General features: G+C 54.5%; 38 protein-coding genes (1 of these 38 cut by a window edge). 21 read left to right on the top strand and 17 right to left on the bottom strand.

Annotated features, from left to right (window positions below):
- Window positions 1–93: 93 nt before the first annotated feature.
- The 3 genes from PREMU_RS15090 (at window position 94) to PREMU_RS11115 (ending at window position 3,135) form a co-directional block, all read left to right on the top strand.
- Complete coding sequence (locus PREMU_RS15090; RefSeq protein WP_156804001.1) at window positions 94–255, top strand: hypothetical protein; 162 nt, start codon at window positions 94–96, stop codon at window positions 253–255.
- Complete coding sequence (locus PREMU_RS11120; protein ID WP_007575394.1) at window positions 183–1,718, top strand: ATP-binding protein; 1,536 nt, start codon at window positions 183–185, stop codon at window positions 1,716–1,718. Before PREMU_RS15090 ends, PREMU_RS11120 begins: the two co-directional genes overlap by 73 nt.
- A gap of 145 nt (window positions 1,719–1,863) precedes the next feature.
- A complete protein-coding gene (locus PREMU_RS11115) occupies window positions 1,864–3,135 on the top strand; it encodes a DegT/DnrJ/EryC1/StrS family aminotransferase (protein WP_007575393.1) in 1,272 nt (423 codons plus the stop codon).
- 379 nt (window positions 3,136–3,514) lie between these two features.
- Here the strand turns inward: PREMU_RS11115 and PREMU_RS11110 are convergent, their stop codons facing one another.
- On the bottom strand, window positions 3,515–4,096 hold the full coding sequence (locus PREMU_RS11110) for an RNA polymerase sigma factor (protein ID WP_007575392.1): 582 nt from the start codon (window positions 4,094–4,096) through the stop codon (window positions 3,515–3,517).
- Window positions 4,097–4,247: 151 nt separating this feature from the next.
- On the opposite strand from PREMU_RS11110, the gene PREMU_RS14225 reads away from it, so the two are divergent.
- From PREMU_RS14225 to PREMU_RS11075, 7 genes are all read left to right on the top strand, one after another.
- A complete protein-coding gene (locus PREMU_RS14225; RefSeq protein ID WP_007575391.1) occupies window positions 4,248–5,477 on the top strand; it encodes a FecR family protein in 1,230 nt (409 codons plus the stop codon).
- A gap of 25 nt (window positions 5,478–5,502) precedes the next feature.
- The gene (locus PREMU_RS11100) at window positions 5,503–9,072 is read left to right on the top strand and encodes a SusC/RagA family TonB-linked outer membrane protein (protein WP_007575390.1); all 3,570 of its coding nucleotides are present in this window, start codon (window positions 5,503–5,505) and stop codon (window positions 9,070–9,072) included.
- 13 nt (window positions 9,073–9,085) lie between these two features.
- The gene (locus tag PREMU_RS11095; RefSeq protein WP_007575388.1) at window positions 9,086–10,711 is read left to right on the top strand and encodes a RagB/SusD family nutrient uptake outer membrane protein; all 1,626 of its coding nucleotides are present in this window, start codon (window positions 9,086–9,088) and stop codon (window positions 10,709–10,711) included.
- Between the two features lie 39 nt (window positions 10,712–10,750).
- Window positions 10,751–11,635, top strand: coding sequence for a hypothetical protein (locus tag PREMU_RS11090; protein ID WP_007575386.1), 885 nt, complete (start codon window positions 10,751–10,753; stop codon window positions 11,633–11,635).
- Between the two features lie 13 nt (window positions 11,636–11,648).
- The gene (locus PREMU_RS11085) at window positions 11,649–12,341 is read left to right on the top strand and encodes an FISUMP domain-containing protein (protein ID WP_007575384.1); all 693 of its coding nucleotides are present in this window, start codon (window positions 11,649–11,651) and stop codon (window positions 12,339–12,341) included.
- Between the two features lie 272 nt (window positions 12,342–12,613).
- A complete protein-coding gene (locus tag PREMU_RS14220) occupies window positions 12,614–13,792 on the top strand; it encodes a TlpA disulfide reductase family protein (RefSeq protein ID WP_007575380.1) in 1,179 nt (392 codons plus the stop codon).
- A 5-nt stretch (window positions 13,793–13,797) separates the two neighbouring features.
- Entirely contained in the window at window positions 13,798–14,988 is a 1,191-nt protein-coding gene (locus PREMU_RS11075; protein WP_007575378.1) for a TlpA disulfide reductase family protein, read from the top strand.
- Between the two features lie 134 nt (window positions 14,989–15,122).
- Here the strand turns inward: PREMU_RS11075 and PREMU_RS11070 are convergent, their stop codons facing one another.
- From PREMU_RS11070 to PREMU_RS11055, 4 genes are all read right to left on the bottom strand, one after another.
- A complete protein-coding gene (locus PREMU_RS11070) occupies window positions 15,123–16,403 on the bottom strand; it encodes a D-alanyl-D-alanine carboxypeptidase (RefSeq protein WP_007575377.1) in 1,281 nt (426 codons plus the stop codon).
- A gap of 77 nt (window positions 16,404–16,480) precedes the next feature.
- Window positions 16,481–18,082, bottom strand: coding sequence for an ATP-binding protein (locus tag PREMU_RS11065; RefSeq protein ID WP_007575376.1), 1,602 nt, complete (start codon window positions 18,080–18,082; stop codon window positions 16,481–16,483).
- Between the two features lie 372 nt (window positions 18,083–18,454).
- A complete protein-coding gene (locus PREMU_RS11060; protein WP_007575373.1) occupies window positions 18,455–20,218 on the bottom strand; it encodes a RagB/SusD family nutrient uptake outer membrane protein in 1,764 nt (587 codons plus the stop codon).
- A 26-nt stretch (window positions 20,219–20,244) separates the two neighbouring features.
- On the bottom strand, window positions 20,245–23,475 hold the full coding sequence (locus PREMU_RS11055) for a SusC/RagA family TonB-linked outer membrane protein (RefSeq protein ID WP_007575371.1): 3,231 nt from the start codon (window positions 23,473–23,475) through the stop codon (window positions 20,245–20,247).
- A 221-nt stretch (window positions 23,476–23,696) separates the two neighbouring features.
- Here PREMU_RS11055 and PREMU_RS11050 point away from each other — a divergent pair, with 221 nt between their 5' ends.
- Window positions 23,697–24,608 carry a helix-turn-helix domain-containing protein gene (locus PREMU_RS11050; protein WP_007575369.1) on the top strand — a complete coding sequence of 304 codons (912 nt, stop codon included), beginning with the start codon at window positions 23,697–23,699 and terminating at the stop codon, window positions 24,606–24,608.
- A gap of 201 nt (window positions 24,609–24,809) precedes the next feature.
- On the opposite strand, the gene PREMU_RS11045 is transcribed toward PREMU_RS11050, so the two are convergent.
- From PREMU_RS11045 to PREMU_RS11030, 4 genes are all read right to left on the bottom strand, one after another.
- Window positions 24,810–26,843 carry a kojibiose hydrolase gene (locus PREMU_RS11045; protein ID WP_007575367.1) on the bottom strand — a complete coding sequence of 678 codons (2,034 nt, stop codon included), beginning with the start codon at window positions 26,841–26,843 and terminating at the stop codon, window positions 24,810–24,812.
- 206 nt (window positions 26,844–27,049) lie between these two features.
- Window positions 27,050–28,588: a RagB/SusD family nutrient uptake outer membrane protein gene (locus tag PREMU_RS11040; protein WP_007575366.1), complete on the bottom strand. Its 1,539-nt coding sequence runs from the start codon at window positions 28,586–28,588 to the stop codon at window positions 27,050–27,052.
- Between the two features lie 13 nt (window positions 28,589–28,601).
- Window positions 28,602–31,589 (bottom strand): SusC/RagA family TonB-linked outer membrane protein, encoded by a 2,988-nt coding sequence (locus tag PREMU_RS11035; protein ID WP_007575363.1) that lies wholly within the window; start codon window positions 31,587–31,589, stop codon window positions 28,602–28,604.
- 73 nt (window positions 31,590–31,662) lie between these two features.
- Entirely contained in the window at window positions 31,663–33,285 is a 1,623-nt protein-coding gene (locus tag PREMU_RS11030; protein WP_007575361.1) for a trehalase family glycosidase, read from the bottom strand.
- 254 nt (window positions 33,286–33,539) lie between these two features.
- Between PREMU_RS11030 and PREMU_RS11025 the strand changes: the two genes are divergently transcribed.
- Window positions 33,540–35,168, top strand: a complete 1,629-nt coding sequence (locus PREMU_RS11025) for a DUF6377 domain-containing protein (protein ID WP_007575359.1) — start codon at window positions 33,540–33,542, stop codon at window positions 35,166–35,168.
- Between the two features lie 70 nt (window positions 35,169–35,238).
- Here the strand turns inward: PREMU_RS11025 and PREMU_RS11020 are convergent, their stop codons facing one another.
- Complete coding sequence (locus tag PREMU_RS11020) at window positions 35,239–35,946, bottom strand: RDD family protein (protein WP_007575357.1); 708 nt, start codon at window positions 35,944–35,946, stop codon at window positions 35,239–35,241.
- Window positions 35,947–36,022: 76 nt separating this feature from the next.
- Here PREMU_RS11020 and PREMU_RS11015 point away from each other — a divergent pair, with 76 nt between their 5' ends.
- The 7 genes from PREMU_RS11015 to PREMU_RS10985 are packed head-to-tail and all read left to right on the top strand — an operon-like array spanning window position 36,023 to window position 43,404.
- A complete protein-coding gene (locus tag PREMU_RS11015; protein ID WP_007575355.1) occupies window positions 36,023–37,006 on the top strand; it encodes a stage II sporulation protein M in 984 nt (327 codons plus the stop codon).
- A complete protein-coding gene (locus tag PREMU_RS11010; protein WP_007575353.1) occupies window positions 36,999–37,898 on the top strand; it encodes a hypothetical protein in 900 nt (299 codons plus the stop codon). The genes PREMU_RS11015 and PREMU_RS11010 overlap by 8 nt, the downstream gene beginning before the upstream one ends.
- Window positions 37,899–37,913: 15 nt before the next feature.
- The gene (locus PREMU_RS11005) at window positions 37,914–38,531 is read left to right on the top strand and encodes a DUF4129 domain-containing protein (protein WP_007575351.1); all 618 of its coding nucleotides are present in this window, start codon (window positions 37,914–37,916) and stop codon (window positions 38,529–38,531) included.
- Window positions 38,528–39,790, top strand: a complete 1,263-nt coding sequence (locus tag PREMU_RS11000; protein WP_007575350.1) for a DUF4350 domain-containing protein — start codon at window positions 38,528–38,530, stop codon at window positions 39,788–39,790. Before PREMU_RS11005 ends, PREMU_RS11000 begins: the two co-directional genes overlap by 4 nt.
- Window positions 39,791–39,835: 45 nt before the next feature.
- Complete coding sequence (locus tag PREMU_RS10995) at window positions 39,836–41,068, top strand: anaerobic sulfatase-maturation protein (protein WP_007575349.1); 1,233 nt, start codon at window positions 39,836–39,838, stop codon at window positions 41,066–41,068.
- A 57-nt stretch (window positions 41,069–41,125) separates the two neighbouring features.
- Window positions 41,126–42,103 carry an AAA family ATPase gene (locus PREMU_RS10990; protein ID WP_040558336.1) on the top strand — a complete coding sequence of 326 codons (978 nt, stop codon included), beginning with the start codon at window positions 41,126–41,128 and terminating at the stop codon, window positions 42,101–42,103.
- A 5-nt stretch (window positions 42,104–42,108) separates the two neighbouring features.
- A complete protein-coding gene (locus tag PREMU_RS10985) occupies window positions 42,109–43,404 on the top strand; it encodes a DUF58 domain-containing protein (RefSeq protein ID WP_007575347.1) in 1,296 nt (431 codons plus the stop codon).
- 135 nt (window positions 43,405–43,539) lie between these two features.
- On the opposite strand, the gene PREMU_RS10980 is transcribed toward PREMU_RS10985, so the two are convergent.
- The 6 genes from PREMU_RS10980 to PREMU_RS10955 all read right to left on the bottom strand — a co-directional run bounded on the left by PREMU_RS10980 (window position 43,540) and on the right by PREMU_RS10955 (window position 50,130).
- Window positions 43,540–44,469 (bottom strand): Rpn family recombination-promoting nuclease/putative transposase, encoded by a 930-nt coding sequence (locus PREMU_RS10980; protein WP_007575346.1) that lies wholly within the window; start codon window positions 44,467–44,469, stop codon window positions 43,540–43,542.
- A gap of 104 nt (window positions 44,470–44,573) precedes the next feature.
- Window positions 44,574–44,711, bottom strand: a complete 138-nt coding sequence (locus PREMU_RS16015; RefSeq protein ID WP_419185127.1) for a RagB/SusD family nutrient uptake outer membrane protein — start codon at window positions 44,709–44,711, stop codon at window positions 44,574–44,576.
- 553 nt (window positions 44,712–45,264) lie between these two features.
- Complete coding sequence (gene nadC, locus PREMU_RS10970; protein WP_007575345.1) at window positions 45,265–46,173, bottom strand: carboxylating nicotinate-nucleotide diphosphorylase; 909 nt, start codon at window positions 46,171–46,173, stop codon at window positions 45,265–45,267.
- Window positions 46,174–46,372: 199 nt separating this feature from the next.
- Window positions 46,373–47,452 (bottom strand): quinolinate synthase NadA, encoded by a 1,080-nt coding sequence (gene nadA / locus PREMU_RS10965; protein WP_050796423.1) that lies wholly within the window; start codon window positions 47,450–47,452, stop codon window positions 46,373–46,375.
- A gap of 158 nt (window positions 47,453–47,610) precedes the next feature.
- A complete protein-coding gene (gene nadB / locus PREMU_RS10960; protein WP_007575343.1) occupies window positions 47,611–49,203 on the bottom strand; it encodes an L-aspartate oxidase in 1,593 nt (530 codons plus the stop codon).
- 42 nt (window positions 49,204–49,245) lie between these two features.
- Complete coding sequence (locus PREMU_RS10955; RefSeq protein ID WP_306420864.1) at window positions 49,246–50,130, bottom strand: DMT family transporter; 885 nt, start codon at window positions 50,128–50,130, stop codon at window positions 49,246–49,248.
- A gap of 181 nt (window positions 50,131–50,311) precedes the next feature.
- On the opposite strand from PREMU_RS10955, the gene rlmH reads away from it, so the two are divergent.
- Together rlmH and gpmA are read left to right on the top strand one after the other, a co-directional pair.
- Window positions 50,312–50,782 (top strand): 23S rRNA (pseudouridine(1915)-N(3))-methyltransferase RlmH, encoded by a 471-nt coding sequence (gene rlmH / locus PREMU_RS10950; protein WP_007575341.1) that lies wholly within the window; start codon window positions 50,312–50,314, stop codon window positions 50,780–50,782.
- A gap of 307 nt (window positions 50,783–51,089) precedes the next feature.
- Window positions 51,090–51,833: a 2,3-diphosphoglycerate-dependent phosphoglycerate mutase gene (gpmA, locus tag PREMU_RS10945; protein ID WP_007575339.1), complete on the top strand. Its 744-nt coding sequence runs from the start codon at window positions 51,090–51,092 to the stop codon at window positions 51,831–51,833.
- A 247-nt stretch (window positions 51,834–52,080) separates the two neighbouring features.
- On the opposite strand, the gene PREMU_RS10940 is transcribed toward gpmA, so the two are convergent.
- Window positions 52,081–52,935: the 3' end of a carboxypeptidase regulatory-like domain-containing protein gene (locus PREMU_RS10940; protein ID WP_040558332.1), read on the bottom strand. The gene runs 1,941 nt beyond the window's last position; the window shows 855 of its 2,796 coding nt (coding positions 1,942–2,796); its start codon lies beyond the right edge, outside the window; its stop codon occupies window positions 52,081–52,083.

The raw sequence follows: 52,935 nt of genomic DNA, 5'->3' as shown, positions 1-52,935 counted from the left end.
ATCGGTCGAACATTATTATAGGTGGCCCACGGGGGGCCACCCTGCACTGGGACTTATCTACTCACAGTAGTGATTTTATCAATATAAAATTATATGCAAAAATCTGATCATCGTATCATTCTTTGCCTGGCGCACATGTCAGGCAATGAGATGAAGTATATCCAGGAGGCCTTCGACCAGAACTGGGTAAAGGAATACAGAGCTTTGAAGATATCCGTCAAGGCGGATATGTTTATATTGATAAGACGGGTTTGATATATAAACTTGCTGATGAGGGGAAATATTATTTTCTTTCCCGTCCGCGTCGTTTCGGTAAGTCGCTACTCATCAGTACGATGGAGGCTTACTTCTCCGGACGGAGGGACCTGTTCCATGGGCTGTCGATAGAGCAGTTGGAACAGGAGTGGAACACCTATCTCGTGCTTCATCTTGATCTCAATACAGGCCAATACCAGACGGTGGAGTCACTGCTGGACAAGATCAATGCCTTCCTTGTTCCCCTTGAGGAGGAATACGGACATGGCCCAGGACTTCGTGAAGCTGGGCAGCGCTTTGAATATGTCATCAAGGCGGCCGCAGAGAAAAGCGGTAAGCGTATCGTGCTGCTTGTGGATGAGTACGACAAGCCCATGCTGTCCACCATCGGCAATGAGAGACTGCAGGAAGAGTACCGTATCATCCTGAAATCGTTCTATGGCGTAGTGAAGTCGTGCGATCGCTACTTCAAGTTCGCATTCTTCACCGGTGTGACGAAATTCGGCAAGGTGAGTGTGTTCTCGGATCTGAACAACCTCACGGATATATCGATGGACTGGCGTTACGGTACCATCTGTGGCATTACGGAGAAGGAGATGATGACTTACTTCACCGAGAGTATCCGTGAATTAGCTGCCAGCAACCACCTCTCGTTTGCGAAGACATGTGAGAAGTTACGCAAACGCTATGATGGATACCATTTTTTAGAGGAGGGTGATGGCGTCTATAACCCTTTCTCTCTACTCTCTACATTGGCCAAGAATCGTTTTGGCAGCTATTGGTTTGAGACGGGCACTCCGTCCTTCTTGGTCGATTTGCTCAAGCGTGATGACTTCTATCTTCCTGACTTGACGGAGCAGCAGGTGTCAGCCGACTTTCTCAACTCCATCGACTCCCTGAGTGTGAGTCCCATTCCTATCATCTACCAGAGCGGTTACCTCACGGTGAAGGACTATGACAAGCGCTTCGGCCTGTATATCCTCGGCTATCCCAACGAGGAGGTTGAGGAGGGGTGGGCCAACTACTTGCTTCCCTTCTATACACATGTGGAGAGCGGTGGTGGACCGATGTTCATTGGTCATTTCGTAAACGAATTGGAGAAGGGCAATCCGGATGCTTTCATGCGTCGCATGTCGACGCTGTTCAGTGGCGTGAGTTATGAGATAGTGGGCGATGCGGAGAAGTATTTCCAGAATGCTTTCTACCTCATCACGTTGCTGTTGGGGTTCTATGTTGAGGTGGAGCGCACCCTCTCCGATGGCCGTGTCGACATGATCGCCAAGACGAAAGATTATATCTACATCTTCGAGTTCAAGTACGACAAGTCTGCCGACGAGGCGTTGCGGCAGATCGAAGAAAAGGGTTATGCCCAGCCTTTCGCCATGGACCGGCGCAGGCTGTTCAAGGTCGGCGTGAACTTCAACAGAGAGCGGCGCTGCATTGATGGCTGGAAGGTGGTGTAGTGCAGGGTAGGGCCCCGTGCCCTACCACAGACACCGTCCCAACCGCTGATTCATCGGTCGAACATTATTATAGGTGGCCCACGGGGGGCCACCCTGCACTGGGACTTATCTACTCACAGTAGTGATTTTATCAATATAAAATTATATGCAAAAATCTGATCATCGTATCATTCTTTGCCTGGCGCACATGTCAGGCAATGAGATGAAGTATATCCAGGAGGCCTTCGACCAGAACTGGGTAGTGCCTCTCGGACCTAATGTCAACGGGTTTGAGGAAGACCTTGAGCATTTCGTGAACACTCCCACGCCGCAGGACGGCCATGAACGCCGTGTCGTAGCGCTTGCCTCTGGCACTTCGGCCGTGCACCTGGCGCTGGTGACACTTGGCGTGCAGGCCGGTGACGAGGTCATCTGCCAGAGCTTCACCTTCTGTGCCTCGTCGCACCCCGTGACCTATCAGGGTGCCACCCCCGTCTTTGTCGATTCCGAGAGCGAGACGTGGAATATGGACCCGCAACTCCTTGATGAGGCTATCGCTGACCGTATCAGTAAGACCGGACGCAAGCCCAAAGCCGTCATCGTGGTCTATCTCTATGGCATGCCGGCGAAGATTGCGGAGATACAAGCCGTCTGCCGGAAATACGGCATTCCTCTTATCGAGGACGCCGCCGAGGGACTGGGCTCACGTTACCATGGCCGTGTGTGCGGCACCTTTGGCGATTACGGCGTGCTGTCCTTTAATGGCAACAAGATGATTACCACCTCGGGTGGTGGCGCGCTCATCTGTCCAGATGCAGCGGCGCGCGACCGCATTATGTTCTACGCCACGCAGGCACGCGAGGGCTATCCCTATTACCAGCACGAGCACATCGGTTACAACTACCGTCTGTCGAATATCTGTGCGGGTATCGGCCGTGGACAGATGACAGTCCTTGATGAGCATATCGCCCACCACCGTCATCTTGCCCGCCGCTATGCCGAGGCCTTCAGCCACATGGACGGCTTTACTTTCCATGCCGAGCAGAGCCCCGACAGCTGCAGTAACTACTGGCTCAACACTGTGCTCATCGATCCCCATGTGCATATCAAGGGGCAGGAGCGGGCTTACCAGACCACCGTGAAAGGCGCGGTGGGTGGTGCCGCCGGTGTCATCCATCAGGCCATGAAGGCCACGACAGACTGTCAGCCCAATGATAATGTGGAGGGCCTGCGCCTGTGGCTCGATGCCTGCAATGTGGAGTCACGCCCGTTGTGGAAACCCATGCACCGCCAGCCTGTCTATCGTGATGCGCCAGCCTATGTCAATGGTGTGAGTGAAGGAATGTTCAAGAGAGGCCTCTGCCTGCCTTCAGGACCGCTGGTCACCGACAACGACCTCGACTTCATCATTGACAGCATCCGCGAGGCCGTGGAGTAATGCTCTCATTTCTCATTTCAAGAATTATTTTAGCTCAAGAATTAGAGAATAAGCAATTATGTTATGCGTGTACATAATAAAATTCTCTAATTCTTGAGTTAATATTAAATATCTGCAATTATCTAAATCAGTAAATTCGATGTTTGAACCCCGCTCTATAGGTGCATGCGCAAACCCAGACAGGCTGAATATACTAATGGCCAAGTGGACAGGAATGCTGGCATGATATGATTGCAGAGTTATCAATGTAATGTTAGAAGGAACAAGTAACAGGATAAAGTATAGAGAGGAAAGGGTATGGTTATAGGAATAATAAATACCTCAGTCTGCTGTTATTGAGGTTAAAAGACGAGACCGTCGAGTAGGATGATCACCTACCTTATCCACCCGGAAAGTGGAAGAACCAGATAAAAAATGCGAAGAGAGGTGCTTCCGGTGAGAGCGACTTCCTGAGGAGGTCAAGCAGCCGCCGCTTCTTTTTCTTCACCCCACTCTCCGTCATGTTGAGCTGTCTGGCAATCTCAGATGTCTTCAGTCCTTTACGGAAAATCATCATACAGAGCTGCCGCATGTCGTCGGGCAACCGGTCCACGGCACCCATGAGTTCGTCGATGGTCTCCTGTCGAATCATCTCCACAGAGAAGTCATCCTCGAAATTGTCGTTGTCCTGACTGACGAAATGCTGCCGGCTGTTGTCCTTACGGATATAAGAGACGACAGCATGGTGGATGCAGATATAAAGGAACGATTTGGCATGCTCAGGTGTGGACATCTCGCCACGCTGATGGTAGAGCTTGAAGATGGAGTCCTGCACACAGTCCTCGGCAAGATAAACGAGCGTATCAGGGAGTAGCCGACGCGTGAAGACAAGGAGAGTAGGGTAGACCTCTTTATAAAAAAGATCTATCTCGCCTTGCAGAAACTGCTCGTATGCTTCTTGGTATCTACTTCCCTTGTTCATGCTAAAAGCGTTGCTCTTTATGCACAAATCCTCATCTATTCATGCAAAATTAGCATTTTCTTTTCAGATTGAAACTTTTTTTGAATAAAATTCGCCATTTCAGTGTACCTTTATCGATACATTGCGTTAAAGAGAATATTAAAGAAAGATTATGACCAGGGAAACAAGAATATCACAGCTCATCGTTTGCTATCTCTGTGGCGAGCTGAGTGACAAAGAGCGTGAGGAGCTTCATGGCTGGATAGAGGCACAGGGAAGCCATCGCCGCCTTTTCCGGGAACTATGTTCTTTGGAGGCAGTGAAGGAAGATGTCCGTGCACGTGAGGCAGTTAATACCAGAGCAGCGCTTGGGGAGATGCGTCGCCGCATCCATGAAAGTGAGGCGTTGGAAGGAAATCCTCATTCTGCTACCGGCTCTAAGCTTCGGCCGCTGCGTCTATGGGCTGCGGCTGCCGTGCTTGTCTTTGTTGTCTCGTTGGCAAGCTGGATCGGTTGGGAATATTATTCCCATGTGTCCGAGTGGAAAGCTGTGGCGTCGGCTAAGACAGAGCAGGCGCGTCAGCTGCAGATTAAAGCCGGCACCACGAATGCCATGCTCATGCTCAGTGATGGCCGGAAGATACGCCTGGGCAGTAATAGAAAGATGAATAGGGCTGCTATCCGTCGTGCCTTGGGCAGTGGCTATAAAGGCGACATAGTGCTTGAGACGCCACGTGGCGGTGAGTACCGGCTCACGATGACTGACGGCACGGAGGTGTGTCTCAATGCTTGCTCGCGCATCGAGTACCCTGCTGTGTTCGACAGCAGGGAGCGGCGTGTCAAGACCATGGGGGAGGCTTACTTTAAGGTGACACACGATGCCGGCCACCCATTTATCGTAGAGACGGAAGGACAGGAGGTCAAGGTTCTCGGCACCGAGTTTAATGTCAATGCTTATTCTGCTGACAAAGTCGTGACGACGCTCATTCGTGGCAGCATCGCCTTGAAGCCGATGGATAGCAAAGGCGGCGAGCTGATACTCAAGCCTGGTGACCAAGCTGAATATGACAAGCACAACGGCACGGCAACGCTCCAGCCTGCCAATATCGAGGTGGTGAGCAGCTGGACACGTGGGCGCTTTGTCTTCGAGAACCAGACTCTCGGGCAGATCATGGCGTCGCTGGGCCGCTGGTACGACTTCCGCTACCATTTCAGCAACCCGCAGGTCGCCTCCACGGTGTTTATGGGCAGTGTGCCGCGCTATGGCAACTTTCAGGATGTGCTCCACATCCTCGAGATGAGTGGTGGCATCAGGTTCAGCGTCAAAGGCAGACAGGTGGAGATATATCAGATGAGGAGTGAGGAGAAAAGGAGCCGGGCACCAAAGAGGAACGACCATTAAAGAGTTGATTATAAGTGTTGATTACATGAGAGAGAGAAGACGACTGAGACATTTTCTTCTGCTTGCCGTTGTGTTTCTCGCCCTGCCGCTGGCAGCGGCGGCGCAGCGCTACAGCGTGAGCTACCATGCGGAGCCCGTGGAGCAGGTCATCAAGGACTTGCAGCAACGCACGGGGTACGACTTCGTGTACCAGAGACAGGTGCTCGACGGCGTGCCCGACGTGACGTGCCAGTGCACGGACATGTCGCCGGGAGCACTGTTCGACTGTGTGCTTCACGACCATTGTGGCCTTGCCTATGAGATCAGCGGCAAGACCGTCGTGCTCAAGTATAGCAATAGCACACGCAGGGTGACACCGCAGCGACGCGCCGTCAGCGGCACCGTCGTCGATGCGAATGGCGAGCCGTTGCAGTGGGCGACCATTAAGATTAAAGGTACAGGAACAGGAACTACGACTGATGCCAATGGTAACTTCCAGATATTTACCGAAGACGAGCGTCTCACGGTAGATGTGAGCTATCTCGGCTTCAATGGTGTGACAAGAACGATACTTGCCGGCCATCCCGTGAAGATTATCCTGCACGATGACAATAAGAATCTCGACGAGGTCGTCGTCACGGGTTATCAGGTGCTCAACAAGCGCTCCCTGACCTCGGCTGTATCCACGGCGAAGATGAAGGATCTTGAGCGTGCCGACATGAGTTCCCTCGACCAGATGCTGGAGGGAAAGGTCCCTGATCTTATGGTCAACAACAACTCTTTCGAGGTGGGCGTGGCGCCGAAGATACGTATCCGCGGCACCTCCACGCTGATCGGCAACCGTGAGCCGTTGTGGGTCGTCGACGGTATTGTCGTGAAAGACCCTGTAGAGATTTCTCCTGAGGAACTCAACGACCCCGACTATATCAACCGTATCGGTAACGCCATCGCCGGCATCAATCCGCAGGACATCGAGCGTATCGACGTGCTGAAGGATGCCGCCGCCACAGCTATCTATGGCACGAAGGCCGCCAACGGCGTCATTGTCGTCACGACGAAGCGTGGCTATGAAGGCAAGCCCGTCGTGAGTTATAACTTCTCGATGAACTACAAGCGGCGCCCACGCTACACCGACCATTCCGTCGATGTCATGAACTCGAAGGAGCGCGTGGAGTTCTCGCGCGAGCTCATGCAGGACCACTACCAGTTCCCTTACCGCATGACGACGGTAGGCTATGAGAAAGATGTGCAGGACCTCTACAACGGGGCCATCACATACGATGAGTTCCAGCAGCGTGTGGCCAGTGACGAGACCCGCAACACCGACTGGTTCAGGCTGCTCTGCCACGATGCCCTCAGCACGCAGCATACTGCCAGCGTCAGCGGCGGCTCGAAGAAGTCGCGCTACTACGCCTCCATGGGCTACGACAATGAGGAAGACGTCATCAAGGCCAACGCCAACGAGCGCTACACATGGTCATTGAACCTCGACAACACTTTCTCTAAACTCCTCACCACCTCGTTCACCCTCAACGGCTACCATCAGCGCCGTAGCTATTATCAGGCCGAGATAGCGCCGCTCAACTATGCTTACACCACGACACGCACGCTCCCTGCCTACACAGACAATGGCGAGTATTACTATTACAAACGTATGCAGAGCGACGGCAGCCGGTACAACTATAATATTCTTAACGAGTTAGCCAACAGTTACAACCACCAGAAGATGAACTCAATGACGTTCACCACGAACCTGCGCTTCACCTTCACCGACTGGCTCTCGGCCAACGCCATCCTCTCGGTGACCAACTCCAACACCGAGCTCGAGAACTGGTGGGGCGAGCGCACGTGGCATATCGCTGCCCTCCGGGATGCTGATTACGGTGCTGCCATCGACTATCCTTCAGAGTCGACCTGTCCAGTGGGTGGCGAACTGAACCACACATCTGTCACCAACCGCAGTTATACGGCCCGCTTCCAGCTCGATGCCAACAGGTTCTTCGGCAGTGAAGACCAGCACAACATCGACGCTACCTTCGGCGTGGAGGCTAACAGCAGTAAGTACCGCAGTTACGCCACGACCCAGCGCGGCTATTTCCGCGACCGCGGTGAGACCTTCGTGAGCGACATCGATCCGACGATCTATACCTCTTATGCCGCGTGGGCGATGGGTAATGTACCCGTCATCGCCGACGACCTGAACAACACGCTCTCAACCTATCTCTCCGTCACCTACGCCTACAGACAGCTGTGGCGCGTGAACCTCAACGGCCGCATCGATGGCAGCAACAAGTTCGGCGACCGCTCCAACGAGCGCTTCCTCCCTATCTGGTCGTTCTCCGGCAGCTACGATGTGGGCCAATGGATTCATGCCAAGTGGGTCAACTACATCACCGCCAAGGCCAGCTATGGCTTCCAGGGGAACATGCTCGATACGGAAAGCCCAGTGATGACCATCAGAAAGGGGACGCTCAACCCTTATTATAATGAGAACACATCGACAGTGAACTCTCATCCTAATCCCGACCTTAAATGGGAGAAGACCAACTCCATCAATCTCGGCCTTGACATGAGTTTCTTCGATCATCGTCTGGAGATGGAGCTGAGTGCTTATTATAAGAAGACCACCGACGCGTTTATGAACAAGCGCGTGAGCACCGTCAATGGTGTGGGCAACTATGTCATCAATGGGGGTGATGTGACGAACAAAGGTTATAGCTTCGACATCACCGCTACGCCGTTGCGCACCCGTGACTTCCGCTGGAGCGTCAGTACCTCATTCTCGAAAGTTATCAACTCGCTCGACTCGCGGCCTGCTTCACAGACCTACGAGCTCTCCGACTTCCTCAACGGTACAGCCCTTGTCAAGGGACAGGCTGTCAACACGTTCTACAGCTACCGCTTCCTCGGATTAAGCCCTGTCGACGGCGGCCCGCTTATCGACGACTATTACAACAACGAGGAGGCGCTACGCGGACTGAGCAAGTATGACACTTACACCACGGTCCTCTCTGCTTCCGGCAAGCGTGACGCCGATATCCAGGGCAGTTTGACTAACACGTTCCGTTACCGTCAGTGGCACGCCTCTGTCGTCTTCGGCTACAGTCTCGGTGCCAAGACCCGTCTCTTCGCCATGTACGGCTCGAAGGCCACGGGCGGCTACGGCTCGAATATCTATTCGGAGAAGAACTACAGTCGCGACTACATGAACCGCTGGCGCAAGCCCGGTGACGAGAAGACGACGAGCCTTCCGGCAATCATCAGTGAAAGTTCATCAGCTTATTATAAATACAGTCGTGTATGGACAAACAGCAGTTCCGCCTCGGAGATAAACACCATCGGTGACAACTACTGGGAGATGTACGACTATTCCGACATCCGTGTGGTGAATGCCAACTACCTGAAGTTGCAGAGTCTCTCGCTGACCTATGAGTTGCCCGACAAGCTCCTTGACCGTATCAGTCTGCAGCGTCTTGCCTTCACGCTCTCGGCTTACAATCTCTTCACTGTCTGTGATCCGGCGCTGAAAGGCCAGACTCCGACGCAGGGTGGCTTCACGACCATCCAGCTCTCCGACCGTCCGAGCTTCTCATTCGGTATGAACATTCAATTCTAACAATAGCGAAGTCATGCACATTAAACATATATATATCTTTTTTGTCACTGCACTGCTGCTCACGGCAAGCTCCTGCTCCTCCGACTTCCTCAAGGAGTACTCGCAGGACCTGAGCCGCGTGAAGACAGCTACCGACCTCAATGAACTGCTCATGGGCGACTGTCTCATGCCCTTGGGTGAGGCCGGAGTGAAAAACAGTACCTATTATATCAGCAATCCCAACTATGCTGTACTCCACTTCATGGGCGATGAGCTGCAGGAGAATATCTCTACCTCCGGCAAGCCCGATATCCTGAATGAGGCAGAGACTTACTTCCCGTTCTTCTGCTGGCAACGTGACACGTGGGTTGACTTCAAGGGCGCAAGCTCACTATCAAGCAATGAGTCTAATTATTGGGATCTCGCTTACAAAAAGATCGACCGTTGTAACATGGTCATCGATGCTCAGAACGATGTGGCCTGTGACAATGACGAAGACCGGGCGCTGCTCCGCCACGTCATGGGCGAGTGCCACTATCTCCGCGCTACTTATTATTTCACACTCGTCAACCTCTACGGCAAGCCTTACGCACCGTCGACGGCCGACAACACTCCGGGCGTGCCTATCAAGATTTCCTCAAAAGTGGAAGACAAGGGATATGTCCGTGCCAGTATAGCTGAGGTGTACAAACAGATCCTCGCCGACCTTGATGAAGCCGAGACAGACCTCAAGGACGTGGTGGCCCCGAAGAACATCTACCACGTGGGCATCGAAGCCGTGTACATCTTCCGCAGCCGCGTGGAGATGTTCATGCAAAACTGGCAGAAAGCTGCCGGCTATGCCAAGCTGGCGCTTCAGCAGAACAGCTGCCTGCAGAACCTCGTGGGCTGGACCGGCGGCTATCCCATCAGTTCCGACAACAAGGAGGTGGTCTATTCCAATGGTGCCTCCTGCTTTGGCAACATCGTTTTCCTGGAGCCGGGTAAGAAGAGCAGCTTCGGCAGAGTTTACAGTCCTGCCTTTGAGGTCAGTGACCACCTCGTCTCACTCTTTGCCAAGGACGACGGCCGCCGCTCGGCTTACATCACCAACCAGGATGACGTGAACTATCACCGTTGGTCGTACCACAAAATCAACAACTCCGTAAAGCATTATAATATCCACAATACGGCAAGCGATGTCTTCTGTATCCGTACGGCAGAGGCTTATCTGAACCTCGCCGAGGCCGATGCCGAGCTGGGCAAGGATGCTGAGGCCTGTCAGTACCTGACGAAACTGCGTGAGGCCCGTGTGGCTTCCAATGCAGCCGTGAGTCTTTCGGGGGAGGCACTGGTCAGGTTCATCCGTGAGGAGCGTGAGCGTGAACTCTGCTTTGAGGGCCACCGCTGGTTTGACATCCGCCGTTACATGGCCGACACTAAATACCCGCAGACTACAACCATCGTACATACCATGAGTGCTTATCATACGGTGGACTATAACGATGTGCGGCAGTACACCAACTATTATCGCCTCGATCCGAACGATGATGCTTACACGCTCAACATTCCGAAAGATGTGTGCGACTTTCAGCCTTCCATCGGCAGCAACAGTCGTCCAGACCGTACTTACTTCAAGCAGGAAGTAGCCTCAGATGGCAACAGCGGCGATGATGAGTAAGTGTAGTGGATAAAAACACACAATAGACAATAGAAGAATATGTCAATAAGAATCTATAAATATATATTTCCGGTTGCTGTCGCCCTGTTGGCACTCACTGCCTGTGGCGGTGAGGACGCCCTCACACCGAGCAATGCCGATGTCAACGGCTTCGTTCCCTTGGCTGACGACAACAGTGCTACGGCACAGCTCCGCCATGCGTTTTATAAAGAGACAGGCTCCTATCTGCTCTTCAACGATACACTTAACACGAAGGATACGAAGGGTAATCCCGAACTCTTCGATGCTACGTATGCCATGATTGGCACGGGTAGTGTTAGTAGTTACGATTATAAATACAGCTACATCACGGACGTAGCTGCGCAGCAGAAGTTTGCCGAGGCTGTTAAGACCTACCTGCTCAACAAACTCGGCAAGGCGAAGCCCTATTCCTTCTTCCTTGTCAACGACATCAGTTATGTCAACAGCTATGGCCAGACAAAGCATGTGAACTATCTGCTCGCAACACGTGGCTATGTGCTCAGTACGGACAAAGGAGTGATGTACAACGATCCGGCTACTTATTTCTCCGGCATGCTTGCCAACATCATCATCGACAAGTTCGGGCGGCAGCCGGGCACCGTCACCGACCTGTTCTATGCTTACAGCAAGACGCTCTATGGTGAGTATCTCTCCGACCATAACATCGATGCTACGACGGTGAACGTCGAGTGGCAGTACGGCTTTCTGGAGAAGTTTGAGGATATATGGGGTGGCACCGATTATTATTTCCCCTACCAGAAGCGAGACTTGCAGGACTGGGTCAACGCCGTGCTCACGATGACGCGCGATGAGTTCGTCGCCAGATACGGCAGCCAGCAGGTGATGGTCAACAAGTTTGATACTATCAGGGACATCATCAAACAGATGGGATTCAACATATAAATATTGCAGAAAGATGAAATCAGTCAGGATATTCTCTGCCGTTGCTGTTGCGTTGGCCTTTGCCTTTGCCGCGTGCAGCAATGACGACGGGTTTGTGGCAACGCCTTCAGCCACGGGCACATTCACCGACGCTGACGGCACCGTTTACCATTGGGTACGCATCGGCGGGCTCGACTGGATGACAGAGAACTACCGGGGCGGTGAGGCGTGGTACACGCAGAGCTATGTAGCCAACGGCATTGAGGACAAGTTTGAGGTCGGTGATAAAGCTGTCGAGGACTCATTGATCGCCAAGCATGGTAACTACCTCACTTGGCAGCAAGCCAAGGACTGTGCGCCCGAAGGATGGCGGTTGCCGGCCGATGCCGATTATCAAAGTCTTGAGACGGCACTGGGCATGTCGGCCGGAGATGCTGGGAAGGAGGGTTGGCGCAAGGGTGCCGGCACGCTGATGACACAGCAGGGCCCGGACGTGCAGCTCGCTTTCCCCCTCGCCGGTGAGCTCGGCGCATACTCCACAGCCTATCCCAGTAAGTACCATGTCGGCGACTATGGCTGCTACTGGACGGCGACACAGGATACGACAAAGTCCAACGAATGTGTTTTCATCCGGGTGCTTGTTGCCGGACAGGACATGGTGCAGCGTGTACCGTGCCCGACCAGCCTCAGGTGGATGAGTGTGAAATATGTCAGAGACGCTAAATAGGTGTTAGCTGATGGGTGTTAATGGTATGCCCACCGGTAGTGCCTCCGAGAGGCTGAATGTGCCTTGGGGTGTCAGTGCAGGGGAGGGCTTTATGCCCTCCCACAAATAATGACCTAACCTATATAAATAGGTCGAACATTTTCTAAGGAACGGCATAAAGCCGTTCCCTGCACTATCACCATTGGCCTATAGTATGGCTGTCATTCATTGTCTCTGGATAATTAAGACAACCAATTTCAACTGTATACTTCGAATATAATTAATAATCACTTATGATAAAACAAGCATTCTCTCTTTTAGCTTTGCTGCTGCCTCTCTCTATGCAGGCGCAGCATAAGCTCTCGGCACAGATCGCCGGCTTGGGCACGGACGTGACCGTCTTCCTCTCCAATGTCGATAACCCGGACAAGGTGGAAAGCTTAGACAGTGCCAAGGTCGCTGCCGACGGCTCGTTCTCGCTTCGTGTGCCACTGAAGAAGCCGCGGATGTGCAACATCACGTTCTGGCAGAACGACAAGGCAAAAGGCCGTAGCTATAAATTATCAACGGTCTCTCTGCTTCTGGACGGCACGGCTGATGTCACAATGAAAGGCGACACGACACAGCTCTTTGGCCCTGAGCGTGAGAAGACTTTGACCATCAGTGGTGGTGGCGAGACTCTTGCCGGATGGCTCTTGTACGAACATTATATCACTGACCAACAGAAGCGTGCTGATGATGCTTCCTATGCTGAGGCTTCGACTTATTTTGAGCATCTCGGTGACAGGAGCAAGTACCGCGACCTTATTATTGCGAAGGACCGGGAGGCTGCGCGTCTCGACTCCATGCAGACGGTCTGGATGGAAGGTCATGCCTCATCGGCCGCAGCCGCCTATATTTTAGGTAAGCGTTATTACCAGTCGTTCACCTACCCGAAGGATATCATGGCGAAATGGATTGATGAGGTGACAGCCGACAATGCCGACACGGCGCGCGCGAGCTTCCTGAAGCGTAACCGCGATATCGTGATGACGCTCTCGCTCGGCATACCGTTCCCCGACTTTTCTGCGACGACAAAAGCAGGGAAAGCCGTGAAGTTCTCTACGCTTGTTCCGAAGGGTAAATATACGCTCGTCGACTTCTGGGCATCGTGGTGCGGTCCTTGCCGTGCAGCCATCCCAAAGGTGAAGAAGATATATGCAACCCAGAAAGGCCGCCTCAATGTCGTCAGTGTCTCCGTGGATCAGCGTGAAGCTGACTGGCGCAGAGCGGAGAAGCAGGAGGCGATGCCGTGGACGCAGCTGTGGCTCAACAAGGCACAACTCAACAGGGCTGCCTTGGCTTACGACATCCAGTCCATCCCACGCCTGGTGCTTATCAATCCAGAGGGCAAGATCCAGCTCGTTTCCTTCGACCCTGACAAGATGGAAGCAGCACTGCACTCAATACCACAACCGATTAATTTCGAATGATCTAAATGAATAGACACTTTCTTCTTTCTGTCTTTCTCTCTCTCCCACTTGCTGCCTTCGCCGGCAACACTTTCACGATCCATTCCGCCATCCCCGGTATGACCGAGGGAGCGCAAGTACGGCTGCAGGCTGTGGACAGCCACGACAGCATCGCCTATGGCAAGGTGACGAACGGACAGTTTGCCCTCACAGGCAAGGTCTCTGCTCCCGTGCTCTGTACCTTGGAGATTGACGACCGTTTACAGCCTCTGCCCGAGGGGGAGTACATGCATGGCCGTGTGGTGAAGCTCTACCTCGACAACGACGACTATACAGTCTCCGCTCCAGCTTACGACAGTATTCCACGAAGCTACGAGATGGGCGAGTCGTCAGTCTTGGGCGAGTGCCGTTACATGGTTAAAGGCGGGTTGGCACAGCAGCAGTATCAGGCCTGGCATGATGCTATGTGGCCGTCGTTGAAAACTGCTGAGGAGGCAGGCGTCAAAGCCTGGAGATACACTTATGGCAAGGCGGAATATGGCATGCCGGAGCATCCCGATAAAGCTGTGGCAGAGCGACTGTCGCTTACGGCCGACTCGCTGAAAGCCATCTGTCAACAGCGGAGTGACAGTTACGCCTGGGCACACCCTGCGGAGCCGTATAGTCTTTATCTGCAAGGGAAGAGTCTCAACCGCCATTTCTATTATACGTCCGTACAGCTCGACGAGATGACAACCCGTTTCCGCGATAACAGTGATGCTGCAGGCTATGCTGCTTTCGTGAAGAAGGTTGCTGAGGCAAAGAAGACGGCGAGAGGCATAGCTTATCCCAATGTCACTCTTCGCACGGTCGACGGCAAGGCGGTGAAACTGTCCTCACTCGTGAAGCCGGGCCAGTACACACTGCTTGACTTCTGGGCATCGTGGTGCGGTCCTTGTCGTGCATCTATCCCGCTCATCAAGGAGATGCATGCCAAGCACCCGGAACTTAACATTGTCAGCATCTCCTGCGACAGGAGTCTGAAAGACTGGACTGAGGCCCTGAGGGAAGAGAACATGTCGTGGAAGCAGGCTGCCCTTCCGCAGGACAAGCAGCTCAATCGTGCTGCCGCCTCCGCCTATCAGATCCAATACATCCCTTACCTCATCGTCATCAGTCCCGACGGAAAAGTCGTCAAGGCAAGCAATGACGCCAAGGAGATCGTGAGGATGTGGTAAACTTCCCACGACGGTCGGCTATTAATTTATCAGCACCGTATTCAGTGTGGCAGGAATCAGAAAGAGATTATCTGTTCCGAACTGAATTTGGGCTTGTCTACAATAGAATTCTCTAATTCTCAAATCCTTGAGTATTACTTTTTCTTGAGATTAGCCCCTACGAGCGTGAGACAGAGTTTGCGCTGGAGCACATGAGCGTCGAGGACTGACATTTCGGAGTTGAGGCAGGCGAAGCAGAGGTCGTGCCCGTCGGCGCCCTTGCAGTATCCGGCGAGCGAGGAGATGCCGTAGGGGTGGGAGAGTGTGCCTGTCTTGCCGTGGATGAGGCCTTTGAGACGCGGGTCAGAGAGTAATCCGCGCAGCGTGCCGTCAACACCCGCGATGGCGAGGTTGCGCATGAGTTGCCGGTAGATGGGCTTGTGATGATAGGCGAAGGTGAGCACAGCCACGAGGGCGTGAGGCGAGAGGTGGTTGTAGGTGCAGAGTCCGCAGCCGTCGTGCACCACGAGACCCTTGTCGTGCAACTGGAGCGTGTCACGCAGGAAGGTGCGCACATAGTCTGCACCAGCCTTGGCCAGGACATCGGCCGAGCCGTTGTTGCGGGGCCTGACGGCATTACCGAGGGTGTAGAGCAGGCTGGTGGCCTTGGTGTTGCTGGAGTTCTTCCACATGAAGTAGGTCACGCCCGAGACAGGATGGAGATAGCGGAAACGTCCTTTCCACTCGTTGGAATGGGGTCGCACCATAGGCGCGCCGACACGGCAGTCGCCTTTCATGTGGATGCCGTCGGCAGCGAGAGCCGCCTTCATGGCCTTGGTGATGGCGTCGGGTCCTTTGAAGAGGATGCCGTACTTAGAGAAGGAGAGGTCCCAGGGATACCAGTGTGCCTCGGCCTTCACCTTCTCCTTGAGCTTGAGGTTGAGCCAGCAGCCGCCGTCGATATAGCGGATGCCCATGCTGCGCAGATGGCGGGTGAATCTCGTGAGGTCTTCCGCCCTGAGCAGCGGGTCAAGGCCCGCCATGAGCATGATGTCACCGCGCAGCGTGTCTTTTTCCACGTGTCCGCGGGTATAGAGCGTGGTGCGGTAGGTGTAGCCGGCACCGAGTTTGTGGAGCGCCGCCACACCTGAGAGCAGCTTTGTGCACGAGGCCACAGGCTGTGCGTGGTCGATGTCAACAGCCGTCACGGGCTTGTCGGCGGTGAGGTCGTAGACATAGAGTCCGAAGCGGCCTTTCACGCGCGGCTGTGCGCTAAAGGCCTTTAGCCGTGACTGCAATGACGTGTCGACAGACAGTGGCGACGTCTGTCCTTTCTTCCCAACGCTGTTGTTTTTCTTTTCTTTTCCTCCGCAGGCTGCCACCAGTACGGCGAGTACCAGTGGCAGTGTTATCCTCAACCAGTTTTTCTGTTTCATCTTTTTACCTTTCATGTTACATCCAACGCATGGAATCGTGGTTTCATTGCCATCCTTTCTTTTTTATTTCGGATGTGTTATGATTTATCTTTGCAGACATTCTCTGTCTTCCAGTCCTCAATGGTCCTCGTTTCCTTGTTGACGTTGACGCCAACCTTGACAATCTTGCGTCCGTCGGTGCGGTATGGTGCGGCATAGCCCTTCTCGTCTATCTGTCTCAGGGCCTCCTCAACCGAGCCTCCGGCCTTGAGTTCAATGACGTAGATGGTGTCGGGCATGAAGACGACCATGTCCGTTCGTCCGGCAGCGACCTTTACCTGGGTGCGCACATAGACGTTCAGCATGGAGAAGATCAGGTAGAACGTGTATTCCCAGAATCCCTCGGCCGTGGCAGCTTCGGCGAGCTTCTTCTTGAATCCCTCGACGTAGGGCACGCCGGCGAGATAAGCCTGCATGTGCCGCATGGCGAGGTCGATGTCGTCGTTGCGCAATGCCATCCAGAACTTTGCCGCGAATCCCATCTGCACGTAGGCGTCGTCGAGGCCCGTATAGGTTGGCAGTAGTCCTTTTACATATCCGATGCGCACCTCCTGGTTGGGTATGGACAGCACATAGGCCTGCACGTACTTGTCGTAGTCCTTTATGGTCAGGTATCCGGCCTGATAGAGCAGTGGCAGTGCGTCGTGCATGTTCTCTGTGGGTTGGTCGAAGGCCGTCTCGGGCACTTCCAGCCTGTCGAGCGACGTGATGTCGGTACGGAAATGCTGCAGTTGCCGGATGAGGAAGGTTGGCGTTCCCGACGCGAACCAATAGCTTTTCAGCGCGTCGTCGGCAAAGGCATTGAGCAGGCTGAAGGGATTGAACACTGCCGGTGCGCCGGCCGAGAAGTGATAACCGTCGTACATCAGTTTGATCTTGTCGTACATCTCTTCTGTGGAGACCTCATAGACTCCCGCCATTCGCTTGATGTCTTCGGCAAAGACCGTGCGCGTCTCCTCCTCGGTGAATCCGCATATGGCGGCGAAGCGCGGGTTGAGCGTGACGTTCTTGATGTTGTTGATGGTGGAAAAGATGCTCAGCTGTGAGAACTTCGTGATGCCGGTGATGAAGCAGAACTTGATGATTCCCTCGTTCGCCTTCAGTGGCTGGTAAAACTCCTGCATCACCTGCCGCATGCCGTCGAGCGTCTCCTGCCTGTGAAGCACGTCGAGCAGCGGCGCGTCGTACTCGTCGATGACCACCACCACCTGCTTGCCGTATTGCTGGTGCAGTTTGTGGATCATGCCGTCAAAGATTTCGCCGGGAGTCCTTGCGTGGCTATTCTGCTCAAAGCAGTCCAGCCGTGAGAGCATCCAGATGAGGGCGTGCCTCAACTCCTCAGAGTTCTCCCTGCCTTTGACAATGCTCAGGTCAAGGTGAATGACCGGATATTCCGTCCACTCCTTTTCCAGCGACATGATCTTGAGGCCTTGGAAGAGCGCTTTGTCTCCTTTCCAGTACGACTCAAGGGTTGACGTGAGCAGCGACTTGCCGAAGCGGCGCGGACGGCTCATGAAGATGAACTTGGCAAAGTGGGCGAGCTGCCAGATAATGTCGGTCTTATCGACATATAGATAACTCTCCCTGATGACCTCACTGAAAGTCTGTATCCCGATGGGGTATCTTTTCATCTGTTGCATATCTCATCTGTTGTTTTTGCAAAGATAGCACAAATCGTTGATACCGCAAAGAAAAGGGAACAACCTTTTTCTCTGTTTGTCGGCCATCCGTACAGCGTGTGGTATGGAGCCCCATACACCCCCTATTTGCGATAACAGCGTTGAGGCAATGCGATAACGGCGTAGAGGCGATGCGATAACGGCGTAGAGGCGATGCGATTAAAGTGTAGAGGCGAGTTGTTATGTGGTACAGAAGGGGAACGCCATAGTCCTAATGTTAACCGAATCAACTTTGTACATGGATAAGATATTAAGGTAGTCGACCTAAAACAGAAGCCTATAGGTCAGCCGGCATGTGAGGTCGGCTGACCTTTCAAAACAGTTCTTAGGGACTTACCAGTTCGGGTTCTGAACCAGTTTGCGATTGAGTGTCAGCTCTTGCGTTGGGATAGGATACAGCCACCGGCGGTCATCTTGTGTCCATTTGCGTCCGGCATCATCAAGGGCCTTGGAGGCTGCATACTGATAAAGATAGGTCTTTCCATCATACTTTATAGAAGGCCGCGGCGCGCTTCCTGTAAACGTATTGGCAGGGAACTGGCTGATCACGGTAGGCGTAATGCGGATGCCGAACATGGTTTTAGGGTTTTCTAAAAGCTTCATGGCGTTCCAACGCTTCAGGTCATCCATACGGAATCCTTCCGCGATCAACTCAATACGTCGCTCACGGCGTATCTCATACAGCAGCGGACTGACGGCATAACCGTAGTCAACAGGACGGGCGTCAGCCACGGGATTAACGGTCAGATGCGTCATCTCCACACGGTCGCGTAGCTTGTTGATGGTCTTGTCGAGCACGGTCTGTGTACAAGTTCCCGACTCTGCATTGGCCTCAGCATTGATCAGAAGCACCTCGGCATATCGGTACACAAACCAGTCGTATGAACTGTTCCGTGCTTCCTGCTGCTTGGTGTCGGCTGCATGAAACTTCACACACTCATACCCCGTAACACCCTTGCTGGAGCCCACGGTATTCGACAGTTCGTTATGTACGCGTTCGCCGTTGCGCACATAATACGGGCGATGGTTATTGTCTATGATTTGATACATACGTGGATCACGGCCATCCAACTCATCGTCAAGATCCTCATCACCCTTATATCCTGAGCCTGCATTGTAGATCGGCATGCCGTTTTTCATCAGGAACGACTCGGCAAAGTCCTTGCTCAGTCCCGCGCCATGTTCCTGAACTTGCCGCCCGAGTTCGTGGGTCAGCACGTCGGTCTTGTAGAAACGTGCCAGTATGCACTCTTTGTTGTTGCTGAGGTCCTCTTGTGTGAACTGGTCAGAATAGTATAGAGGATAGCCCTCGTAGGCCTGCTGGCTGCATCCGGCATCGGTTCCCTTGACGATATCGTAGCGGCCGGAATCCATGATGGTGTCTGTCTGTGCCTTGGCCAGATGAAGGAGCGCCTCTGAGGTCCATGTTCCGGAGGATGTCTCATGATGGTACTTCTTATAGGTACCATAGTAAAGGGCGATGCGGGCCAGCTCCGTACGTGCGGCATCCTTATTGATACGGCCGCTCTCCGACTGCGTTTTCTCAGGCAGCCACCGCACGGCAAACTGCAGGTCGTCTATGACATGCCCCAACACGACGTCGCGGCTGTCGCGGGCCTTATACAACTCCGTGGTGTCTGACGTCTGTAAATCCTTGTCATACCATGGCACGTCACCAAACTTCTTGATTTTCTCGAAGTAGAGCAATGCACGGAAGAAGCGCACCTCACCGACATATTTGTTAATTTCGGACGCATTGCCCTGCACTTTTGAGTATCTGGTGAGGAAATAGTTACAGCTGCGGATGTCATCCCAATACCATCCATTGTTCGACGAACCTTCTTCAGGCACGGTGGACTCATTGAAAAGATACGGACTGTAATTCGTCGAGACAAAGTTGTCACTCTCTGTATCTAAATCAGGATTCGGGATGCTGAGCAGGCCATACAGGCCGTTGGCATAGAGTTTCAGATCGTTTGGTGATGTCCAATAAGACGCATCTGTGATGGAGTCTATTGGCTTCAGGTCCGTATAGTCATCACAGGCCGCATACAGGCCGGCCATGGCTAATATGAATATATAATTTCTCAGTTTCATAAAAGTAATCGGTTTAGAGGGGTTCATTAGAATGTTAGATTAAGTCCCACCGTGAACTTCCTGTTAATGGGGTATGTCATGGTCCCCAGTGTCTCAGGATCGAAGTCGTCTATGAGTGGTGTAAAGGTAAGCAGGTTCTCACCCTCCACATAAACTCTCATCCGCCCGATGCCCCACTTGCCTGTAATCGCCTTGGGAACGGTGTAGCCTAATGTGAGGTTCTTCAACCGACAGTAGCGTGCATTCTGCAGGTAGCGTGTACAGGTCTGACGGTTACCGCTGTTGGCCCATCCCAAACGCGGGAAGTAGCCGCCGGGGTTGTCCTTGCTCCAATAGTCCAGGTTGTGCTTGAGCGGAGTCTCCCATTCGTCGGAGAAGCCCCAGAAAGCTGCCCCACCGAGCATATAGTCGCGCTTGCCGATGCCCTGCCAGAACATCGAGAAGTCAAACCCCTTATATTCAAATCCGGCCGTAATGCCAAAGGCATAGCGTGGTGTCGTGTTACCTATGATCTTGCGGTCACCAGGATTGGACAGTGTGTTGTTGCCGATGTTGATCTTGTTGTTGTGGTCCAAGTCCTCGTACTTGACATCACCGGCCGACCACTTGCCGCCCCAGAGATAGGACTGGTCGGCAGACTGAGCTTCCGCATCCGTCTGGAACAGACCATTGGAGACATACCCCCAGATATCGCCGAGCTTACAGCCCTTGTAGTAATGTGAGATCAGACCTGTGGGATTGCTGTACTTTGTGATTGTTGACTGATAATCGGAAAGTACACCCTTGATATGGTATGTAAGGCCACATGCCAGCCGGTCATTCCACTCCAACGACAGCTCCCATCCCACAGTCTTCAGGTTGGCTGCGTTCTCCACCGGAACGGCAGCTCCCAGCACGGCAGGAAGCACTTCACCTGAGGTCAGCATGTCTTTGGTGTCACGGCGATACCAGTCGAAGGCGGCGATGAGCCTGTTGTTCAGGAATGTCGCGTCAATGCCCACGTCGAACTGGTTTACTTTCTCCCAGGTGAATGAGGAACTGACGAGTCCTGGCACGGTCACGGCAACGGGCAACGTGCCGTTGAGCAGGGCATTGTAACGGGTATTGATGCCATAAGCTACAAGATAGGGAAAGTTGCTTGATACGGCCTGATTGCCCAGTGATCCATAGGAGACACGGATCTTCAAGTCGTCCCACCAGCTCTTCAATGGCTCAAAGAACTTCTCTTCCGATATGCGCCATGCCGCTGATGCCGACGGGAAGAAGTCGTAGCGGTCACCTTTTCTGAACTTGGAGGACCCGTCGCGGCGCCCGTCTACTTCAAGGAGATATTTGTTATCATAGTTGTAGTTGATGCGCCCGAAGAAACCGTTGACGGCCCACTGGCTTTCCGTTCCGTTGGTCAATATGTCACCCGTTGCTAAGTTGATTGACGGGTTGGTGGCATCAATTAGATTCTTGCGGCCCACATAGTGATATTGCGTATGTTCCTTCTCCTGATTGTATCCGGCCATTATCTTGAAGTTATGCTTCTTCTGACCCAGTGAGAAAGAGTATTCGGCATAGGCATTGAAGGCCTGATAGTAATTGTCCTGATTGGTCAGTGTGACACTGCTCGGATTGGTCCAGGGATAATAATTCTCCGTTCCGGGCACGGCCGTGTAGTCATAGAAATTCTCCACGTGCTGCTTCGAGTGGGCCTCAAAGTGGTTCCAGGTATAGTCGGCATTGATGACAAGGCCCTTGACAGGAGTAAGCTTAACGGCCCCGGTCATCCACAGGTCGTTCTGCTTATAGCGTGCGTTGCCGCCCTGAGCCTGCAGGGCCACAGGATTGGTATAGTTGCCCTGACCTGCATAATGACCATCGGGATGCCTCACAGGCATTAGAGGACTGAGGTCGGCCTTCATCATGCCGCTATAGGCGGAAATGCCGGAATAGGCCGTAGAGTTCATGGCCGTGGTGCCACCTGTAGGATGGAGCTCAGAGGTGTAGGTGTTCGTAATCTTGGCCGAGACGTTCAGCCAGTCGGCAAGATCCGTGCTCACATTGATATTGGCATTGTACTTGTTGTACTTGTCGTTGCCGGCTTTCAGAATACCGCCCTGATCGTTGGCAGCCAATGAGGTATAGTATCTCGTGCGTTCGCTGCCGCCGCTGATGCTGGCATTATAGATCTGCGAGAAGGAAGTTTTGTAGAGTTCGTCCCACCAGTCGGTATTACCGCAGTATCCATACTTGTAGGTGCTGTAGCTGTTGTCGAAGAATACAGGCAAGTCATACGTGCCCTTGAAGTATTTCTCCGCATAGTCGTAGACAAGCTGGTTCTCATAGTGCCCGCTGCCGCCACTGTTCTGATAGGCGATGTCTTTCATCGTCAGATAGTCCATTGAGTTGACGTTATGGGCCTCCACGGCAGGAGCCTGCCAGTAGCCTGTAGCATTGAAGTTAATCACCGGCTTGTTGTTCTTCTTGCCCTTCTTTGTCGTGATGAGAATGACGCCGTAGGCCGCACGCGCCCCGTAGATGGCGGCAGAGGCGGCATCCTTCAGGACTGAGATGGACTCGATGTCGTCAGGGTTCACCAAGTTGGCGTCCATCTGTACATTGTCGACAAGAATCAGGGGGCTGCCGCCATTGAGCGACGTCGTGCCGCGTACGTTGAAAGAGGATCCTGCGCCTGGAGCACCACCGGAGGTCATCGTCACGTTCAGGTTGGGAACAACGCCCTGAAGTCCCTGCCCGATATCGCTGATGGGACGATTTTTCAGAACGTCACCGTTGACCTGCGCCACGGCGCCTGTCAGGTTGGCCTTCTTTTGTGTGCCGTAGCCTACCACGACCACGTCGCCCAGGTTGGTGACATTTGGTTTCAGGGCTATCCGCATCTGGGCTGCTGCGACGGCCTCATAATCAGTGTAACCCACATAAGATACCGTTATTCTGCTACCTGCAGGCACGTCCAATGCAAAGTTACCGTCGATGTCGGTGATCGTTCCGTGCGTGGTTCCCTTGACCTTGACCGTTGCACCTACAACGGGACTTCCGGTCTCGTCAACAACCGTACCCGTCATCTTGATCCTGGTCTGATCAATACTCTTTGACAATGTAATCCCAGAAGCGGTAAGCACTTGCACTTCAGGCATTGCACCGGCCGATGCAATGCCATCTGACGAGGATGCCACAGGGGCACCGGTCAGCGTGGTGGATCCCGCCAAAATGAGTAATGTCAATGATAGACTTTTCTTGTTCTTCATAAATAGGTTTATTAATGAATGATTTTGATAATAATAGAAACGGCTCCGATATATCTCTGATAACAGGGGTATAAGGCTGGCCATCAGTATGCGGCGTTGTTGTCATGTGAAAGAACATATAGGTTTAATGACGTTGCAAAGATATAACGGAATGTGTTAATGGAGATGGAATATATTGCTGATAAATGGTATTATATTGATATTTTGATTATTTTTGCATAATGAACTTGAATATCGAAGACCTACATTTGATTACGCTGAATATCGGTTATTCAGAGCAAGATGGGGACTGGAACTGGCCAAAGGTAAGAAGCCCGTTCGGCAGGCTCTACTGTGTCACTGAAGGGAGTGCAAAAATAGCATTCAAGGAAAAGGAAGTTGTCCTCCGCCCGGGATATCTTTATTTCATTCCTCCGTTCACCCTCCATGACGAGATTTCTGACGGGAGGTTCAATCACTACTATCTTCACATTTACGAGCAGCCGGGCTCCAACTTCCGTTTTCTGGAAGAGTTGGAATATCCTGTTGAGGTAGAGGCTAAACAATACGACATCGAGCTCTTCAGGCGACTCGTCGTGATCAATCCCAAACTCAGGTTGTCGATCACCAATCCGGATATGTATGACAATCAGTCCACCCTGCTTCAGAACATTGGAACGAGTATGCAAGGCCACTTTTCTGACAAGACCGAGTCGCGCGGCATTATACTCATCCTGATCTCAAGGTTTCTGGAGAAAGCCCACTTTAAGCATGATGCCATTGACAGACGGATACAGCATGTGATTACCTATATACATCAGGGACATGAGGAATCCTTTAAGTTAGGGAAACTCGCTGACATAGCCTGTATGTCCGAGGCTCATTTCATTCGCGTATTCAAGCAGCAGATGGGCATTACGCCCAATGCCTACATTATCAGTTATAAAATAGAACTGGCCCAGATTCTGCTCGTTACCACCGATCTTCCCGTGAAGGAGATTGCCGACAAGCTTGGTTACTACGACAGCTCTTATTTTAACAGGCTGTTCAGGAAAATGGTAGGCAAGTCGCCCTTAGAATACAGGAGAAACAGTTCTCCAGAAAGAAACAGAAGCTGTAGACGTCATAGGGGCACTACTTCCAATACGGGGTGAACAGGCAAAAAACTCATATTTTTTGAATTTGTTTCGTGTATGCATCATCGTTGGGCAGGATTGCTGTGGCAATGCGATAACGGCGTAGAGGCAATGCGATAACGGCGTAGAGGCGATGCGATAACGGCGTAGAGGCAATGCGACTAAAGTGTAGACGCGTTGCGACAGAAGTGCAGTCGCAACGCGTCAAAGAGAAAGGTCTTATTTTCTTGATGTATTCTCCACGGTGAACGTTTTTCCTTCCGGTCCGACGTTGGTGATGGTCAGCTTCCGCCAGTGGCGTGGCAGCACGGACGGTACCTGTGTGAGGCTGCCGGCGTCGTAGGAGATGTCGATGCCGCCAAATCCCATCAGCATGGCTTGAAGCACGCCGCCGGCTCCCGTGATGAAATAAGGATTGGTGCCTCCCTTGCATTCAGCGATGACGCCGAAGGGCGGCAATTGATTGGGCCGGTAGCTGTCTTTGAAGTAGTGCCAGGCGAGGTCGGCATTGCCTAACCGCGCATAGAGCAGGGCAAACATAGCCTGCGTCATGGCCGGCGTGTCTTTCTCGGGCACACGACGGGCATAGTAGGCCAGGTCGGTCTCCGTCTGTTGGCGGTCGGTGATGAGTTTCAGGGGGAAGGCGAGCAGGTTGACGTCGGCCTGCTTGATGTCTTCACCGTGATAGGCGGCATGCTCCATGGTCACGCCGTCCTTGACGATGAACACCAGGCTGTCGGCCACATGCTGCCATTCGGGGCGGCTGTCAAGTCTGAGAATCCGTGCGGCCTTGATGGCTGAGAGCAGATTCTGCCGTGCGGCGCCGTTGGTGAAGGCGTTGTCGTCGACGTTCTCGGCCCACTCATCGGCCGCTACCACGTTGTTGATGTGGTAGCCGTCGGCTGCCTTCTCCACACGGCTGACCCAGAAGTCGGCCGTCTGACAGAGTATCGGCCAAGCTTCCTGCCGCAGGTAGTCAGCATCGTGCATGACGCAGTAGTACTGCCAAGCTGCCAAGGCCACGCAGGCTGAGATATGGTGCTCGTAGGGTCCGGTGAGGGCGGTGACGGGAGTGTCCTCGAAGCCTGTGTCGGCACTCTCCCACGGGAACATCGCGCCGCGGTAGCCGTGGATGAACGCGTAGCGGCGGGCGGTGGCGAGGCGGTCATAGCGGTAGTCAACCATCGACCGGGCATGGTCGGGCTGCAACAGAAGCAGCGGGGGAAACATCCAGGTGTCGGCATCCCAGAAGACATGGCCGTTGTAGCCGTTGCCTGAGAGACCCATGGGCGAGACGCTCATGCGCGAGTGGGGGCGCAGAAAGGCATAGAGATGGTACATCATGGCGTGGATGTCCTGCTGTGACTGCGGGTCGCCGTCAATCTGTATGTCGCTCTTCCACAGTCCGCCCCAGAGGGCAAGGTGCCGCGCGACGATTCTGTCCACACCGTCGAGCTGGCAGGTGATGGCCATGCGCTTGACCTCATTGATAGGGTCAGAGTGATGGGCTGTGGACATGGTGGAGCCGGCTACGACGAAACGCCAGGCCTGTCCTTTCTTCAGACTGTGGCTGAACTGCTGGGCGATGCCGCCGGTGATGTTTTCTGCCGTGATGTTCGGACGCGCGTTGTCTGCGGGGAAGAGAAACTCAGAGCAGGCGGCGATGGTCAGCTTGCCCGTGGGACTCTGTGCTTCGGTGGACATCAGGCGGAACTCCTTGCCGTTGACGTCGAAGGGCTGGAAGTGCGGCTTGGGCGACTGGTAGGCTTCGGGGAGCAGCTGCTTGTTTACCGCGCGGATGGTGATGTCGGAGAGCGGCTTAATGTCCACGGTCATCATGCCGCAGAAGGGCAGCTGCTGCAGGGCGTAGACGGTGTAGGTCACCTGAGCCTTTCCCTTGAGTGTGAAGATGCCGCGGAAGGCAGAGTGCCGCATGTCGAGCGTCTGTCGGTAGTCGGTGATGGTGGCGTTGTCGATGAATGTGCCGTCGATGTAGAGATCGGTGTCGAGAAAGTTGAACCCTGCAAGGAAGTTGCTCACTTCGCCGCGCCCGAATTTGTCGTAACTTCCGGCCAGCACCACGTTGCTGGTCTTCAGCGGCTTAGGGCTGGACACGATGCCCAACATGCCGTTGGCCACCGTCTCGCCGTAATAGTTGGATGGGTCGATGTGGCGGGCTTCTATGTTCCAGGGGTCCTGTGCCAGGGCGGTGAGCCATGGGAGGCAGGAGAGGAGGATGAGTAGATGTTTCATGGTTGCTGTTTTATAGTGTGCGATATTCAATGGTGTTTTCTTTTCCTTTGAGCGTGATGACGCTGTCTGGTGTCGTGGTCAGCGTGCCGTTGACCTTGGCTTGCCGGATGTCTTTAGGGAGATGGAACGTCTGTGCATCATGGAAATGAAGGGGGAGGACGTGCCAAATGGTTGTCTTTGACGCGTCCCTCCGGTGTTGGTATGGGTTAATAACCAGGGTTTTGCTGCAGCTCGTCGTTGGCTTCCCGTGCCGTGTTGGGGATGGGCAACAGAATGCGGGTCTCATTGCAAGCCTCCACATTCTGCCGTGCCTCGCAGTAGTGACCGAAGCGCACTGCGTCGTCGCGGCTCCACGCACCGTCCCAGTAGAACTCGAAACTGCGCTCGGCGAAGAACTTGTCAAGGGTGAGCTCGGCAGCCGTGTACTCTTTCACGCCTCGAATCTTGCGGATAGTGTTGATGTCCTGCAGAGCGCCTGCAGTGTCGCCTTTGCGCAGCTTGGCCTCGCCGCGCAACAGGTAGAAGTCGCTGTAGCGGAAGAACATCACGTCGTTGTCGCTGCCTGAGCCGTAGGTGTAGTCGGGGTTGGGCGCGTATCTGACCAGTCGCACGCCCTGTGCCTCGTTGGAGTTCTCCACGCTGAAGTCACGTGTGAAGATCAGCGGATTGCCCTGACGATCCTTGAGCGGATGGCCCTGGCGGTCGTACTGCTGTCCTTCGATGATGCCGAGGTTGAAGCCTGTCTGCGCCTTGAGGCGGTCGTCCTTGTAGCGGGGATCCGCAGGGTCCCAACGCTTGAGGAAGTCGGATGTGGTGCATGCGCCGTTCCAGAAGGAGGTGAAGTTGTTGAAAGTCATGTTGTAATGTAGGGTGACGTTGAGCCAGGAGTTGCCGGAGATGCCGGCCTTCTGGTCATAGATGATGGGCAGCACGGCTTCGGTCTGGTCGGCGTACTTGGCGTTGTCGCTGAGGTAGAGCTTCCAGATGTCGTCGGCGAGCTTGTATTTTCCGGAGTTGATGACCTCGTTGCAGAGGCTGATAACCTCATCATACTTGCCCTCTTTGGTTCCGGTGAAGATGCCGTAGTCCATGTAGACGTGTGCTAAGAGCTGCTGTGCGGCGGCTTTGGTGATGCGGCCGTAAGGCACCTCGCCCTTCTGTTTGAGGCTGGGAATGACGTCGGTGAGCTCCTTGATGATACGCTCTGTGGCGGCCGCGCGGTTGAGAATCTGCGGCTTGGTCTTGTAGTCGGTCTCATGGCTCTCACGCATGGGGAAGTGTCCGAAATAGTTGGTGAGATAGAACATGTGCAGGGTGCGGATAAACTTCACTTCGTTGGTGTAGTTCTTCACGTCTTCCGTCTGTTCGAGGGCGTTGAGATAGTTGAGCGCGAGGTTTGACCTGGTGATGCCTTCCAACAGGTCGTTCCATGCCTGCCTGACGATGGTGTTCTCCGCATCGTAGGTGTGATGGAAGACGTCGCGGTTGTTCTTGTCGTTCCAGTCGGAGCCGCGGGTGGGATAACAGCACTCGTCAGTGGTCACCTCCGTGATTCTCCAAACACTGCCCTCGCTCATCAGGTTTCTGATGGAGGCGTAGGCAGGCGCGGCCAGCATGGCCGCATTGTCCTTGTTGTTGACAATGGTGGAGTTGTCCTGCTCGTTGAGCACTTTCTCCGCCAGATCTGAGCAACCCGTAAACATCATTCCCATGGCCAGGGCTGCGGCCAAATATATCTTTTTCATAGTGATATCGCATTTAGAAGTTAATGGATGCGCCGAGCGTGAAGCTGCGTGCCTTGGGATAGTTGGTCCATCCCACACCGATGGCAGGAATGCCGTCGGTCACGCGGTAAGTGTCCACCTCCGGATCGTAGCCTGAATAGCTGGTGATGCAGAACAGGTTGTTGCCAGTGAGGGAGAGAGTGATGCCCTTGACCCAGTTGTTGGGCTTGATGGGGAGCCGGTAGCTCAGCTGCGCGTTGGCCAGGCGGAGGAAAGAGCCGTCCTCGATGAAGCGGTCGCTGTAGTCGAGAGGATTGTCCATGGCCTCGGGCGACTGTGATGCTTTCTTGGTGATGTTGAAACCGGAATCGAACACTGTGGCGTCACCGATGACGTTGTTGAGGTTGTTGTAGATGTCCTGTCCGAACATGCCGTTGAAGTTCAGTGCTAACGTCCAGTCCTTATAGGCGAGTGTGGTGTTGAAGTTGAGCGTGAAATCGGGTTGTGCGTTTCCGATGACACGGTTGACGATGTTGCCGTCCTTGTCTTTCTCATATATGCTGTATCCCTTCTCGTCGAAGCCGAGGAAGTGTGGTCCCCAGAAGGTACCGAGTGGCTGGTCGCTCATGATGTGCTGGATGGGCGCGCTGAAGCCTGGGCCGCTGGGATAGCCGACGGAGATGTACGACATGGGTAGTCCCTTCACCTCATTATGGTTGGTGGCGAAGTTCACGCCTACGCTCCAGCTGAGGTCTTTCGTGCGGATGATGTCAGCATTGAGAGTGACCTCGAAGCCGCGGTTGATAATGTGCATGCCGTCGACGTTGCTCCACATTGTTGTCGTAGGTGCCGGAGCGATGGAGTAGACCTGCAGCAGTACGTTGCGGGTGGTCTTGTTGTACCAGTCGATGCTTCCGGTGAGGCGGTTGTTGAAGAAGCCGAAGTCAAGGCCGATGTTGAACTGGCCTGTACTCTCCCATTTGAGGTCGGGATTGGGTGTACGTGTCAGTGTGATGCCCGTTGTGGGTGTGCCGGAACCGTCGAGGAAGGCGCCGGTGACAGTGCCGAGTTTCATCTGAGAGATACGGTCGGGAATCTCCTGGTTGCCGGTGACGCCATAGCCGATGCGGAACTTCAGGTTGCTGAACACGTTGAGGTCGCGGATGAACTGCTCCTCACTCATGCGCCAAGCCAAGGCCACGGAGGGGAAGAAGCCGTACTTGTTGTTCTCACCGAAGCGGGTGGAACCGTCCCAACGGAAGTTGGCAGTGAGCAGGTACTTCTCCATGAGATTGTAGTTGATGCGGCCGTAGAACGACTGCAGCTCATGCTCCAGGATGTCGGAGTTGCCGCTGATGTTGTTGTAGTTGCCGTATTTCAGGTCATTCAGATAGTCCACGTTCTTCACGTTGAAACCGTTCTCGCTCATGCTGTACCAGTAGTCGTGATACTTCTGATAGGAGTGACCGGCGAGCAGGTTGAAGGAGTGAGCCTTGCCCACTTTGAAGTCGTAGGTGAAATAGTTCTCAATGAGATAGTTCTTCGACTCCACATTATTAATATATGCCTCACCGCCTGACGGCATGTAGACCAACTCTTGGTTCTGCGTGATGCGCCGGCTTGTCTTCATGCGGTCGAGTGCATAGCTGAACTTGTATTTCAGTCCTTTCACAATGTCTACTGTGGCTGCGATGTTGGCCAGGATGCGGTCGGTCTGCGTCTCGTCGTTGGTGAGGTTGAGCATAGCGACGGGATTGCGCACGTTGGAAGAGTTCTGATAGTAAGTACCGTCCTCGTTGTAGATGGGGAAGGTGGGGTTGAGCTTGAGTGCTGAGAGCAAGAGGTCGCCCTCGTAGCCGCCGCTCTCACCTAAGGGCGCCCTGTTTTGCACGACACGGCTGTCGGTGACACTTCCCTCGAAATGCACGCGGTTATTGAGCAGGTACTGATGGGCATAGAAGCGTGCGGTGTATTTCTTCATGCCGGTGGTCTTGATGATGCCGTCGTTGCTCTGTATGTTACCGGAGGCGCGATAGCCGCCATCGGCATTGCCGCCTGAGATGGAGAGATTGTGCTCATGTGAGTAGGCAGTGCGGAAGAGTTCGTCCTGCCAGTCGGTATTGTGGTTGAGGTCTGTGATGCCCACATTCTTCGCCTTGGCGAACGCGCGGTACTCATCGGCGTTGAGCAGGCTGAGCTTCTTGGGCAGTGAGGAGACGCTCACGGAGCCGGAATAGTTGACTTGAGCTTTGCCCTGTGTGTTCTTCTTGGTAGTGATGAGCACCACGCCGTTGGCTGCGCGCGAGCCGTAGATGGCCGATGCGGAGGCGTCCTTGAGCACGGTGATGGTCTCGATGTCGTCGGCGTTGATGTAGTTCAGCGGGTTGGTGAAGCTGGAGCTGCCCACACCCGTGATACTTCCGCCACCGGCTTGTAGATCAGTGGAGGCATCGAGTGGCACGCCGTCGATGACATAGAGCGGGTCCTGACCCGACCGGATGGAGTTGCTGCCGCGTACGCGTACCGTCACGCCGCCACCGGGCTCTCCACCATTGGAGGTGATGTTGACGCCGGCCGTGCGGCCTTGCAGCAGGTCGGAGGGTGAGGTCACCAAGCCCTTGTTGAAGTCTTTAGACTGCAGGTCGCTGACAGAGCCCGTGAGGTCACTCTTCTTCATGGTGCCGTAGCCCACGACCACGATCTCGTTGAGCTGGTTGTTTTCTTCGGTAAGGGTGACATTGATTTTCGTGCGGTTGTTGACGGCTATCTCCTGTGAGGAAAAGCCGATGTAGGAGACAACAAGGGTGGCATTGCCCTTGATGTTGTCAAGGGTGAAGTTACCGTCAATGTCGGTCACGGTTCCCATGCTGCTGCCTTTCACAAGCACGCTCGCTCCGATGACAGGCTCACCGTTCTGGTCCTTGACGGTGCCTCCCACCTTTGACTGTGCAGACACAGACAATTGACAAAGAATGGTTGCGACAAAAAGCAGGATTCTTTTTGTAAATGTAGTTTGCTGCATAAAGTTGTTATTTTTAGGTTTGTGATGTTGTCGTATTTGTGTGTCAGCGGTGCCGTTGGTGAAGGCGTTGCGGTTATGGGCCTTTCTCCATAGCCCTGTACACACCGTTGGTCCATCCGAATCCGGTTTGGTTCTCGTATTCGCCGCCGCCGGTGAGGTCTTGTCGCTCCACGTCGTATTTCTCTAACAGTTTGCCGGTCTTGCTGAACACCTTGCTGCAGGTCTCCATCCACCGTTTGCGGAGCGTGCCGGCGGTGGCACGGCGGCCATAGTGTTGCAATCCCTTGTAGACGATCCACTGCAGCGGTGCCCAGCCGTTGGGGGCGTCCCATTGTTGTCCGGTATGGGCGAGTGTAGTGACGACTCCGCCTTTCTTGAGGAACTTCTCTTTGATGGTCTTCTCTGTGCGCAATGCCTGCTGCCGTGTTGCCACACCGCAGTAGAGGGGATAGGCTCCGGCGAGCGAAAGCTGTGGCGACTGCTGCCGGCTGCTGAGGAGGTAGTCGGTGAAGAAGCCTTCGCCGGCCGACCACATATATTCTCTGATGGCTTTGACTCTCATCTTGGCGGCGTTCGCGAAGCGCGTGGCTGAGGTCTTGTCGCCTGTGAGGCGATAGCCACGGGCAATCGTCATCTCAAGATGGACAAGGAGACAGTTTAGGTCTACGGGCACGATGTCAGTCGTCTGAATGGTGTAGAGGTTGCGGCCATCGGCCATCCACCGGCTGCTGAAATCGTATCCGCTCTCTGCCGCCGCACGGAGGTTGCGGTAGAGCTGTTGAATGTCGGCTTGCGGGTTCTTTTCTCTTAATAGTTCTGCTTGCTCCACATCGTTGCGCCAGGCCTCTTCGCGCGGAGTGTTGTAGTTGTCATAATACCGGTTGAGGATTTCGCCTTCAGGCATCCGTACAACGCGGAGTGAGCATGGATGGCTTTCAGAGATTGCGTCAGCACCTTTCATCCAGAACTGATATTCCGCGACCATGTCGGGCAGGTAGTGCATCAGGATGCTGTCGCCATATTTTACTGCGGCATCCTCTACCATGAACGAGAAGAATGGCGGCTGCGAACGACCGAGATAATAGGTACGCATGCCGTTAGGGATGAAGCCAAACTGGCGGATGCAGTCGGAGAAGTTCTCCAACATGGAGAGTACAAGGTCGTGCTCATTGTCGGCTAACATGCCGAGCATGGAGAAATAGCTGTCCCAGTAGTACATCTCGCGGAAGCGGCCGCCGGGCACAAAATAGGGGTGCCGCATGATGATGCGTGTGCCGGGCTCTACCGTATCGGCAGGACAGGAGAGAAAATGCCACAACTCGCGGATGGTGGTGTGGATGTTGGTCTTCTCTGTGAATTTCTTCTCTATGAGAGTGGGAAGGATGAAATGGCTGGTAATAAACGTGGCAAGGTTGACGGTGTCCATGCGGCAGTAGTCCGCCAATATCGTGTTGGCGTCATACCGTGGCACGGCATCGGCAAAGCTCTTCGATTCGCTTAGCAGTTTGTTGGGACCGAAAAGACTGTCGGCTGACATCACATCCTTATATAAGCGTCCATAGAGCTGGATGGGCCTTTCATAGCTGGTGACAGGCTTGGCAAGGGCAAGCGCAGTGACATTACGGCTTTGAGCCATGGCTGTGAAACAGCTTGCCATGGTCAGGATGAAGGTCAGGATGGTCGGTACATTTCCCATATTCAACTTTGCGCTATTGGTTTTGAATGATATCGCAAAGTTAGGCAAATTAGGTTGACGTCTGTCAAGTAAGGAACAACTAAGTAGATGTGTTATTTGATGCATATGTATAAATGATTGGTATATAGTGTCCTAAAATATTGTCACGATAAGGCAAAGGAGAATATAAAAAACATGGGAATATTATATTTTCTTGCTATTTATGGTCCTCAGCAAACTATTCTTCGTACCTTTGCAGCATAAAACCGGAGCTTATGAAACGGGTATTCCTTATCGTCTTTCTTTTGGGACTTTGTGTGTCAATACAGGCAGACAATAGCCGTTATTTTGATATGCTGACCCGTGAGATGGAGAAAAGTTACGTCTACAGTGACAAAAAGGAAAAGCAGCTCGGGGAATTGCGGTCCGCCTTGCGTTACAGTAGTTATCACGAAATGCTCACGCGATTGGAGCTCTGCGACCGTCTGTTCCAGGTCTATTACGACTTCCAATACGATTCCGCGATGATGTACATCCGTCGCGGTCTGGAGTTGGCAAGACGAGTGCATAACCGTCATTATGAGGTGCTGAACTTGATGCACCGAGGCCTGTTGCTGTCGCTTGCCGGCTTTTTCGGTGAGGGGATGTCGTGTATCCATCAGGCCGACTCTATCGGTATTCCTCAGGATTTGCAGCGGGAATACTGGAATGTAAGGTATCTGTTTGCTACTTTCCAGAATGATTACGACCGCGACAGTGAGTTTTCACACAGGATGGAGCCCGAGGTGCTGAATGCGCTCAATCACGCTATGGCGCATACTCCGCGCTATCGTAAGATATATCCGTTCTATCGGGCCTTGTATTTTCAGTATTTGGGAAAGACCTCAACGGCAGTCTCGCTTTGGGAGCGTGTCGTGAAGACGTTCCGGTACGGCGACGCGCTATATGCGCAAAGTGCCTACAACCTGGCAGTCTGTTACCAGCAGTTAGGCAAGGATGAGCTCTATGAGCGCTGGCTGATACAATCGGCTATCGGTGACATACGTTGCGCCACACGGCAGAATGCTGCAATGGAGATGCTGGCCATTCATACTTTTAAGAAACCCGGAAGGCAGATCAGGCTGGCTGAAAAGTTCGTCGACTTCTCCCTGCATGATGCTGAGGCTTATAACAGCCGCCTGCGCAAACTGGGTGTGGCGCGAAGCTGGCCATCCATCATCGGGGCTTACCAGCAGATGCTCACGCAGAGCAACCGGACCCTGCGCCTGATTCTTACCGGAATGACTGTGCTCTTGATCGGCGTTTTCCTGCTCACCTATTTTCTCTATCGGCAGAACAAGAAGCTGAATGACAACAGGTGCAGTTTGAGAAAAAGTAATGAGAATCTTGACTTGCTCAACATCGAGATAGAGGAAAAGAACCGTCAGTTGCTTGATGTCAATGCCAAGCGGGAAGGGTTAGCAAAGGTGTATATCGACTTGTGCGAAAAATACATAGAGCGTTTTCATAGCTTTAAGACATTGGTAAACAGGAAGATAAAATCGAACCAAGTGCGTGACCTGCAGAGCAAGCTATCGGGGTCGGAGCTGTCGAAGGAAGAGGCGGAAAGCTTCCTGCGACATTTCGACAAGGCATTCTTGCAGTTGTACCCGACTTTTGTGACAGAGTTCAACGCGCTGTTGCGCCCAGATGCGCAGATTCTCTTGTCCGATGAACTGGCGTTGACATCAGAATTACGTATCGGGGCACTTATCCGGTTGGGCGTAAGAGACTCATCCGAGATGGCTAACCTGCTTTTCTATTCACCGCAGACCATCTATAATTATCGTTGGTCGCTGAAGAGCAAGGCTGTCAACAAGGACTGCTTTGAGGAAGATGTACGGCGGTTGTGCCGCTTCAAATGACAATAAGAGGTGATGCCGCCAGTTTCTTTCTGTTTTTATTATGGTCTTTCTGAAAAGGGCAAACCGGCCATCAGTGCAGCGTATAGTACTGGTAGTCGTTGAGAATAGTGGTGAGAAACTGTGCCTTGTCACCCGTCGGGTTGACCTGCAGGAAGCGGCTTACTTTTCCAGCGAGCCTGCCCACCTGCCCCTCGTCGTAGCCCGCCGGCGCATAGAGCGTGCGGCGGATGAGGTCGGCCTGGCCGTCGCTGAGCTGCATGGCCTGTGGATAGACCGGACGGTAGTTGGGTGAGAGGTAATAGAAATTGTCGAGCGCCTCGTGCCATTTCTTATAACTCTCTTCCTTGATAACCATGGTACCGGCCGCCATGTCGCCAAAACGCTGATGGCGTGCCGTAAGGAGAATGGGCAGCACGCCGATGCACAACACGCCGATGTCCACCCATAGGAAGACCCAGCGGAGAAGCAGCTGACCGATGGTGGGGCGCGTACCGTCGGCCGAGATGACGCGCATGTGGCAGAAGAACTTCCCGATGGACTGTCCGCGGAAGAAATACTCGCAGATCAACGGGTAGCTCAGACAAGGCACGATGATAAAGGCAATGAGCACGAAGTTGGCAAGCTTCTCCGGTATCAAGGACATGGCGGAAGTGGTGAGAAAGACGTAGGTGCTGATGAGGAGCATGTCGGTAGTCATGGCAGAGAAGCGGTCGCCTAAGCTCGCCGCTGTTTGCCGGATGCGAACATATTGTCCCGTGATGATGTCTGTATTGCTCATTTTTCCAGTTTTATGTTGCAAAAGTAGCGACTTTTTATTAATTTTGCGGCATTAAAGACAAAAAAACTGACAACCCTTGCGCGAACAACAATTCATACGCGACAATATTTCCAAGTGGGAGCGTGCCGAGACGGTGGCCGATCAGGCCGCTGCCTCCTCGCCTGACGAGCTTGCCGAGACCTATGTTGACATCACCGCTGACCTGAGTTTCGCGCAGACCCATTATCCCGACTCGCGCGTTACGGTCTATCTCAACGGGCTCTCTGCCTCGCTCCACAATGTGCTCTACCGCAACAAGCGTGAGCGTTCACGCCGCTTCTTCACGTTCTGGACGCATGAGGTGCCGCTGACGCTCTACGAGGCCCGCCGCCTGCTTTTGGCTTCCTTCCTTATCTTTATCCTCAGTGTGGCCATCGGGGCATTCTCCCAAAGAGTCGATCCCGACTTCTGTCGGCTCATCCTTGGCGATAGTTACATGGACATGACGCAGGCCAACATCGCCGCCGGCAAGCCTATGGGCGTCTATGGCAATGAGGCTGAGCTGTCGATGTTCGGCTCCATCACGGTCAACAATATCCTCGTGGCCCTGCGCCTCTTCGTCATGGGCCTGCTGACAAGTATTGTCACGGGCATGGGATTGTTCTACAACGGCATCATGATCGGCTGCTTCGACACGTTCTTTGCCCAGCAACATCTGTTGGGCTCGGTGCTGCTGACCACGATGCTCCACGGCACTTTAGAACTCTCGGCCATCGTGGTGGCGGGCACGGCGGGCCTGGCCTTGGGCAACGGTTGGCTTTTCCCCGGCACCTACTCGCGGCTCTATTCATTGCGCATCGCAGCCAAACGGGGCCTGAAGATCGTCGTCAGCACCGTGCCGGTATTCATCGTGGCCGGTTTCATCGAGAGTTTCATCACCCGACATGCTGACTTGCCTGCCTTTGTCCGCCTGGGCATTATTCTGCTTTCGGCGGCGTTTGTCATTTATTATTATGTGGTGCTGCCTTTCCGTGTGCACCACAAGTCACACACTGATACAACAACAACTCATTATGAATAAGATTCCTTTGTACTGTGTCCGCACATTCAGCGAAAAGTTCTCCGCTACCATCGATTTCTGCAACCAGAATTGGCGAGTGCTGTTCCGCATGTCGCTCTATTTCATCCTTCCGCTGTCTCTTCTGCAGAGTTTCGGCCTCACCAATTACTACCAGTGGGCTTTCCAGAATGCCGCGAGTGGGGCAACATCCATAGACGGTCTGCCTTTTGGTAGTATGGGGCTACTCATAGGCGGCTCTATGCTGCTGTCGCTGATAATGATGTCGGTGGTCTATGGCTTGATGAAGTGCTACGACCGGAGTGATGAGGGTATCGCTACGCTCACCCTGCGTGAGTTCAACCCCACCTTGCTGCACTTCCTGAAGCGCTCGGTTGTGGCGTTGCTCGTGTTGCTTCTCGTCGAGGTGGTGGTCATCGGTATATGCGTGTTCTTTGCCATGATCAGTCCCATTGCGTTGGTTCTTGCGCTTATTCCCGTGATGGTCTTCCTGTTTCCCGTAGCTCTCTTCATACCGACTTATCTGTTTGAGGACGACACACCGGTATTCAGCGCCTTCGTGAAAGGCTATCGCTATGGTTTCAAGACATGGGGCGGCATGTTCAAACTGCTGATAGTCATGGGCTTTGCAGTCTATTTCGTGTCCTCACTGATGATGTTGCCGGCCATGATCATGATGGCGGCCAAGGGCTTCCTCTTCCCCGGTGCCATGGCCAGCACCAGTAGCCTGCTCTATAGTCTGGGCACCTTTTTAGTCAGTGTGCTCACTGCCTTCTTCGCCAATCTCTTTTCGCTTCCAGTATTCATCGCCCTTGCTTATCAGTACGGCCATGCCGCTGAGAAGTTCGACAACGTGACAGTGGAAGAGCGCATCGACGATTTCGAAGAACTCTGATTCCCATTCTTTTCCATGTCGATAGTTGCTGATACCCTCAGACCCGACACCACCGCGCTCCATACTTTCCGTATGGATGCCGACTACGACTACACGCGTGAGCTGTATGAAAGCGACTTCAGCGTGTGGGACTGGCTTGGGAAGCATTTAGGTGCGTATCTCCGCCACCACAGAGACGATCTCTTTGGACTTTCCAACATCCCTGTGGGTGTCTGGATTGCCCTTGCTGTTGTAGTGTTGTTGGTCATCATTGGTATTTTCATCCACCGCCGCTCGGCCTTGTTTTATAAGGATGTCACTGTTTCCACCAATGAGCCGGCCAATGAGGACAATATCTATGGTGTGGACTTCGAGGCGTCCATCGGCGAAGCCCTTGCCGCACGCGACTGGCGGTGTGTGGTGCGTCTGCGCTATCTGCAGACGCTGCGGGCACTGGCCGACGACGGCCGCATCGACTGGCGACCGTCGAAGACGCCCACACAGTATACCCGTGAGGTGACCACGGAGCCTTTCCGCGTAATGACGCGCCACTTCCTGCGGGTGCGCTATGGCGGCTTCGTCGCCGACGAGGCCATGGCTGACGAGATGGCACGCCTTGCGCAGCAGGTCTTAGGGAAAGGAGGCGAGGCATGATGGTCAACCGGAAATTCATCATCGGCATTGTCACCGTGACGCTGCTTGTCTTTGCGTTGCAGCTCCAGATGCCCCGTAAGTTTGAGTGGGGTGTGACCTTCTCGCCCGTCGACCGCAATCCTTTTGGCTGTTGGGTCATGGACAGTGTCATGCGCCAGGCTCTGCCCAAGGGCTACGAGGCGCGCAGGACTACCTTAACGCAGATGGCGCTGAGCAAAGACTCAACCTGCAACATCCTGCGCCTCACCAATACTTATCCGCCGCTCGACAGCCTCGATATCGATGCCATTAAGCGGCTTACGGCCCGTGGTCAGCACGTCATGCTTGTGGCTAACAGTCTGGACGCATCGGGAGCCGACACCGCCGCCGTCGCAAAAGCCTTCGGGGCGACCATGCGGGGCTATGACTCCTTTTCTCTGCAGGATGCCCAGCGCTATCTCAGCACAGGAGCATCGATTCAGGAGATCGCTACGTGGCATAAAGGTGCCAACGGCTATCCTGCGCATCGTTACCGCGTGCTCTATGCCATGACGGGCAGCCAGGTCTCCATCGTTGACAGCGTGCGCTGGGAAGTATTGGCAGGCCATCCGGCTACCAATACGCAGAAAAAACATACTGTGCTTGCTGCCACGCGCCGCATGGGTCGCGGCCGACTCACCCTGGTCTCCATGCCTCTGCTCTTCTCCAACTACGGCACAGTGGTAGGCGATCACTCCGCCCTGCTCTTCCGCCTGATGAGCGGCGTGGCCGGCCGTAAGGTGGTACGACTGACACAGCAGGAAACGACGGACGAGAAGCAGGCCCTGAGCCAGACGCCCCTGCGCGTGCTGTTGCAGTTTACACCGCTGCGTTGGGCGTTGTACCTCTCGGTGGCGGTGCTGCTGCTCTTCTTTGTCTTCACGGCTCGCCGCCGCCAGCGCGTCATTCCTGTGACGGCGTCGCCGGTGAACCATACCCTGGAGTTCACGCAGCTCGTCGGCACGCTGTTCTACCTGCGCCATGACCGCACGGCTCTCGTACGCCGTAAATGGGCGCTCTTTGCCAATGCCCTGCGCCGAACGGCCGGTGTGGATGTCGAGGCTCTCGACCATGACGACCATCTCTTCACGGTCCTCGCCGAGCGCACTGCCCTGTCTTATGAGGACGTGGCACGCCGCATCAAGCACCTGCGCTATCTCGTGGCCAATGAGAACAACCTTTCCGTTGACACTATGCGCCGGGCCATCAGCCAGATGGACGACATGCTGCGGAGAATGTGAGATACGAATAATTTTGAAATCTGAAAGTTGACGAATATTAATGCCATGCCGACAACAGCTAATCCCTTTGCGCGCCCTCTCTATGTGATGGTGAAGCCAGGCAGTGCGACCTGTAACTTACGCTGCAAATACTGCTATTATCTGGAGAAGCAGTTCCTCTACGATGCTCAGGGCCGCCGTACCATGAGCGATGAACTGCTCGAACTGTTTACACGTGAGTACATCCAGGCGCAGACGATGCCGCAAGTCCTGTTTACATGGCATGGGGGCGAGCCCCTTATGCGCCCGCTCTCTTTTTACAAGAAGGCGCTGGAATATCAGAAACAATATGCCGCAGGCCGCCATATCGAGAATGCCATACAGACCAATGGCACGCTGCTCACAGACGAGTGGTGCGAGTTTCTTGCTGAAAACCATTGGCTTGTAGGCATCTCCATCGACGGACCGCAGGACTTCCATGACGAGTATCGCCGTTCGGCATCCCATAGACCGTCATGGATGCAGGTGATGAAAGGCATCAAACTGCTCAAGAAGCATGGCGTGGAATGGAATGCAATGGCAGTGGTCAATGACTACAATGCTGACTATCCCCTCGAGTTCTACAACTTCTTTAAGGAAATGGGCTGCAAATACCTGCAGCTCTCTCCTATCGTCGAGCGTATCGTGCGCCGTGAGGATGGCCGCCATTTAGCCGATCTCAACGACGCTGAGGACTCTCCTTTGGCCGACTTCTCCGTGACGCCGGAGCAGTGGGGTGACTTCCTTATCGCCATCTTTGATGAGTGGGTGAGGAAGGACGTCGGGGAATTCTTTGTTGAGACCTTCGATTGCTTCCTTGCCAACTGGTGCGGTACTGACCCTGGCATCTGTGTCTATGGCCGTGAGTGTGGTCATGCCGGCGTGATGGAGTACAATGGAGATGTCTATTCCTGCGACCATTTTGTCTTTCCCGAGTATAAACTGGGCAATATCCGCCAGAACACACTCATAGAAATGCTCTATGGTGACAAGCAGCGTAAGTTCAGTGAGCTGAAGCACCGCGCTCTGCCCCGCCAATGTCGTGAGTGCAAGTTTAAGTTTGCATGTCATGGCGAATGTCCGAAGAATCGCTTCCTGCGTGACCACTATGGTGAGCCGGGTCTGAATTATCTCTGCGCCGGCTATCACAGGTTTCTTACGCATGTGGCTCCTTATATGGACTTTATGAAGAACGAGCTTGACGGTCACCGTCCGCCTGCCAACATCATGGAGGCCGTAAAGAAGGGTTTCTTCAAATAGGCTTTATTTAACACATCCGTGTGGGCGGGTGAAGACCATCGCTATATTGAACCATAAATACCACAAAATATGGAATCCCAAAGAATCGACTTATCCCTTTTCTCCGAGCGCACAGAGCGGCTGCGCACAGCCATCCGTGAGGTAATCGTAGGCCAGGACGAGGCCATCGACCTGCTGCTCACCTGCATCCTGGCCGATGGCCACGTGCTCATCGAGGGCGTGCCTGGCGTGGCCAAGACCTTGCTGGCGCGTCTCACGGCCCGCCTCATCGATGCCCGTTTCAGTCGCATCCAGTTTACGCCCGACCTCATGCCGAGTGATGTGCTCGGCACTACAGTGTTTAATGCCAAGACGTCAAGCTTCGACTTTCATGAAGGTCCTGCCTTTGGCGATATCATCCTTGCCGATGAGATCAACCGCGCGCCGGCCAAGACGCAGGCCGCCCTCTTTGAGGTCATGGAGGAGCGCAAGGCCGACATCGACGGCGAGACCCACGCCATGGGGCCGCTCTATACTATCGTGGCCACGCAGAACCCCGTGGAGCAGGAGGGTACCTACCGTCTGCCCGAGGCACAGCTTGACCGTTTCCTGATGAAGATCACGATGGGCTATCCCTCGTCCGACGAGGAGCTGGAGCTGCTCAAGCGCCATCAACAGCATGTGGCGTTTACACGGCTTGACGATGTGAGCCCCATGATGACCAAGGACGAGCTGCTTGCCGCGCGTGCCCTATTGCGGCAGATGGTGGTCGACGAGTCCATGTTGCGCTATATGGTCAGCATTGTGCAGTTCACCCGTCAGACAAAGTCGCTCTTCCTCGGTGCCTCTCCGCGCGCCACCGTGGCGCTGCTGCGGTCAGCCCAGGCCTTTGCCTTGTTGCGGGGCCGCGACTTTGTCACCCCCGACGATGTGAAGAGCGTGGCGCCTGCCGTACTGGCCCACCGCCTCATGCTCACCGCTGAGGCGGAGATGGAAGGCTTCACGCCCGAAAAGGTCGTGCAGCGTGTGCTGGAACAGATTGAGGTACCGAAGTAAGTCCGATGTTTCTTCGACAGCGTTTCTATTGTCTTGCCGCCGTCATCGCCGTCATTATGATTCTCGGCTGGGCGTGGCTCCCGTTCTTGTGGATGGGTCAGGTGTTGCTTGTGCTCTTAGTGCTGGAGCTGGCTGTTGAGGCCGTGGTGCTGTGGCGCACGGGCTCGGTGAGCGGCACGCGCTGTTGTGCCGACCGTTTCTCCAACGGTGATGACAATGAGGTGGTGGTGCGTGTGCACAGCCATTACCGTTTGCCCGTGAGTCTGTCGGTCATCGACGAGGCGCCGGTGGAGTTCCAGCGTCGCGACCTCACCTTCAGCGTCCGCCTGAAACCGCAGACGGGCCGTGCCCTGCACTATCTGTTGCGACCGGTGCGGCGCGGCGTCTGCCACTTCGGCCGAATGTGCGTCTTTGTCTCCGTCGCCTTGCGCTTGCTGGAACGGCGCTTCACTTTGGGTGAGGAAAAGACGGTGGCCGTCTACCCCTCGTTTCTCCTGCTGCGGCAATATGAGCTCTTAGCCTTCTCGCAACGGCTCAACGAGATGGGCATCAAGCGATTGCGGCGGCCGGGCAATAACACGGAGTTTGAACAGATTAAGGATTATGTCAAGGGCGACGAATACCGCGCCATCAACTGGAAAGCCACTGCCCGCCGCGGCCGTCTCATGGTGAATGTCTATAATGAGGAGCGTTCGCAGCGCGTCTATTGTGTCATCGACAAGGGCCGTATGATGCAGCAGACCTCGCGTGGTATGACCTATCTCGACTATGCCATCAATGCCTCTCTCGTGCTGTCGTTTGTGTCGCTGCACCGTGAAGACAGGCCGGGCATCGTCACCTTCGACGCGCGGGTCAGCACGTTCCTGCCGGCCGAGCGGCGTGAGGGGCAGATGCAGGCCATCCTCGAACAGCTCTACCGGGAGCGGACGGCCTTTGCGGAGAGTGACTTCTCGTCGCTTGTCGCCACTCTTGGACAGCGCGTACAGCACCGGAGCCTGTTGGTGCTGTTCTCCAATTTCCCCACACCGCAAGCCCTGCGCCGCCAGCTGCCATATCTGCAACAGTTGACCCGCCGTCACAGGGTGCTCGTCATCCTTTTCCGCGACAACGAGATCGAGCAGTTCGCCCGTCAGCGCCCCACCACGGAAGAGGCCTGTTTTCAGCAGGTCATGGCCCAGCAGGCTATGGCCGACAAGCAGCTCATCGCCTCCATGCTCCGACAGTATGGCATGGAGACCCTCCTCGTGCGTCCCGAGGACCTCTCCATCCGCCTGCTCAACCAGTATTTGGACATGAGATGATCCCCTGGTGTATGGCAATGCGTCAACGGCGTAAAGGCAATGCGTTAACGGTGTAAAGGCAATGCCTCTACGATGTAGACGCATTGCCTTTACGCTGTAATGCCGTGACCTTCATCTTCCGCTTATCGGAAGAGCTCATAAGGTGTTGACGTCAAGTCCGGTTAGTGTCGCTATCTGTTTGGCCGGAATACCTGCCTCCTTCATCTTCCGTGCGATTTCCGCCGCGGCCTCCGCACGTCCCTCCACGCGTCCTTCCGCACGTCCTTCCACGCGACCTTCCGCACGTCCTTCCACGCGACCTTCCGCACGTCCTTCCATCTTTCCTTCTCCACGCGCTGTGGAGATGTTGTCCTTGAGGACAGCGACATTGTCGAGATGACGGTAGTAAGACTCCCGCTCAGCGGGCGACATCTGGTCAATCTCCAGGCGATGGCGCGCCTCTCCCAGACCGGGGGCCGTGGCGTCGTGGGGGATCTCAGAGGTGTTGAGGAAGTAGATCCACTGCTCCAACGGCACCTTGCTCCAACGGTTGAAGTCGTTAACTTTCAGGATGTAGTATTCCGGATAGAGGTCGCTTACGGTATCCACCTTGAACTTCTGCTTCTGGAAAGGTGACAGCGGCAGCAACTCGCCGTTGTGGATGCCTCGGAACTCGGTCTTGCCGTGGTAGACGATGTCGGTGCCGCCTCCGAGGTTGAAGTAGACAATATTGATGCTGTAGACCTTGCGCACGCGGTCATAGTTGTCGCCGCGGTTGATGTACTCGGTGACCAGTTTCGAGGCACCGAAGAGCATGCGCTGGAAATAGGCCACCTCGGTCTCGTTCTGCACCTCAATGAGGTAGAGCTGCCCCGCTTCATCCTCAGCCAGGAGGTCAACGCGGTTCTGTTTGTCGTCGGCGTCGTCCTGGTTGCTCTCGCTCTCCAGGAGCTTTTGGATCTTGATGGGGTGGCCCAGGAGCGTGGTGAGGAAGCCCTCGAGCACCGCGAAGTTAGCCTTGTCGCGAAGCATCCGTTTCATTGCCCAGTCGAAGCGGATGTATTTCTTGTTGTTCTCGTTCTTCATAGCCGTTGTGTTTAAAGGTTGTCGGACATAACTGCCTATCTTTCGCAAAGGTAAAGGAAAAAATTGAAAGCGGAAAGTATAAGCGTGTTTTTTTATCGGGAAGATCAGTATCCCGGATTCTGCTTGAGGTTCGGGTTGTTCTGTATCTCAGTTAGGGGAATGGCCCAAAGCCATCCTTTGGTGTCATCGAACTTACGTGTCTCCTTCTTCTCTGTCGCGAACTGCCATTTGGCATAAGGAATGCTTGGGTCACTGTTGTTTTGACAGCAACTCCTGACGACAATGTACCGCCAAAAGAATAGTTATATCCGGTGTTGAGCACATCGCTCATGTAGTAGGAATTGATGTTCTGATTGCCGAGTTTCCCCCATGAAGCACGTAGCTTCAACATGTCGAGCACACGCCGTGTGCCTTTCATGAACGGCTCTTCTGTCATTACCCATCCGGCCGAGAAGGAGGGGAAGGTACCCCATTTATGGCCATCGGCAAAGCGTGAGCTTCCGTCGCGGCGGATGTTGGCTTCGAAGAGATACTTGTTGTCATAGTTGTAATTGATTCTGCCGAACCAGGAGCGAAGGCCCAGATCATAGTGATCGGAGTTATAACGGTTGAAAAGAGTTTGGAAAGCCCTGTCGTCACCGGACGCGACTTGCGCTAAAAGGAATTTCTCGTCAACTGTCATGATACATTTTTTCTGACTTCATACGCATAAATATCCTGTCGTATTTCCCGAGCTCCACGCATGCCGGCTGGCATGCGCAGTTATCGGGAGACAGGACGGTTCGTGGCATCGTGTCAGACGGTGAGCTTTGACGATCCCTTTGCCTTGAGGCTCATGTCGAGAGCCTTGACGCTGTGGGTGAGCGCGCCGAAGGAGATGAAGTCGACTCCCGCCTTGGCATAGGGTATCATGGTGTCGAAGGTGATGCCGCCCGACGACTCTGTCTCGATGTGTGCGGGTGTGCCGTCGGCGTGCCGGGCTGCGTGGACGAGGGCCACGGCTTTGGCGGTATCCTCGGGCGTGAAGTTGTCGAACATGATGCGGTCGGGACAGTCGGCGATGGCTTTCTCGAGTTCAGTGAAGTCGCGCACCTCACACTCTATCCTGAGCTTGAGGCCTTTGTCCTTGCAGTACTGTCGCGCGCGGGCGATGGCGTTGTGCACGCCACCGCAGAAGTCGATGTGGTTATCCTTAAGGAGGATCATGTCGAAGAGTCCGATACGATGGTTCATTCCGCCTCCGATGCGCACGGCTTCTTTTTCAAGCATGCGCATGCCGGGGGTGGTCTTACGGGTGTCGAGGACGCGTGTCTTCGTACCGGCGTCGATGAGCGCCTGCTGATATCGGTGGGCCATGGTGGCGATGCCGCTCATGCGTTGGCAGATGTTGAGCATGAGGCGCTCGGTGGTGAGGAGGCTCTGTTCGTGTCCGCTGACGGAGAGCACAATGTCGCCAGGGCGCACGTGGTCGCCGTCGTGGCGGTGCATGGTGACCTTGAGGGCAGGGTCGAAGCGGTGGAAGACCTCCTTGGCGGCACGCTCGCCGGCAAAGATGCCCTCCTCCTTGATCATCAGTTCGCTCTCGCCCATGGCGTCGGCGGGGATGCAGCAGAGGGTGGTGTGGTCGCCGTCGCCGATGTCCTCGGCAAAAGCGAGGTCGATGAGGCAGTCGGTGAGTTCTTGTTCTGTTTGCTTGTGGTTCATATTTCGGAATGTTTTGAATGACGGATGATGGATGACAGCGCTGCCGAGGACGGCAGGGCACCGAACCCGCTGGGCAGGGCACCGAATGCAAGGGAGCCAAGGGCGGCGATGCGATTACGGTGTAGAGGCAGTGCGATTACGGCGTAGAGGCGATACGATTACGGCGTAGAGGCGATGCGATTACGGCGTAGAGGCGGGGCTATGACAGGCTGAGCATCTTCTCGATGGGCTTCACGGCCTCGCGGGCGATATCTTCGGGGATCGTGACCTGTGGCTGGAGAGTATCCAGACAGGCGGCGATCTTCTCTAAGGTGTTGAGCTTCATGAACTCGCACTCGTTACAGGCGCAGGCAGTGGGCATGCCGGTGACGATACGCAGGTCTTGTGCGGCGGCGTCCTTGTCGCCGGTGTGTCCTGCGGCAGAGCCTTGCCCGCTCCCGCCTGTTGTAAGGCCCTGCCCGCTCTCGGTAGGGGTCAGGTTCTCGCCTTCGGTGACCTCGGGTGGCACGGGGATAAAGGTCTGGTCGGGACAGCGGCGGCGCATCTCGAAGAGGATACCGGCCTCCGTGGCCACGATGAACTGTTTCTGCCCGGGATGGGACTGGGCGTAGGTGAGCATGGCAGCGGTGGAGCCCTTCACGTCGGCCAGGGCGAGCACGGGAGCCTTGCACTCTAAGTGTGCCATGACAAGGGCATCGGGATATTGTCGTTTCAGCTTGAGGATAGCTTGAACGGAGAACTTCTCATGGACGTGGCAGCCGCCCTGCCACAGCAGCATTTCACGGCCGGAGATGGCGTTGATGTAGTTGCCGAGATTGTAGTCAGGGCCGAAGATGAGTTTCTCGTCCTTTGGCAGGCTGTTGATGACCTTCACGGCATTGCCCGATGTGACACAGCAGTCGGAGAGAGCCTTCACGGCCGCCGTGGTATTGACATAGCTGATGACCTTATAGCCAGGATGGGCCTCCTTGAAAGCCTTGAGGTCCTCGGCGCGGCAGCTGTCGGCCAGTGAGCAGCCGGCGGCAGGGTCGGGCTCCAGCACTGTCTTCTCCGGTGAGAGCAGCTTGCAGGTCTCGGCCATGAAGTGTACGCCGCACATCACGAGCACGGGGGCGTCGGTCTCCGCAGCCTTACGGGCCAGAGCCAGTGAGTCGCCGATGAAGTCGGCCACTTCCTGGATCTCCGGACGGGTGTAGTAGTGAGCCAGGATGAGGGCGTGGCGCGAGGCGGCTTTCTCCCTTATTTCTTTTATTTTCTCTTCTAAAGTCATTTTATTCATTGCTCTTTTCGTTTGTTCCTCACAATGTCTTTGTCCTTTATTCCAATAGATTTTGGCTTTCCCAACGAATTTATCTGATTCATCGAATGTTGCCATAGGGCATTATTTGAAGAATACGGTGATTCGTTGGGAGCAGCGTTCTCTTCCGACGATGGACATTATTTTGTTTGAGCCTCAGCTTCTCTCGGGTAGTCCACATTGTAGTGCAGTCCGCGGCTCTCGTGCCGCTCTATGGCCTGGCGCGTGATGAGATAGCCCACGTTGATCATGTTACGCAGCTCGCATATATCACGTGTGGGCTTGACACGGCGGAAGAGATCCTCGGTCTCCTCGTAGAGCATGTCAAGACGCTTCCACGCACGCTTGAGCCGGAGGTTGGAGCGCACGATGCCTACATAGGTAGACATCACCTGTCCCACCTCGCGTTCGTCCTGCGTGATGAGCACTTTCTCCTCGTTGGTGAGTGTGCCAAAGTCGTTCCATTCCGGTATATTCTCCTGGAAATGGTAGTTGTCGATGCTTGCGATGGCGTGCTCCGCGGCACTCTTGGCATAGACCACAGCCTCGACGAGAGAGTTGGATGCGAGCCGGTTGCCGCCATGCAGTCCGGTGCATGAGCACTCGCCCACGGCGTAGAGCTTGTGGATGGAGCTCTCGCCGTGGAGGTTGGCCTTGATGCCGCCGCACATATAGTGGGCCGAGGGGCATACGGGAATCATCTGTTTTGTGATGTCGATGCCGATGCTCAGGCATTTCTCGTAGATGTGGGGGAAGTGACGTCGGGTCTCGTCAGGGTCTTTCATCGTCACGTCAAGGCAGACGTGGTCGAGACCGTGTATTTTCATCTCACGGTCGATGGCACGCGCTACGATGTCGCGTGGCGCAAGCGAGAGACGCGGGTCGTATTTCTGCATGAACTCGGTGCCCTCGGGCAGCTTGAGGATGGCTCCGTAGCCGCGCATGGCTTCGGTAATGAGGAAGGCGGGATGGGTCTCTGCGGGGTTGAAGAGCACGGTGGGATGGAACTGCACGAACTCCATGTCCTTCACCGTTGCCTTGGCGCGGTAGGCCATGGCAATGCCGTCTCCCGTGGCGATGACGGGGTTGGAGGTGGTGGCGTAGACGGCTCCCGTGCCGCCGGTGGCCATAAGGGTGACGCGCGAGAGATAGGTGTCCACGCGCTGCGTGTCGGGATTGATGACATAGGCGCCGAAGCACTCGATGTCGGGCGTGCGGCGTGTCACCTCCTGCCCGAGGTGGTGCTGGGTGATGATCTCCACGGCGAAATGGTTCTCCAGCACGGTGATGTCGGGATGGCTGCGCACAGCGGCCATGAGTCCACGCTGGATCTCAAAGCCAGTGTCGTCCTGGTGGTGCAGGATGCGGAACTCAGAGTGACCGCCCTCACGGTGCAGGTCAAAGGAGCCATCGGTCTTCTTATCAAAGTTGACACCCCACTTCACCAGGTCGCGGATGGCGTCGGGAGCGTTGCGCACCACGTGCTCCACGGCCTTGGGATCGGAGAGCCAGTCGCCGGCCACCATGGTGTCGTGGATGTGCTTGTCGAAGTCGTCCACGGCGAGATTGGTAACCGAGGCGATGCCGCCCTGTGCCTTGGCGGTGTTGGCCTCGTCGAGAGTGGTCTTGCAGATGATGGCGACGGAGCCTTTGTGGGCATTGGCTACTTTGAGGGCAAAGCTCATACCAGCTACGCCGCCGCCGATGATGAGGAAATCGTAATGATATACCATCTTCGTATTATATCATGGTTGGTTTTTATCTTCATAAAAGTCTTATGCTGTCTGCTTCCGCAGGATGATGAGGATGACAGCCGAGAGGATGAGCACGATGCCTGCGGAGAGCCGCAGGGTAAACGGTTCACCGAAGAGCGTGCAGGAGATAGCCACGGCGGTGAGCGGTTCAATGGCGCCCATGATTGCCGTGGGCGTGGAGCCGATGCACTTGATGGCGACATTGATGAGGAAGAGACTCATCACCGTGGGCAGTAATGCTAACTGTGCACCCCAGAGCCACTGGGTGCCGCGAAGGAGCTGCAGAGGCTCGCCCTTGAACAGCATGAAGGCGGTGATGCCCAGCCATCCGAAGAAGACGATCCATGCGGTGGACTTCTCCGCTGACATGCCGGTGATGCAGAACTGCCGCACGTAGACAATGTACATGGCATAGAGCAGGGAGGAGAAGAGCACAAGCAGGATGCCGGTAGCCGAGAGCTTTGAGCCGCCCTCTCCACCGCCGCGGTAGAGCAGCGCGATGCCGGAGACGGCCAGCACAATGGCGGCGGTGGTGCGCCAGTTGACACGCTCGTGGTAGAACATCACCATGATGAGCGCTGTCATAATAGGGTAGGAGAAGAGAATGGTGGAGGCTACGCCTGCGTTCATGTAGTGGAAGCTCTCGTAGAGCGTAAGCGATGACATGGAGAACATCACGCCCAGAACGGCCAACCGGATGGCATGGCCCCATCGGATGCGTAGCGACTCGCCGCGTGCAAGAAGCCATGCGGCAAAGAAAATGACGGAGAGGGCGTAGCGATAGAAAAGCACCGACCCCGAGGAAATGCCGTCGGCATAGAGCGGCAGCGTACCCAAGGGATTGGTACCGTAGAAAACCGCGGCCAGGATGCCGGCGGAGAAGCCTTTGAGGCTATTGGACATCATGAGATTTGTCACATTCTATTTCAGTTTGCAAAAATAGGCAAAAATCAGATATGAGCCAAAGTAATCTCATCTTTTTTTTATGGAATAGCCTCAATGACGGCGTAAAGGCATTGCGATAACGCCGTAAGGGCGAGAGGAGCAAAAGGGAGACGAAATGGGAATTATTTCGTAACTTTGCAGCATGAAAACAACACTGATTTTGATGGGCAAGACCGATGGCAAGCTCTACCAGACCGCCATCGACGACTATGCCGCCCGCATCGCTCACTATATGCCGTTCGCCGTCAAGGTGATTCCTGACATTAAAAACACCCGCACCCTTTCTGAAGACCAACAGAAAGAGCGCGAGGGACAGCTCATATTAAACCAAGTGACGGCGCAGGACAGCCTTGTGCTGCTTGATGAGCACGGCGAGGAACGGCGGGGCCTTGACTTCGCGCGGTGGCTCGGCAAGCGGCAGGCCTCCGGCCGCAACCTCGTGTTGGTGATAGGAGGCCCTTACGGCTTCTCCGAGGCTGTCTACCGGCGGGCCGACGAGATGGTGTCACTCTCGCACATGACCTTCTCCCACCAGATGGTGAGGCTTATCCTGGCCGAACAGCTCTATCGCGCCTGTACCATTCTTAAGGGCGAGAAGTACCACCACGAGTGAGAAGGCTCATCTTCATAGTAGGCTTGAGCACATCGTGCGCCTTCTCCGTGTGAAGTGACAACCTAAGAGATTGCGGTAGAGCGTCGTCCGTCCTTGAACAGGACGATGTGATGAAGCCGACAGGTGTCACCCTATTAAATACATCTAAAAATATCGGCTGAGAAAGTTGGATGTGAAAACATTTTTGTATCTTTGCGGCATGAACAGGGAATGGCGGGAAATACTGTTATTGATGGTATTTGTCGGAGCAATGATCGCGAATCATTTACCATCGGCCGCGCATTAAGTTAATCATTATTCATATAAGATGAAGAGAATCGTTTTAATCCGCCACGGCGAGAGCCAGTGGAATCTTGAGAACCGTTTCACAGGTTGGACCAATGTAGACCTCACCGAGAAGGGCAAGCAGGAGGCACTCGATGCCGGCAAGCTCCTGAAAGAGAAGGGCTTCCATTTCGACATTGCCTACACGTCTTATCTGAAGCGTGCCGTGAAGACACTGAACAATGTGCTCGACACGATGGATGAGGACTGGATCCCCGTCGTGAAGACCTGGCGCCTCAACGAGAAGCACTATGGCGCTCTCCAGGGCCTGAACAAGAAGGAAACCGCGCAGAAGTACGGCGACGAGCAGGTGCTGCTCTGGCGCCGCAGCTACGATGTGGCGCCGCATGACCTTGCTGCTGACGGCACGGGTTCAGCACTCGCCGATCTCCGCTACGCTAAGGTGCCCGCACAGTATCTGCCTGTGACCGAGAGCCTGAAGGACTGCATCGCCCGTGTTATGCCGTTTTGGGAGTGCGAGATCTTCCCGAAACTCAAAGAGGTGGACAACATCATCGTGGCTGCTCACGGCAACTCTCTCCGCGGCATCGTGAAGCACCTCAAGGGCATCTCCGACAAGGACATCTCGGGCCTGAACATTCCGACGGCTACGCCGTACGTGTTTGAGTTCGACGACAACCTCAACCTTGTCAAGGACTACTACCTTGGTGACGCTGCCGCCATTGCCGCCAAGGCTGCCGCTGTGGCTAACCAGGGCAAGGCATAAGGCTGCGACAAAAGGAAGACAACTTAATCATGCCGTTTGCCCGCTGTCGGGCGGGCGGCTGAAAACCATCAAGGCAGGATGTGGACTACGGTCCGCATCCTGCCTTTTTTCGGTGTTGGATCTATCGGGAGACATGGTACAGCTACCTCGCTCCTTTCCATGTCTTCCGGCTTTGGCGGCTGGCGTTGCCGGGACAGACGTCGTTGAAACCATGTGGACGAAGCGGAGGAATCGCTTGTTTCATGCCTCATTTTCGCTTCTTCGGCTCAAGATCGTAGTAGAATCTGATGCCGATGAAGTGATAGAATTGTGTGCTCCAGGTCTCTGACCGCTCATAGGCGCTGATAGTGGCATTGGTGCAGTTGAAGTTGCGGAGTATGTCCTGGGCGCGCAATGAGAGTGCGGCCTGGTTGTGGAAGAGCTTCACTCCGATCTCTCCGTTCCAGATGACGCGGTGGCGATTGATGTCTGCGGAGAGGTAGCCGTGGTGATAGCTGTCCGTGACCTCTGTGGTGGCGATCCAGCGTTTCTGATTGAGTCGTAGTCGCAGACCGTAGATCAGGCTCAGTGGACGGTTGTTGAAAGCCGGCGTGAGATCGTAGCGGTAGTCGTAGGTAGTCAGATAAGCATAGGTACTGGCATTGAAGGGCCCGGTCTCAAAGGAGAATGTGAACTGGTCTTCGTAGCTGAAGTCACGCTCTCCGTTGAGCGCGGGGCTGTCGTTGTCGTCGGTCTTTATGAGCCATGCATAGCGTTTCTGCCACGTCAGCGTACCGATATTGACGAGCCGGAAGGAAGGTCCGAAGCTCTTGTCAACGTTCAGCGATGCGGCGAAACGGTTGCCGCCACGCACGTTGACGCGTGTTGAGGTGTAGCGTCCGGATGCTGCATCGTAGGTGTAGAGCGTTGATATCGGGCGCACGTAGTGGTTGTATTCCAGCAAGAGACTGGTCACGGCTTGCAGCGGTGCCAATACTTGACTGAAGTTGAGCTTGCTGTAGAGGTTGCCGTAAGTGCGCAGATGGGTGTTGCCTCGGACCACGTTGAGCGGGTCGGTCGTGTTCTCAAAGTCGACCGTCTGCAGCATTTCGGGCTTGTCAGC

The sequence above is a fragment of the Hallella multisaccharivorax DSM 17128 genome (genome assembly GCF_000218235.1).
In the GTDB taxonomy this organism is placed as follows: Bacteria; Bacteroidota; Bacteroidia; order Bacteroidales; family Bacteroidaceae; genus Prevotella; species Prevotella multisaccharivorax.
This window is presented reverse-complemented; position numbering and strand designations above follow the sequence as displayed.

Coding starts and splice junctions, on each gene's coding strand:
- PREMU_RS11065 (WP_007575376.1), bottom strand. CDS start 18,082: ATGCAACAGATGAAAAGATACCCCATCGGGATACAGACTTTCAGTGAG.
- gpmA (WP_007575339.1), top strand. CDS start 51,090: ATGAAGAGAATCGTTTTAATCCGCCACGGCGAGAGCCAGTGGAATCTT.
- PREMU_RS11030 (WP_007575361.1), bottom strand. CDS start 33,285: ATGGGAAATGTACCGACCATCCTGACCTTCATCCTGACCATGGCAAGC.
- PREMU_RS11005 (WP_007575351.1), top strand. CDS start 37,914: ATGTCGATAGTTGCTGATACCCTCAGACCCGACACCACCGCGCTCCAT.
- PREMU_RS11075 (WP_007575378.1), top strand. CDS start 13,798: ATGAATAGACACTTTCTTCTTTCTGTCTTTCTCTCTCTCCCACTTGCT.
- PREMU_RS10980 (WP_007575346.1), bottom strand. CDS start 44,469: ATGAAGAACGAGAACAACAAGAAATACATCCGCTTCGACTGGGCAATG.
- PREMU_RS11095 (WP_007575388.1), top strand. CDS start 9,086: ATGCACATTAAACATATATATATCTTTTTTGTCACTGCACTGCTGCTC.
- PREMU_RS11020 (WP_007575357.1), bottom strand. CDS start 35,946: ATGAGCAATACAGACATCATCACGGGACAATATGTTCGCATCCGGCAA.
- PREMU_RS11090 (WP_007575386.1), top strand. CDS start 10,751: ATGTCAATAAGAATCTATAAATATATATTTCCGGTTGCTGTCGCCCTG.
- PREMU_RS11060 (WP_007575373.1), bottom strand. CDS start 20,218: ATGAAACTGAGAAATTATATATTCATATTAGCCATGGCCGGCCTGTAT.
- nadB (WP_007575343.1), bottom strand. CDS start 49,203: ATGGTATATCATTACGATTTCCTCATCATCGGCGGCGGCGTAGCTGGT.
- PREMU_RS10995 (WP_007575349.1), top strand. CDS start 39,836: ATGCCGACAACAGCTAATCCCTTTGCGCGCCCTCTCTATGTGATGGTG.
- PREMU_RS11000 (WP_007575350.1), top strand. CDS start 38,528: ATGATGGTCAACCGGAAATTCATCATCGGCATTGTCACCGTGACGCTG.
- PREMU_RS11025 (WP_007575359.1), top strand. CDS start 33,540: ATGAAACGGGTATTCCTTATCGTCTTTCTTTTGGGACTTTGTGTGTCA.
- PREMU_RS14220 (WP_007575380.1), top strand. CDS start 12,614: ATGATAAAACAAGCATTCTCTCTTTTAGCTTTGCTGCTGCCTCTCTCT.
- PREMU_RS14225 (WP_007575391.1), top strand. CDS start 4,248: ATGACCAGGGAAACAAGAATATCACAGCTCATCGTTTGCTATCTCTGT.
- PREMU_RS11040 (WP_007575366.1), bottom strand. CDS start 28,588: ATGAAAAAGATATATTTGGCCGCAGCCCTGGCCATGGGAATGATGTTT.
- PREMU_RS11035 (WP_007575363.1), bottom strand. CDS start 31,589: ATGCAGCAAACTACATTTACAAAAAGAATCCTGCTTTTTGTCGCAACC.
- nadA (WP_050796423.1), bottom strand. CDS start 47,452: ATGAATAAAATGACTTTAGAAGAGAAAATAAAAGAAATAAGGGAGAAA.
- PREMU_RS15090 (WP_156804001.1), top strand. CDS start 94: ATGCAAAAATCTGATCATCGTATCATTCTTTGCCTGGCGCACATGTCA.
- PREMU_RS10985 (WP_007575347.1), top strand. CDS start 42,109: ATGTTTCTTCGACAGCGTTTCTATTGTCTTGCCGCCGTCATCGCCGTC.
- PREMU_RS10955 (WP_306420864.1), bottom strand. CDS start 50,130: ATGATGTCCAATAGCCTCAAAGGCTTCTCCGCCGGCATCCTGGCCGCG.
- PREMU_RS11070 (WP_007575377.1), bottom strand. CDS start 16,403: ATGAAACAGAAAAACTGGTTGAGGATAACACTGCCACTGGTACTCGCC.
- PREMU_RS11050 (WP_007575369.1), top strand. CDS start 23,697: ATGAACTTGAATATCGAAGACCTACATTTGATTACGCTGAATATCGGT.
- PREMU_RS11055 (WP_007575371.1), bottom strand. CDS start 23,475: ATGAAGAACAAGAAAAGTCTATCATTGACATTACTCATTTTGGCGGGA.
- PREMU_RS11115 (WP_007575393.1), top strand. CDS start 1,864: ATGCAAAAATCTGATCATCGTATCATTCTTTGCCTGGCGCACATGTCA.
- PREMU_RS11010 (WP_007575353.1), top strand. CDS start 36,999: ATGAATAAGATTCCTTTGTACTGTGTCCGCACATTCAGCGAAAAGTTC.
- PREMU_RS11045 (WP_007575367.1), bottom strand. CDS start 26,843: ATGAAACATCTACTCATCCTCCTCTCCTGCCTCCCATGGCTCACCGCC.
- PREMU_RS11110 (WP_007575392.1), bottom strand. CDS start 4,096: ATGAACAAGGGAAGTAGATACCAAGAAGCATACGAGCAGTTTCTGCAA.
- PREMU_RS11100 (WP_007575390.1), top strand. CDS start 5,503: ATGAGAGAGAGAAGACGACTGAGACATTTTCTTCTGCTTGCCGTTGTG.
- nadC (WP_007575345.1), bottom strand. CDS start 46,173: ATGAACCACAAGCAAACAGAACAAGAACTCACCGACTGCCTCATCGAC.
- PREMU_RS11085 (WP_007575384.1), top strand. CDS start 11,649: ATGAAATCAGTCAGGATATTCTCTGCCGTTGCTGTTGCGTTGGCCTTT.
- rlmH (WP_007575341.1), top strand. CDS start 50,312: ATGAAAACAACACTGATTTTGATGGGCAAGACCGATGGCAAGCTCTAC.